The organism is Bacteroidota bacterium (genome assembly GCA_018266835.1).
Lineage (GTDB): Bacteria > Bacteroidota > Ignavibacteria > Tepidaquicellales > Tepidaquicellaceae > JAFDZO01.
In genome coordinates this window covers 1-57,671 of record JAFDZP010000006.1, presented here as the reverse complement: position 1 = coordinate 57,671, position 57,671 = coordinate 1, and the positions used below count along the sequence as shown (strand labels likewise).

Genomic DNA, 57,671 nt, shown 5'->3' with positions numbered 1-57,671 from the left:
AAGAGTACATCCCTTGCATTTACCGCAGCAGGAAATAACTTTGAACTCGGCATTGCCGTAGCAATAGCAGTGTTCGGTATAAACTCCGGAGTTGCATTTGCAGCTGTTATAGGTCCGCTGATTGAAGTTCCTGTATTAATTCTATTAGTAAATGTCGCATTAAAATGGCGCAAGAATTTTCAAACTCAAAAACATATTGGATAAAGTTAAAGTACTATTTGTCTGCATTCACAACAGTGCAAGAAGCCAGATGGCTGAGGCGTTTCTTAATTATCTCGCAGGAGATAAGTTCGAAGCACAAAGCGCAGGTATAGAGCCGGGAGTTCTAAATTCTCTTGTTGTTGAATCTATGAAAGAAGCGGGTATAGAGATATCGTCTAACAAAACCAAAAGTGTATTTGAAATGTATGAAAAAGGTGAGGAGTTTGATTATGTGATTACTGTCTGTGAAAAAGAAGCAGCAGATAAATGCCCCGTATTTGCAGGCGGAGGAAAAAGAATTCAATGGTCTTTTGCTGACCCATCAAAACTTACAGGTAACCACGAAGAAAAATTGAAAAGTATAAGTATTATAAGAGATGAAATCAAAGGTAAGATTCAGGAATTTATCACTTCAGATTTATAACCCTTGTTCTGTTTATAAATTCGGTCTAACATGTTGTAATCATCTATACTGAAAGCAATTTTAGTTGTGTGTTTTGTAATTCCGTAAAGTCCTTTTACTTCAACATATTTATTTGTTATCAATAAAGCATTCGGTTGTTTAACCGCAGAAATATTTAAATATTCTTTCGAGTCATCTTTGAAATTTTTGATACTCTGCAATGATGTAATTTTATCTAAGGGAATTATAACTCTCCATCTCATTCCGCTTCTTAAATAGATAGAATCATTTGTAATAATAATAGGTCTTTTTACCATTGCAGAAAAATCCGCAGTTAAAAATATCACTCCGTAAAAACTTAAAGCCGTGAGAATCCATGCTGCAATATTGCTATATTTCCCTATGAAAATATGCAACGAAAACGTTTCAACAATTGTCATTAATATTATTACAAACCAGAATACCGAGTATCCCGTTTTTTTATGAATTGTAGAAAATGATTGTTCAAGGTAAACCTCCTTCTTATTTTTCCAGAAAGTAGCTGCATAAAATACAATAGATAGCTCAGTAGTAAATATAGAACTTATGATTTTACTATTAACAGCTTTATCAATTGCCCTGTAAAGTTGCTCAATAAAATCAGTAGTAATATAATTTATGCTTCTGAATTCTTTAATTACAATACGAATCTTTGCAAATAACAATCCAATGATAAACAGCTCAGGAATTATAAGAAGCTCTTTGAAATATGAAAAAAACTGATGATTAGACGTTGGAATTATAGAGTTAGCAGCTATTAATGAAACTATGTAAACCGGAATTATCGTCCATGGAGTTAACTTATATTTTCGGCCAATGAAAAAGTAATATGTAAGAGTTAAAGTTATAGTAAGGTCAAACGTAACAGCTAATGTTGAAAATGAATTTGTTGATTGAAACTGCTGGGTTGAAACAATATAAAGACATATAAGAAATATTCCTGAGGAGATTAAAATAAAATTGAAAGGGAAGCGCTTTATTCGTTCCATAGACTGGTTTTTTATTATTACGGAATTATCCTTAAATAGTTCGTTCGTCTACGTTATATATTGATTTATTATGAAATAATTTTGATTTTCAAAGTACCCGGCTATAAATCTCATAATATGAATAAAGTAGATTATAAAACACTTTTCGAATCTGTTCCCGGACTCTATCTTATTCTCTCACCGGACTTAACAATCATCACTGCAAATGATTCATATTGTAAGGCTACTATGACTAAATGCGAAGACATCACAGGCAGACATTTATTTGATGTGTTCCCCGATAATCCTGATGACCCAAATGCAGACGGTGTTTCAAATTTAAAAGCTTCTTTAAAGTTTGTTCTTGAAAACAAAACTACGCACACGATGGCAGTGCAAAAGTATGATGTGAGGAGTTCTGACGGTACTTTTGAAGAAAGATACTGGAGCCCATTAAATACTCCGGTACTTGATGCCAATAATGAAGTTATATATATAATTCACCGTGTAGAAGATGTCACTTCGTTCATGAAAATAAAACATGAGCAGGCTAAGAAAGATGAACTTGCAGAAGCTCTAAGAACAAAAGTTGAAGCTATGGAAGCTGATATCTTTCTGAGGGCAAAGGAGATCCAGGCGCTGAATGCAAATCTTGAAAAGAAAGTTCTTGAACGCACAGAAGACTTATCAAAAAGTGAACAGAAGTATAAGTACTTATTCAAGAATAATCCTATGCCAATGTGGGTAATAGATTTGGAGACATTTGAATTTATAGATGTAAATGACGCTGCGGTCATGCATTACGGATACAGCTATGATGAATTTTTATCTATGACGGCATATGATATAAGACCTGAAGAAGACAAAGAAGCTTTCAAAAATTTTGACAGGCCATTAAAGATAAGCGCAACTGATTATAACAGGGGAGTCTGGAGGCATATTAAAAAAGACGGCACTACTATTCACGTGGAAATACACGCCCATGAAATTGTTATCAACGGCAAGCCTGCTAGATTTATTCTATCCAATGATGTTACAGAGAGAATCATTGCAGAGAAGAAGCTGCATGAAAGCATTAAGGAAATATCCGACTACAAATACGCACTCGATGAATCTTCTATCATTGCAATTTCTGATAGCAGGGGAATTCTTACCCATGTTAACGATAACTTCTGCAATGTATCTGAGTACAGCAGGGAAGAACTCATCGGACATGACTACAGTATGGTAAATTCTCATTTCCACTCACATGAGTTTATGAGGGACTTATGGTTTACCATTGCCAGCGGAAAAATATGGAGGGGTGAACTCAAGAACAAATCGAAGAGCGGAACTCATTACTGGGTTGATGCCACTATTGTTCCTTTCTTAGATGAGAACGGAGACCCATATCAATATGTTACGATAAACACAGACATAACTCCAAGGAAACTTACTGAGGATTTACTGAAGGACACAGGTTCGTTGGCAAAAGTCGGTGGCTGGGAAGTGAATCTCAGCAACATGACTGTAAGATGGACAGATGAAGTTTCCCGCATTCACGGTCTTGAACCCGGAATTATGCCGCCCGTAGAAGAAGCTATAAATTTCTATGCTCCTGAAGCAAGACCTGTAATTCAAGCTGCTTTAGAAAAGTGTATTGCAACGGGAGAAGGATATGACCTTGAGCTTCCGTTCATCACGGCTCAGGGAAAACACTTGTGGGTTCGGGCAATCGGCAAGGCAGATTTTGAAGATGGCAAAGCTATAAGAGTTTATGGAGTCTTTCAGGATATTACCACTCAGAAAGAAGCTAAGGATGAGATACAGAAACTCAATGAAGGACTTGAACAAAAAGTCACTGAACGCACAGCCCAGCTTCACAATGCTATGAAAGAGCTTGAGGCTTTCTCTTATTCAGTCTCCCATGATTTGCGCGCACCGTTAAGAGCCGTAAGCGGATATGCTAAAATTCTCGAGGAGGATTTTGCATCTAAGCTCGGCGAGGAAGGCAAAAGAAGGATAGACGTCATTCAGTCTAATGCCAAAAATATGGGAATGCTCATAGATGACTTGCTAGCATTTTCAAGGCTTGGAAGAAAGGAACTGGAGAAGAAGACTGTCGATATGAAAAGGCTGGCAGAAGAAGCTGTATACGAAGTCACGAGGGATGGCAGCTCTCATGCTAAGATACAAGTAGGAGAGATATTGCCGGCTCAAGCAGATACGGCTTTGCTGCGACAGGTATTCATCAATCTCATTTCGAACGCCGTTAAGTACTCTTCTAAGAAGGAAAACGCCCTTGTTGAAATCAGCTCAAGAGAAGGTGGTGATATGATTGAGTACTGGGTTAAAGATAACGGAGCAGGATTTGATATGCAGTATGTACATAAGATCTTCGGAATATTTGAACGGCTTCACTCCATCGATGAATTTGAGGGCACTGGTGTTGGGCTGGCTATTGTTCAGAGAATTATTAACCGGCACGGGGGGGAGATATGGGCAATCGGGAAGGAAGGGGAAGGCGCAGAGTTCCATTTTACATTGCCAAAATAAAGTGCAATTTTGGGCTGAAAATGCAAAAGTTTCGCGAAAATTAAAAAAGTTGAAATAAATAAGTATTAAAACTTATATTTATTTTCGGGCAAAAATTATTTATTTGTTAAAACATAGATATAATTGAATAAAAACCGAACTTTTTTAGCTCAAATCTATTTTTAATTTAATTTCTCTGCCAGCTCTAAAATTATTCCTTCGGGACCGCGCAAATAACATATTTTATATACATCTTTATAGTTATGAATCTCACCCATCAGCTCTCCGCCTTTCTTTTGCAGTTTAGCTACTAAGCCCTCTACGTCCTCCACAGCAAAACAAATGTGGCTTATACCAAGTGTATTTGACTGAATTGGCTGTAAACCTTTCTCATCAACGGGATTGTAAAACTTTACAAGTTCAATCATAGCTTCGCCGCCCGGTGTCCGCATCATTATAATTTCATCTTTCACATCTTTAAGTCCGATTATCCGTCCCACCCATTCGCCCTCTACCATCTGCTGCCCCATTACTTCAAGTCCCATTTCAAGGAAAAACTCCTTAGCAGCTTCAAGGTCAATTACGTTAATTCCGGTATGGTCTGTTTTTTTGATTTTCATATCAGATTTTTTTCAGTTTCAAGTTTCAAGTTTCAAGTTTCAAATTTCGAATTGATTATTCTTATCACCATTTCACTTCTAATTTTAGTCGTAAAAAAGTCGGGTTTTTTAACCACAAAGATGCAAAGTGTATCAAAGACCGCAAAACAAGGTTAAATTAAATTACACAATTATTTTTGCTCCTTTGCTTTTCACTTTGCTTCTTTGCGGTAAAACAATTCAAATCTTCTTAAAATAAAAAAATATTTAATCAAAATAAAACTTTTCCCACTTATTACTACTAAAGGTTAATTTATTTTTATTTACCTGGCCATAAAAAGCAAAAGGCAGATAGATTTTGTTCTACCTGCCTTTACTTTATAAACTTTAGGAACTTTGTACTCTTGTCCCGCTTTAGCGGGACTATTCCAATCTGTGCATCCTAGCGGGCTCGAACCGCTGACCTAATGATTAAGAGTCATTTGCTCTACCAGCTGAGCTAAGGATGCGTTTGCAATATCGGAAAATTAAGTTTTGTATTCAATTCTTAAATTTCTCTTTTTCGCATTCTGCAAACTTAACCACAGATTTCACAGAGCTGAACCACAAAGAACACAGAGAAATTTTTTATATTGTTTGTAACGAATTGTTGTTAAAATTATTATTGGTAAAAATTACAAGGATTTTTATATTCTTAAATTTTTTGAGGATTTATTATCAAAATTAATTGATTATTTTCATTATTAATAAATTAAATTTTCAAAACAGGGAATTCAAAAAGTAGAGTGTAAGGAGGTGTAAAATTTCTCTGCAAAATTATTTGCAAATTAATCTGTAAAATAATACTAATTGTTTAAACAGCAATATATAAACAATTTTAGTATAATGTAAATCATAAATAAAAGTCAATAGTGATATTTTTTAAAACTGTTTGCATTTCAAAAAGAGTTCTATTAATTTTGAATTCATAACCTATAATTATAATGGGTTATGTTATATCTCTGTCTTTTGGCAGGGTGAATTAAACAAACTTTGAATGAACAATTCAAAATCAACAAATCTGTATCAGATAGCCTTTTATGATGCAGGTGAAATCGTACCTGAAAGAGGGATTTATAAAAATCTCTTAGACAGTAAGAAGGGTCTTTTATTGGAGAAAGGAAATTTATTTCCTGGGCTTAATAAAAAGAAAGCTTCAAAATGGATGCTTGTTCTAATCATTCCACAATGAAGCTCTAAAAATTAAAATTAGAAAAATCTCTTTTGTTTGGTAACTAATTAGCCCATCAAAGAGAATCAAGAAGCCTAAGTATTCCAGTACTTGGGCTTTTTGTTTATGAGTTACACTGAAACTCATTATATAAAAATATAAAATCGATGTATAAATGTCTATACATTTTCACATAAACTTTGTGTAACCTTTATGCAAATATTATGCAAGAATTACTCATTAGTTCATTATCATTTTAATACCCCTCACTTCCTCTCCAGCACGACTTGCTCACCTTCAGTAAGAATTTTTACTCTGTCTTTATATTTAGGTTCTTCGGCGATTATGTTTTCCAACACATATACCGGTTGGCGGGAGTCATTAAAATATGTGATTGCGCCGTAGTGAACGGGAATCATTAAATCCGCTTTTAAATCATCGAACATCATCAGCGCTCCTCTTGTTGCAACGTGGCTGAAGTTTCCTGTGCTGTCGCACTCGCGGCAGGGACCGATTGGTATAACTGCAAGATTTACATGATATTTCTCTCCTATAACTTTATAAGCATATTCGTCATAGGCAGTATCGCCCGAGTATAAAACGGTTATCCCTTTGTATTCTACAATGTAGCCTGTATATCCCGGGACTTTCCATAAGTAACTATCCAGCCCATACCTTCCGCCGAAATGAGATGCAAAAATAGTTGTAACTTTTACGCCGTCGAAATCTTTTGTTTCACCTACGTAGCCCATCTCAATTGAGTTGCCTGTTTTCATTCTCACCATATCCATATTGTAGTTGGATAAATATTTCTCGGCTCCGTAAGGGAAAATCAATTTAGCATTAGGGAATTTATCATCCAAATCCTGTATTGTGCCAAGGCTCATGTGGTCCATGTGAGCATGAGAAATTAAAACAAGGTCGAGCTTTGAAATATTTTTTATATCTATTCCCGGTTCTTTGCTTCTTAAAGTTGCAGCTCCGATAACATCGTTGAATACAGGGTCGAAGATTATAGACTTATCGTCAATCTGAATTAATGTTGTCGAGTGTCCAACCCAAAGCGCGGAAAATTTAACGCTGTCATTAAAAGGATGAGTGATTCTATTTGGAATAGAATCGGGATTATCGAATATAGTTCTGTCAATATTTTCCACTGCTACTCTGAACGGCCAGCAGCCTGAAAAACAAATGCAGAGTATTGCAGCAAAAAATATTTTGCCTGAATTTCTTTTAAAACAATTTAATATATAATCCAATGTTGTACCTTGTTCTGTTATCAAAATTGTAGTTAAACTGAAATCCTATCATATCAAAGAAAAAATATGCGCCTGTTTCTATTCCCCAGTAACCGTTGTTTTCGCCAATTTCATCTTTTCTGAAAGTGTATTTCCCTCCTATAGAAACCGCGAGATGCTCGCCCTGCTCTTTAATAGGGATTGTAATCCTTGAGCCCGTACCAAGTCCGAAACTGCTCATATTGCCGTATTTGAATGATGCAAGAGAAAGCTCAGGCTGTACGAACAATTCTATAGAGCCTGTAAATTTCCTTACTGGGTTTATATAAAAAAACTGAAAAGGGGAGACGTATTTATTCGCGTGAAAAGAAAAATTCAGCGGTATTACCTGCCATCTTAAGGTTGTGATAAGTCTTCCATCGGTTTCGTTTGCATCGTGCATTAAAACAGGGTTGGGAAGAGTCTGCGTTGCAAGCCAAGTCCATGCGCGGAGTGATGCGCGCGTGCTATCCTGCGCCGAAGCAGTTATGGAAAAGAGCAGGATGAATATTGCAAAAAGTTTTTTAATCAATATTTAAAATGACATTGTCAAAGCTATAGTATTATACAATTAAATTTATGTTATAGTTCAGCACAAAGTAATAAAGTAAATGTGACAGAAATTTTATAATTTACGTTATCGGGAATTAAAAAATAATCTTTAAACCACCCCCTGCCCCCTCCTTGGTAAGGAGGGGGACGCAAAGGGCTATTTTCAGATTAATCCAATACCAATTAAGTGGTTTGAAAATCAATTCTTTTACTTTTATTTTCATAGCTTGTATAATTCCAAAAACTATGTCGATAAAAGTAGAAAACCTAACTAAGTATTACGGTGAACAAGCTGCCGTAAACAATATTTCATTTGAAATTCAATCAGGTCAGGTAGTAGGATTTCTCGGTCCCAATGGCGCCGGTAAATCAACTACAATGAAAATGATTACAACTTACCTTACACCAAACGATGGAAAGATCTGGGTGGAAGGAATTGATAATCAGGATGACTCACTGGGAGTAAGAAAGAAAATCGGCTATCTGCCGGAATCAAATCCCCTCTATCTTGATATGAACGTGCTCGATTACCTTGCTTATGCAGCGGAATTAGAAGGCGTGGCTAAAGGAGAGATAAGGGATGCAATAAAAAGAGTAGTTGATAAATGCGGGCTGAAAGAAGTTCAGCATAAAGATATCAGCGAGCTCTCAAAAGGATTTAAACAAAGAGTGGGACTTGCGCAGGCAATGATACACGACCCTGCAGTTCTTATTCTTGATGAGCCTACCTCAGGTCTTGACCCTAACCAGATTCTTGAAATAAGAAAACTTATCAAAAGTTTAGGGAAACAAAAAACACTCATTCTTTCCACGCACATTATGCAGGAAGTTCAGGCAGTCTGCGACAGAGTTCTTATTATTAATAAGGGCGAAATTGTTGCTGACGGAACACCTGAAGACTTACAGGAAAGATTTAAAGCAGAAACAGTGGTTAATGTTAAGTTCAAACTTAATTCTTCTATTTCCAAAAATGCAATTGTTGAAGAATTGAAAATGATAAGAGGCGTTGACAGAGTAAGTGTTGCCAATGAAGATGATAAGAGCTATACGTTTGAAGTATTCAGCAAGAGCAAAGATGATATTATGGAAGACGTTTCCAAAGTATCAGGCAAATTGGGACTAGTAACACTTGGTCTCAGCCAGGAAGTAATGTCTCTTGAAGATATCTTCAGAGAGTTAACAACAAAGAACTAATCTTTTTTAAACAGAGAAAAATTATTTTAATTTAATTTTAAGAAACAGTTTTTTAAAATGCAAAACATATCAACAATATTTAAAAAAGAACTTTCAGGATATTTCAATTCTGCAATAGCATACATTGTTATTGTAGTGTTCCTTGTCCTGACCGGTTTATGGACCTGGTTCTTATGGAGCAGCATACCGGTCATCGGCGTAGTTACCATGCGTCCGGCATTTGATATTATCCCTTATACATTCTTGGTTTTAATACCTGCAATCACAATGAGGTCTTTTTCCGAGGAGAAAAAAACAGGAACGATAGAATTATTGCTTACCCGTCCTATAACGGATATGGAAATTATTCTTGGGAAATTTTTAAGCGCGCTTGCACTATCTATAATTGCAATTCTTCCGACACTTTTATATGTAGCAAGTCTTTCATTATGGTTCGGTAAAATTGACGCCGGTGCAATATTCGGCGCTTACGTCGGACTGATTTTACTTTCAGCAATTTTTGTAGGTATCGGAATATTCTGCTCATCAATAACTGAAAACCAGATTGTTGCTTTTATAATCAGCTTCCTTGTAATATTATTCTTTATTTTAATTAAATTTGCATTAGTATTTTTACCTGCTTCTATGGCTTCGGTTTTTGAATACCTGAGTGTTAATTATCATTATGCAAGTATTTCAAGAGGCGTTATTGATTCCCGTGATATTATATATTACCTCAGCGGAATTATAATACTTCTTTTATTAACCAGAACATCGCTGGAAAGCAGAAAATGGTAATTTGTTAATATTCAAAAAGAATAATTAATCGAGTTTAAAATTTTATGAATCAGAAAAACACAAAAAAAGATACTCTAATAAAAATCGCGATTATAGTTGGTATAATTATAGCCGTGAATGTTATATCAAAAAGAGTTTTTACACGTGTGGATTTATCAAGAAATAAATCTTACACACTTTCTACTATAAGTAAGGATATCGTCAAAAACCTTGACGATAAAATAGTTGTGAAGGCTTACTTCAGTGATGACCTTCCTGCCCCTTACAATAATTTAAAAAGAGACGCTCAGGATTTACTTGATGACTACCGTTCTTATTCAAAAGGAAATCTGAATTATGAATTTTACAATCCTACTTCAGGCTCTGAAACAGAGAATTCAACTCTTCAGAAAGAAGCAGAGAAATTCGGTATTCAGCCGGTTCAGATTCAGTCAGCTGATAACGATAAAAGAGAAATTAAAAAAGTATATCTTGGCTTAGTATTTCTTTATGCAGGTAAACAGGAAATAATTCCGGTCGTTCAGTCAGTTGATAATCTTGAGTATGAAATTACTTCAATGATTAAAAGAATTACCACTGATAAGAAAAAGAAAATAGGATTTTTATCAGGCAACGATGAGACTGATTATAAAAAGATGCAAAACATCAATCAGATTCTTTCAGCACAATATGATTTGCAGACTGTTGACGTATCGCTGAATAAAGCAGTACCGGATGATATTTCAGCTTTGATAGTTTTCTGCCCGAAGACTGAGTTCAAAGAAACACAGTTATTCATGCTTGACCAGTATATAATGAGAGGCGGAAGAATTGCATGGCTGATAAATAAAATCACACCAAACTTCCAGCAGCAGATTGTAATCGGTGACGTTGCAAAATTGAATATTGATGAATTCCTTGCAAACTACGGCATCAGAATCAGCAATGATTTAGTGCGTGACTTACAGTGTTCATCTGTTCAGGTGCAGTCACAAATCGGTATTCCGATTTCAGTGAAGTATCCTTACTTCCCGATGATAACTAATATCAACAGAACAAACCCAGCTTTCAATAATATTCAGAGCTTAACACTAACATTTGCCAGCACAATAGATACAACAGTTGCCGCAGGAAAGAATGTCAGAATTAAACCTCTTCTTTATTCTTCAGACCGTTCAGGACTTGCAAAAGATTTCTTCTTATTAAATCTCGAGCAATTCCAGAATATGGATAAGAAAGCAATGGATACCTTATTTAATATGAAAGGGCAGTTGATGGGAGCAATTTACGAAGGCAACTTCAAAAGCTACTATGCAGGAAAAACTCCGCCTAAAGATACAGCAGCGGGTTCAACTCCGTTTACTGTAGTGCCTTTCAATGAATCACAGAAAGAATCACGAATGATAGCAATCGGCGACGGTGACTTTGCAAATGAAGAGAACAGACCTCCGGGAGATAATATTACTTTCTTTGTAAACATGGTAGATTATTTAGTTGATGACGTAGGATTGGCAGAGATTCGCAGCAAGGAATCTTCTGAAGCTCCTATAGAAGAATCATCAGATACAACTAAAAGAAATGTTAAATTACTTAATTTGATATTTCCTCCGTTAGCAGTGCTTCTTTTTGGTTTATACAGATTAAACCAAAGAAGAATGCGTAAAAAAGCTTTGCAGTCAAAATAATACTAAGAAAAAATTAAAATCAGAAGAAAACACATGAACAAAAACAAAACATATCTTCTCGGTGCAGTTTTAGTTGTATTAGTTATAGCTGCATATTTTCTTACAACCGATAGAGGACCAAAAACTGAAACTGAAAAAACTCCGCCTAAAGAAAAAGAATTTTTCACAATAGATTCAGCAAGCGTAGATAAAATAGAAATAGACAGTAAAAAAGGTAAATTAGTACTTCAAAAAGTTGGAGGAGGATGGAGACAAACCGAACCTGTTGATTATCTTGTTAATGCAACATTTGTTCCTCCTGCAGTGAGTGATTTGAAAAATTTCACTCTCTCTACAACTGTTTCTACTAATCCTTCAAAAGCTGATTCCTATGGTTTCAACGATAGCAGCAAAACAACTGTTACTGTTTTTGAAAAAGGAGTACAAAAGGGAGTTATAGTTATTGGAAATGCAGGACAAGGCGCATCACAGACTTTTATAAAAAGACCGGATAAAAATGCAATATATCTTGCGGAAAATTTTCTGAGAATGAACTTCGTAAGAGATAATATTGACGACTGGAGAGACAAATTAATTATCTCTATTCCTTCGGGAACAGTTAAATCAATTGATTTTACTTATCCGGATGCTTCGTTCAAAATTACTAAAGATACTGCGAACAGATTTTTCATTGGTAAAGATTCAATACAATTCTCAAATATGGAAGGCTATTTGAATCTTCTCCAGAACATGAATACTCAGGGATTCAGCTCTGCTTCACTTGATACAGTAAAGAAATTTACAAGCACTATAAAGGTTGATGCAGATAAACAATATCAGTTCGATTTGTTAAAAGTTAATGATGCAACTCCTTATTATTTAATGAGAGTATCAGGAATAAAGCAGGTCTTCAAATTTGATGAAGCTCTTGCAAAGATGATACTCAAACCTAAAAATGAATTCATAGGTAAATAAACAAAACATTTTTACAAGACGGCGCTTTATAGCGCCGTTCTTTTTTAGGATTTTATATTCAGAACTTTATAATTTGTTAATTGTTTTATAGAATAATTGCATTGAATACGCATTTTGCTTTGAATTGATTTTAAACTGAAGTAACGATAATTTTATTAATATGCTAAACTTAATCTCTCTAATACTTGTAAGTTATCTTGTAGGCTCTTTTCCCACTGCCCTTATTGTGGGAAAGCTTTTCAAAAAAATTGATATTAGAAAGTTCGGTTCAGGAAATCTGGGTTCGACAAATGCATTCAGAACATTAGGTGTTCCGCTTGGAATATTGGTTCAGCTTGTTGATATTGCTAAGGGTTTGATAGTTGTGCTGTTAGTATCAAAATTTTTCTACACTCAGCTTCCGTTTGAAAACTGGACTCCTTTTGAAGATATAACTGTTTTAAAAATTATAGCAGGTATTTCTGCCGTGTTAGGACATACTTTCTCTGTCTTCGTTAAATTTAAAGGCGGTAAAGGTATTAATACTGCATTAGGAATGCTTATATCTCTCGCTCCGATTGATGTATCTATCAGCGTAGGATTCTTTATCGTGATTTTACTTTCATCAGGTTACGTTTCGCTTGGTTCCGTGATTGCTTCTTTTGTATTGCCGACTTCCATGTTCATAAGACAGAATATCTTTGATGTAAATATTTACGGATATAAAACACTCATATTTTTCTGTATCGGTAACTCAATTCTTCTGATTTATAATCACAGAGAAAATATAAAGCGTCTGCTTTACGGAAACGAAAATAGGTTTGAAAAACTCTGGCTGATACGGATATTTAAAATAAAAGCGCCGCTCGGCAAAAACTGATATTTATTTTTATAAATGCCCTTCGATTTATTTCGGAGGGCATTTTTTTATATAACAAGTTTTCATACATCCACTTTTAAATTCTACATCCCCCTCCTTACAAGGAGGTTGGGGGAGTTTGATATAAGGGAAACAATACATCACAACTTTAAATTCTGCATCCCCCTCCTTTACAAGGAGGGGGACTGAGGGGGTGGTTTAAGTGCATTAATCTAATCGGGAAGTTATAAGCCATTACTTTGTTAAAATTACTTTCTCAATCCTACATTGTATTTATATTCTTTCACTCCCTTCTTCATTTATATTTATCTCAATTAATTTTATTTTCTTAAAAAATTTCCTTTGAAAAAAATTTCTGTACTCGGCGCAGGCGGATGGGGAACTACCCTTGCAATTCTGCTTAGCCATAATAAGTTTGATGTAACTCTATGGGAGTTCAACCCTGTTTACTATGATACATTGGTAAACTTACGAGAGAATTTCTATTATCTCCCGGGAGTTAAAATTCCGAAGGCAATACATATCACAAATAATTTAGAGGAGGCAGTAACAAAATCTGATTTACTTGTTGTTTCTACTCCTACTCAATTTATACGTCCTGTATTTGAACCGGTGAAAGACATTGATGTAAGGAAAAAAATTATTGTGAGTGTTTCCAAAGGAATCGAAAACGAATCGCTATTACTCGTCTCAGATATATTGCTTGATGTCTTTAAAACTTTGGATAGAAATAATCTTGTTGCTCTTTCAGGACCATCACACGCCGAAGAGGTCTCGAGAAAAATCCCGACTGCAGTTGTAGCTGCTTGTGAAAGCGATAAAATTGCAAAGGCAGTTCAGAAAATTTTTTCAAATGAGTATTTCAGATGCTATACCTCATCTGATTTAATCGGTACGGAAGTTGGCGGCGCATTAAAAAATGTAATTGCAATTGCAGCAGGTATATCTGACGGCGCAGGATTCGGCGATAATACTAAAGCAGCAATTATAACTCGCGGCTTAAATGAAATAATGAGAATTGGAACAAAGTTAGGGGCTAAGAGGGAAACATTCTACGGATTATCAGGCTTAGGTGATTTAGTGGTCACCTGTGGCTCTCTGCACTCAAGAAACAGGTCTGTAGGGTATCAGTTAGGACAAGGTAAGAAGCTGAAAACGATTTTACACGAAATGAAAATGGTTGCGGAAGGCGTTGCAACATCAAAGTCGTCTTATCAGCTTGCAAAGAAATTAGGAATCGATTCTCCCATCGTGGATGAAGTTCACGGTATACTCTTCAAAAACATCAACCCAAGCACTGCGACTAAAAAACTTATGCTTCGTAGTTTAAAACAGGAATAAAAATTTTTGATGTAAAACAAAAAAGCTCTGTTAATTTCTTAACAGAGCTTTTTGGATTAATATATTTGAAAGATATTATGACAAATGAGCGTTAACTAATTTTGTCATTTGGAACATATCTACTGCTTTCTTTCCGCCGAATACAGCCTTCAAATTTGCGTCAGCAACTATTTCAGTTCTCTTTGCAGGATTTTGAAGATTGTTCTTCTTTATGTAAGCCCAAAGTTTTTTTGTAACTTCAGTTCTTGGAAGTGGTTTTGCACCAACGATCGGTTGTAATGCTGCACCGATGTTCATTGGTTTCATGAACTGAGCATTAGGTTTTCTTTTTGTTTTTGCTTTTTTAGGAGCTGCTTTTTTTACAGCTTTTTTAGGAGCTGCTTTTTTTACAGCTTTTTTAGGAGCTGCTTTTTTTACAGCTTTTTTAGGAGCTGCTTTTTTTACAGCTTTTTTAGGAGCTGCTTTTTTTGCTGCAGGTTTCTTTGCAGATTTTTTAGCGGTAGCTTTTGCCATTGTTTACGTTTATTTAATAAAAGGTATATACAAAAATAACGATTGTTTACTACATAAACAAATTTTTCATAGGAGAAAATAGGATTTTTTTTATTTTCAACTCGGAAATTTTCTCTCTTTTGTTTTACGATTCATCTTTTTTCATAGGAGAAAATAATATTAAATTGATTTTTTCATAGGAGAAATCATCTGCCCGCCCAAAAATCTTTCCACTTTTTTATTTCATATATTAATTTTAATTTGCCTCAATCACATTATACAAAAATAAAATAAAAAAACTATGCGGGGGAAATTTCTACTGTTATTAGGTTCAATTTTCTTTTCTGTAATTCTAAGTTCCTGCAGTAATCACGATCCTGTTAGTCCCGCAGATAATTTAAGAGTAAGAAAAAATGTTAAGTTTCTTACTGCCGCTGAAAGAAGTGATTTTGTACAGGCAGTTCTTATGTTAAAAAATACTTCTTCGCCTTATCAGCCTGCTTTGAGTTATTACGATCAGTTCGTCAGCTGGCATACTAATGCTTTCTATTGCGATACTATGGCTGCGCATATGGGACCAGCGTTTTGCCCGTGGCACAGGCAGTTCCTTCTTATGTTTGAAAATGCATTGAGAAGTGTAAGCGGAAAGGATGTAACAATTCCGTATTGGGATTGGACAGATGTGGAATCCACTAACTCAGTTTTTATGGACGATTTCATGGGAGGAAACGGAGACCCTTCGCAAAATTATGCACTTATGTCAGGACCATTCAGAAAAGATAACTGGACACTGAGAATTTTTGACCAGCTTGCAGCTTATCCGTATCATATTCCGTATCTCATTCGTTCAATGGGTACATTTCCTAATCAACCTGTACTTCCTACTGCAGCGCATGTTACGGAAGCGCTTAGCATTAATGTGTATGATGCAGCTCCTTATAATTCTACAGTAAACCCGCTTGCAGGGTTCAGAAATTATCTTGAGGGCTGGAGGGGATGCACAAGTGAAGCATGTCAGGATACCCTTATGAATCCTATTTGTCCGGGGTTATCTCAATCTGATATGCACAACAGAGTACATCTCTGGGTTGGCGGTTCAGTCGGGTCAGGAGATACTGTCGGCACTATAGTATTAAATTCTTCTCCTAATGATCCCGTCTTCTGGCTCCATCATGCAAATGTTGACAGACTATGGGCTAAATGGATAAATGCACACGGTGAAGTATATGTACCTGTATCAGGCGGACCGATGGGACATAATCTTAATGATATGATGTGGCCTTATATGACATACGGTATGCATGTAACACCAAAAGATATGCTCAGCGACCAGAAACTGGGCTACAAATATCAGGAAGAGTGATGAAAAATTTCAAATTAAAAAAGGGTTAGTAATGAATACTAACCCTCCGGCTTTCCTGCTGTAAAGCGGTAACAGCAGGGTCCGCCTATGATTATTTATTTTGAAATTTCCCCTTCAAACAAATATGATATAGGAATTTTATTTCCGTTAATGAAAGTCATCGTGCCGTTGAGTTTATTCTTTTCAATTTGTCCTTCCCACATGATTCTTTGGTTATGTTCTGATTTAAATTCAAGTAAAAAATATTTTATACCTTTATCAGCAAAAATGTTTTTAAAAATTAAATTCATATCACCGTTTTTGCAAAGTTCGGAATTAAAATCATTTAAGGAGAAAGTCAGTACATCAGTTTTCTTTTCAGTGAACTTAATTTTGTTCACAATCTGAATTTTACATTTTTTCCCTTCAAGACCGGAAAAATTTTCAGTGTTTTGATTCTGAGCTACTGCAGGAGAGAACAAATTGCCTGTGAAGATTAAAAGTAAAACTGTTAAGTGCAGGATTGGAGATTTCATTGTTCGCTTTAATTTTCGCTTTAGTGTATTAAAAATTTCTTAAAGCAAAATTATTCTTAACCTGAATGAGAAACAAAGAAACTTTTTTTTTGTTTTCACATCCGGTTTTAATGCTAATATTAATAAATTGCTTGAATTTGGTGCAAAAATTAACTTTTTTGCCTTAGAACTTTCACCCCCTGATTATGCATAAAAGCTCACTTCTGGAGATGTTAAGAACTTTTTCAAAGAAAGAATTAATTTCCTTTGAAGAATTTCTACACTCACCGTTTCATAATAAAAATTCCAATGCAGTTAAACTTTTTTTAATTATAAAAAAATTTGCCCCTGAGTTTACCAACGAGATGCTGGGAAAAGAAAAGGTATGGAGTAAACTTTATCCCGGCAAATCATTCAATTACGGAGTGCTGAAAAATCTGATATTCGAACTCTCCAAACTTGCAGAAAATTTTATGGCAGTTACTTACCTGCAGTCAAATGACACTTATGACGAAACTCTCATTGCATCTATGAAGGAAAGAAAAATTTTCGGTCTGATGACGAAAAAAATTAACTCCTTTGAGAAAAAACTGGATGAAGAGACTAGTATTGATGAAAATTATTTAATAAAAAAATTCAGACTGAGCGAGTTTAAAATAGGGCTATTCTCCAATGAAAGATTATACGATGAGTTCCGTGAAGAAGCGCAAAAAAATCTGGTAAAATATTTCCTGATAAAATACTTCGCAGGTATATTTAATTTTTATGTGGACTATAATAACCGCGGCAGGGATTTCGATAAAGAATTATTGAATCTTCTTCTTATTTATTTCAGAGATAAGATGAAAATGTTCAGTGATACTCCATTACTCAAAATTTATTTTTCAGCGCTGGAAGCATTAGATGATAATTCAAACGGTAAATTATACCATAAAACATATAAGCTGTTCAGAGATAATCATTCAGTTATCAATAAAGCTGACAGGGAAAATATTTATACAATTTTGCAGCTGATTTGTCATTTATCCAGAAGTAATCACAATTTTAATTACAATCTTGAGAATTTTAATCTGTACAAAAATATGGTGCAGGATAATGTTCTGGTTGACGGTGTAACAGGTAAACTGGATTTGAATACATACAGGAACGTTATATTGATGTCTTCCGGACTTGAGAAGCCTGAATTTATGAAAAAATTCCGGGACGAATATTTTGACAAGGTTAAAACAGGGGATAAAGAACACATAAAGAAATATTCCGATGCCATGATATACTTTACTCAGAAGAATTATAAGAAATGTTTTGAAGTGACCAGTACAATTGAATTCAATAAATATTTTAACTCAGTCATAGACAGCTTTTTCTTTAAGATTGATGTGAAAGGTCTTGCCATAATATGCTGCTATGAACTGGAGTATTATGAATCATTTTTTAATGCATGCGAAACAACTAAGAAATTTTTAACCGGAGGGAAAAAAGATGATATGGCAAGGGCACAGCCGTTTCTGGATTACATAAAATACTTCACAAAGCTGGTAAAGTACAAACTGGATAACGATAAAGATAGTCTGAGTTTATTAAAAAAAGAAATTGAATCACAGCTGCCTTTCTTCGGTAAAAAATTCTTGGTGAAAAAAATTGACGAAATCCTTAAATTAAGGAATTAAGAGTATTAATATTAAATTCATAACTCAATAGAGCAATCATATCATTTAATTTCAAATAAAATGAAAGTAGAAGAGCAAATCAAAGCGTATATTGTAAGCCAGCCGGAACCAAAGCGCAGCGATATACAAAACCTGCACAAGCTCATCCTGCAAGCTTTACCGGGATGTAAACTGTGGTTCTCTGATGGTAAAAACGAGAAGAATGAAATTATAGCCAATCCCACTATAGGATACGGCTCTCATACAATGAAATATGCTGACGGAAAAACAAGAGAGGTTCTTCAGATTGGCATGGGAGGAAATACTTCAGGTGTTTTTGTACACATACTCGGCATAAAAGATAAAACATATCTGGCGCAAACGTATGGAAAAAAATTAGGCAAAGCAAGCCTTAGCGGTTATGCCATTAAATTTAAAAATCTTAGTGATATAAATACAGATGTTCTTATTGAGGCAATTCTTGATGGAGTAGCTGCTCAGAAAAATTAAATATAAAAATTTTATAAATTAAAATCCCCCTGTACCAATGGAGCAGGGGGATTTTATTGAAGGAATTTAGTTAAGAATATTTTACAACAATACAGGTTCACTATCGAAAAGCTGCTTTATTTCAGAGGGCAGAACCGATTTAAGATTGTTCATTTCACCTTCCGAAATAAAATCACCAATAGTAGAAAAAATAATTTTACAGATGCGCTCAACTTCACCGTCACTGAGGAAATCGTAATCAAATGCCTTACCGTCATTTCTTTTAACAAGTTTTACAAAATCCTCTGTGTGTTTTATTTTTATTCTTTTAACTTTATGCGACCAGTTATCAACATAGGTTGCTTTCAGAATAAACGGTAGCTGAGCTAAAAAATGCAATGAATTTTCCAGTGTAATACTATCTCTTAAAGTATGAAGAACGGATTTAAACATACGGTAAACTTTTTCCTTATCTTCAATCCCAAGATTTTCAGAGAGGGTATTTATGAATTCATTTGCTTTGTTCAAGTGCTTTTCAAAGTGATGCAGTGACATAACATTTTTATTAAAGTTATGGGTTAAAGAACTTAATGGTTCTGCGCTAACTCTTTGAAGGAGTTTTAATTTACTTACTATAATTTTGAATTCTATGAAGGGCAGGATATCTATATCGAGCTGCTGCCCTATGATAGATATTTCTTGAGAATTATTTCTGTGTTTATATAAATTTACAATGAGTGGTTTTGGTCTTCAAGACAATAAGAAATACCAATAGGAGCTAATGACCAATCCACAAAAGAAAAGCCCAGTCAAAATGTTGAATGGGCTCTTTATAATTACATTATACTTTCTACAAACTACTTTTTACTAATAAAATATCGGATATGCTTTCGGGTCTGCTTCGTTCATCATTTCATAAATACACCTGAATACATCTTCTGAGTTTGGCTTTGAGAAATAATCACCGTCAGTTCCGTATGCAGGTCTGTGCGGCTGTGAGCTTATGCACTTCGGCTGCGCATCAAGGAATCTGTATCCTTTATCTCTATCGATTACCTGCTGCATCATGTAAGCCGATGCTCCCCCGGGAACATCTTCATCCAAGAATACAATTCTGTTTGTCTTTTGTAATGACTCAACAATTTTTGCATTAATATCAAACGGTAAAAGTGTCTGCACATCAACTAACTCAACTGAAATACCAACGTCTTTCAGCTTAGCAATTGCATCTTTTGCAATATCGATGCATGAGCCGTATGTAACGAGCGTAACATCATCGCCTTCTATTAATGTTTCAGGAACACCCATAGGTACGCAGACGTCACCTATGTTATCCGGTAATTTTTCTTTTAATCTGTATGCGTTAAGTCTTTCAACAATAAGTCCCGGTTCATCTGATTTTAAAAGTGTATTATAAAATCCTGCTGCCTGCACCATACTTCTTGGTACGCAAACATAAAGTCCTCTGAATAAATGAATCACAGAACCCATCGGCGAGCCTGAGTGCCAGATGCCTTCAAGTCTGTGTCCGCGTGTTCTTATAATTACAGGAGCTTTCTGTCCGCCGGCTGAACGATATTGCAATGTAGCAAGGTCATCAGAAATAATTTGCATTGCATAGAGCAAGTAATCCAGATATTGAATTTCAACAATCGGTCTGAGTCCTCTCATAGCGCTGCCGATACCTTGCCCGATGATTGTAGCTTCTCGGATACCCGTATCAGTAACTCTTATCTCTCCGTGCTTGGTCTGCATTCCTGCCATTCCCTGGTTAACGTCTCCGATGAAACCTAAATCTTCACCGATTGCATATGTTCTTGGGTCACGTGATAACATTATATCAAAGAAGTGATTCAAAATCTGATGCCCGTCCATTGTTTTTGATTCCTCGGAAAATACAGGCTTCACTTCTTCTACGTTCATAGCGCTTTCTTTCGATTTGCTATAAAGCGTATCGTTATATCGTACACCGTTTTCTTCAACAAATTTATTTTTCAATGCAATGAGCTTGCCTTTGAAAGAGCTTCCTTCATCTTTAGTCATTCTCAGCACATCGTAAATCGCTTTGTAAATTTCTTTTCTGTTGTTATCAATCGAGCGGTCTAACGCAGATTCAATTTTTAATAATGCATCTTTGTATTGGCTGCCTTCTGCTATTCCTTTTATTGCTTCTCTTACATCATCTCTGTCTTTTTTTATAGGAGATAAATATTCTTTCCATGCTTCCTGCTGCATATCGCGTGCATAGTCTTTAGCGTTCTTTTCAATTTCAGAGCATTGTTCTTCTGTTGCAATTGCATTCTCAATCATCCATTCTTTCATTTTTAAAATACAATCGTAGTCAGCTTCCCATTGTAGTCTTTCTTTTGTTTTATATCTTTCATGCGAGCCCGAAGTTGAGTGTCCCTGCGGCTGAGTTACGTCTGTAATATGAAAAATTCCGGGTATATGATTTTTTCTTACGTTTGCAATTCCTTCAACGTACATCTTTACCAGCTCAGGATAATCATATCCTTTTGCAGTATGTAAATAATATCCCTTCTTCTCTTTTTCATTGTATTCATATCCTCTTAACATATCTGAAATATTTTCCTTCATTATCTGGTATCTTGCAGGAACAGAAATTCCGTAGCCGTCATCCCAGATTGAAACTGCCATTGGAATCATGAGCACACCTGCTGCATTCAATGCTTCAAAGAACATTCCTTCAGCGCAGCTTGCGTTACCGATTGTACCGAATGCAACTTCATTCCCTTTATCGGAAAAATTTGTCATGCTGTGTAAATCGGGATTCTCTCTGTATAACTTTGATGCATATGCTAATCCAACCAAACGCACCATCTGACTTGCAGTAGGGGAGATATCTGAAGATGTGTTTTTCATCTCCATTAAATTTTTCCATTCGCCGTTTTCATCGAGCAGCCTATTTGCAAAGTGACCGTTCATTGAGCGTCCGCCTGATGCAGGCTCGCGTTCGATGCTCGGGTCTGCATATAGCTGAGCAAAAAATTCTTTTACATTTGAAATACCCGTTGCAAAACAAAATGTCTGGTCGCGGTAATAACCTGAACGGAAGTCACCATTCTTAAATGCCTTAGCCATAGCAATCTGTGCGATTTCTTTTCCGTCGCCGAAAATTCCGAACTTTGCCTTACCTGTTAAAACTTCTTTTCGTCCGAGTAAACTTGCCTGCCTGCTTTCATTCGCTAACTTAAAATCTGCTATTACTTCTTTCTTGAAATCGTCAACCGATTTTCCGAGCAGCTTCGCTATCTTACTTAAATTATCTTTAGCCATTGTTGATTAAATATATATTGAGATGTTTGTAAATTGATTTGATAATAGGTGATTGTGATTGAGGAGAAGGAGGGATTCGAACCCTCGATTACGCTTACGCACAATACCGGTTTTCGAGACCAGCGCATTCAACCACTCTGCCACTTCTCCGGAAATTACAATCTTATAAAAATAGCCAATATGTCGTGTTTATACAATTCAAGAAAAATCCCTTTTGTTATATTTAATCATTAAATAATTAGGTTTATTCTTCGTGAATTTGGAAAGAAAAATGAATTAACTATAAAATTCAGCATTGGTATATTGTAAGGATGTTGAATTTATTTTACCGTAAATTTATGAGAAAAATAATTTTTGTTTTTTTATTATTGATAGGAAGTAATTTCCTTTGGGCTCAGGAAATGACGATTTATGTCGCGCCTGAAATGATTAGATGCAAAGGCATGCTGGAAGTACAGTGCTTTCAGATAAAGGATTCACCTAATAAAGATTACGATATCTTCGTTGCTTCTATTGACGGCTTTAACAGAGAAACAGGCTGGGAAGAAGGATATAATTATAAGCTGCTGGTAACAAAAGGTATTTATGAAAACTCACCCGCAAATAATCCATCCGTATATTTTAAACTAATAAAGATATTAAGTAAAACTTTACCAAATGATACTCTTGTTATTGCGAATAGAAAATCCACCTGTGAAGATACAAAGATTTTCGACTGCCTTTTATATAAACAGAAGAACGAAAAAGAGTGGCACAATTTATACGGCAAGATAAAAGGATTTAAATATAGAGAAGGATATGAATATGAGCTATTAGTTTCCAAAAAGCTCAACGACAATATGGGAGCAGGCAGAACTTATGAATACACTCTGATAAAAACTCTGAGCAAAAAGCCAACAATGGTTATCTCAGATAAAAACTACGCTGCGCTTAACGGACAAAATTATGTTCTGACAGGGTTGGATATGGATGGTTCGTTCAATAATGATATAGGAAAGACGAAAGCATTTATTACTTTCAATCTTGATGAGAACAGAGTTAACGGAAACGACGGCTGCAATACTTTTTTCGGACGAGTTGAATTCAATAATTCAAAAGTAAGTTTTGGTAATCTCGGCTCGACACAGATGGCATGTCCAGATAATAAAATCTGGAATTACATTCCGTCTAATTTAAATAAAGCAGACAGATATAAAGTAAGCGGCACTACACTTAAGTTTTACAAAGGAAAAAAACTTCTGCTTGAGTATGAACTGAAAATTGAAAGTGAAGAAATAGATAAAAGAAAATTTGCGCTTACTTCATTAATTCAAAACGGTACAACAAAAACTGTCGGTGATACAAAAGCATATATAACCTTCAATATCTCTGAAGGAAAAGTTTACGGTAATGACGGATGCAATACATTCTCGGGAAAAATGAATCTGAATGGTAATGATATTTCGTTCAGTGATTTTGTTTCAACTAAAATTGCCTGTGATAATGATATGCTTGATATAGCAATTTATAACGATCTGAAAATGACTAATAAGTATAAAATATCCAATGGAGTTCTAAAATTTTATAAGGATAACGCTCCCATGATGGAGTACAGACTTATAATGGAAGATGTAATGCCTGAAAAAAATAACAAATAAATTATTTAATAACTTTAACTACTATAATGAATAAAGAATATCTTAAAAAATACTGCGATATTATTATCAAGGCAGGAGTGAACTTGTATGAGGGACAATCGCTTGTAATAAACTGCGGTGTAAGAAATTTTGATTTTGGTTTGCTTCTCGGTAAAACTGCCTATGAAAACGGAGCAAAGTTCGTTGATTTAAATCTAGGCTCAGACTATATGCGAAAGTTCAGAATTGATAACAACAAGCACGAAGCTGACCTTCAGTTCATCCCTAACTTTGCTTTAACAAAAGCAAACGAACTGCTTGCAAATGACTGGGCAACAATTAAAATTGATAACACTGAAGAAATTGATGTCCTGAAAGATTCTGATTCTACAAAATTTCAAATGATGGCAAAGGCAGAGCATCAGGCTTATGCGCATTTATCAAAGAGCTTAACAAGCTTTAAAAATGTCTGGACTATTGCTGCTGTTCCGGGAGTAAACTGGGCAGGCAGAATTTTAAATACAGATGCTAATGCAGAAGCAGAACAAAAATTATGGGAAAAAATTATTCCGATTATGAGATTGGATGCAAAAGACCCTGTTGAAGCTTGGAAGACTCACGCTGATACTCTGGTAAGAAGAAGCAAACATCTTACGGATTTAAAATTAGATAAACTTGTATTTACTGCTCCGGGAACTGAGCTTGAAGTCGGTATAAATACAACTTCAGTATGGAAAGGCGGATTTACCACATCTGCAAACGGAAGAAAATTTATTCCTAACTTACCGACTGAAGAAGTGTTTACTACACCTGATTTCAGAAGAGTGAACGGTAAGGCAAGAGTTACAAAGCCGGTGAAAGTTCTTGAAACTCAGTTATACGGTATCTGGTTTGAATTCAAAGATGGTAAGGTTGTAAATTTCGGCGCGGATAACAATGTTGAGATTCTTGAAAAATATTTCAAGATAGATGAAGGCGCTTCATATTTAGGTGAAGTTGCATTAGTTGACGGATACTCAAAAGTTTATGAGAGCGGTCTTATCTTTAATAGTATTCTTTACGATGAAAACGCTGCATGTCACATTGCGCTAGGAAGGGGATTTGCATCATGCCTTTCAAACGGACAGGAGCTAACAAGCAACGAAGAGCTTAAAAAAGGCGGATGCAATTATTCGTTAGTGCATACTGATTTTATGATTGGCTCGCCTGAAATTAATGTAAAAGGATTTACACAGTCAGGTGAAGAAGTTGCAATAATTACCAATGGAAAATTTAATATTGATTAATTAAATTAAATAAAAAAATAAATCCACCCCATATGAAAAAATTAATATTGTTCTTTGTACTTTTCTTTGCAGTATCTACACTTGTAAATGCAGATGGCATAACAAGGAGAATTAAATTCCAGAAAGGCCAGTCAGCTGCAACGTATGAAGGCGGAGTTGTGAGAGGCGACAGAGACACATATTTAATCAAGGCAAGTAAAAATCAGACGATGACGATAACAATCACATCTGCTGAAGATAATGCAGTGTTCCAGGTAAAAGATACTAAGACAGGAAAATATCTAAAAGGCGCAGCTGACGGTGACGATGCAACAAGCTTTATGGGAACTCTTCCTTCAAGCGGCGATTATAAAATAATCGTAGGCGGTACCAGAGGAAATTGTTCTTACACACTTAATGTTGGTGTAGATTAATCAGTAATATTTATATTAAAAGTTAAACATATAAAATCCGTTCAGATAATTTTCTGAACGGATTTTTTATTGCACTATTCATTTTAATATTTTAAAACTTTTATTACAAATCAATCGTTAATTATTTCAAGCTTGCTAATGAGCTGATTGAATTTATAAAGTTAATTAATAGAAATGAAAAAAATATTTTTGGCAGTTATTATTTTCTTTACGGCAGTTACCTTGCTGAATGCAGATGGCATTTACAAAAGAATTAAATTTGAAAAAGGAAAATCATCTTTTATTTTTAACGGAGCAGTTGTAGGGGGAGATACAGATACTTATATTTTCAGAGCCAAAAAAAATCAGGATTTGAAGGTATCAATAACTTCAGTTAAGGATAATGCTGAAATAAGTGTTATAAAAGATAAGACTGAAAAATCTCTGGAGAACATGGCTGACAGCAATAAAACAAAAGAGTTTACCGGTGAAATTACAGAAAGCGGAGAATATAAAATATTGGTAAAGCCTTCCGAAGGTAATGCAAGCTACAAGTTGTATGTAGAGTTAGAGAACAGATATTTTGAGTTTTAAAATTTCACTAAATTTTTAGAATATAAAAAATCCGTCCGGATAGTTATCTGAACGGATTTTTTTATGAACGCAAAATTAACTCATACATGTAAATGTCTTGTTATATTACCATGCTTCTTTATTTTTTGTGTGCTTACTATTAAGGGGAGGAAAAACATAAGAAGATAGTAGATGTAAACATCTGTTTTGTAATAACCGTCGGGAGGGTTAAGAGCTTTAACTATAAATAAAAAGTCCAGGACAATTGCCATGAATGCCCAGACAAAAGCAATAATTATATAATGGTGAATTGTATCAGCTTTTACTCTTTTAAATAAAACCCACAGAGTAATAGCAAGCGCAACAGGCATTATGACCCATCCTATTGCATAAGTTGGTACAACAAAAAATAATGTCATGCCTAACACATAACCAATCAGCCAAAGAATAAAGCCCCAGCCCAGGGAGTCTTGTAATAATTCTTTATCCATAATTATTAGTTTAATTGTTAACAGGATATATTATTTCTTTGAAGCGGAGCGGGCAGAGAGAAAAGGAAAGGAATTTGTCCGCTATCCGCGAACAAAACTCTTAGGATTTTGAGGAGAGTGAGGGATTCGAACCCTCGATAAGTTTGACCCTATACACGCTTTCCAAGCGTGCCTCTTCAGCCACTCGAGCAACTCTCCTTATGTGTTACAGAAAAAATTAAAGAACTTTTGCACAACAAATATGAAAATACCCAATATAAAAACGCTTATCAATCACTTAAATAATGCATTTTACTGCTTTAATATGTCTCAGAAATCAATTTAGAATTAGAATAATAGTGTAATTCTTTTTTATTCTTGCCTTTTGTAAACTTTACTCTTGCCGAAAAGGAATCGGGCATTTGGTCCTGATTTTTATTCAGTGGAATATCTTTCCCACCTAACTCTGATGCTTCAGCTCTGTTAGATAAAAAATAAATAGTAATCGTAAGCGCCTGCGATTCATCTTTTTTTATAATTGCGTCTGCATAATCTTTTACATTATCTAATGATTCAGTTTCAGTAAGAATAGTATAAATAATTTTTTTATTCTTAGCTGATTTGCTTATAATTTCATAGTCTTTAGCCGGAAGTTTATTAGATGAAGTAGTTCGTTCTTCAGTAACTTTAGCTTTATTTTCATCAGATATTTTTTGGAAATATTTGAATCCGAAGACAGCAATTAATACGATTAAAATAAGTGCTGAACCGGTAACGATAAGCTTTACGGTTTTATTTTTCCTTTCAGAATCATCAAAACTGATATAAGTTGAGTCCATCATTTTCAGCCAGTTTTCCAGAGTCCTAAGCTTATTCAGGTATTCAGTTTTTTGCGGTTCTTTTAGCTGTATCAGCGTTCTGGACTCTCCGTCAGATTCATAATTCTTCTGAAGAAAATTTCTTAATACCTCACAATAAAACTTTGTGAAAGTCATATCATTTGTAAAAAAATCCTTATAAGCTTTTTCACATCCCTTAACAAAAGGAGAGTTATCTTTTGCATAGTCATCGAAGTCCGATTTATCATCAAATTTATCTTTTCTTACTCGAGAGAAATAATCCTGAAGAATTGAAAGCATTTCTTTTTTTGCTGCAACTCTTTCAGCCTCTTTATTTTTTTCTTCAGTGATTCCGAGACCATAGTTTACAAGCTGAATCATTTCATCAAATCTTAATTCACTTTCTTCTGATAACCGCCCCGCTGAAAGCCCCTTGCCAATCCACGCGTTACATCGGAAAGATTCTTTTTCAAGCACCATGTTATAGTACTCGTAGGCTTCCTCGTAGTTTTCACCTTTGTAGGCGTTGTCGGCAATTTTAAGCCATTCGGGAACGTCGTAATCTGTTTCGATTCTGATAACGTCTCTTACCTTTATTGTAGTTCCGCAGAATTCGCAGTTTACAAATTCTACGTCATCCGGTATCCTGAGATTTGCGTAACAGGAAGGACACTTTACAGCAATTATCATGGGGTAAAATTTTTTTCATAATAATAATTTGTCAGAGGTTTTTCAATTCTGTAATAAGTAAAAAAAAGTTACCTATTAGCAGGAATAGGGAAGAACAACTTTGATTTCTGGGAGTGATTTCTTAATTTATTATAGTAGTTTGTTTCAATAAAAATGTGACAAAAATGTTACACAGCGAATATTGATGTAAAATTGTTCGGGAAAAACCCGACTATTTCCCGACTTTTTTGAAAAAATTTTACACAAATTTTAATAACCAAAATGTGACAATAATGTAACTTTTCAAATGGCGAAATAGTGAGCAGTGAAGCGGCGAAAAGAAAATGTGACATTAATGCGACTATTCAAGATCTGAAATCTGAAATCTGAAATCTGAAATTATAAGAATGTGACAATAATGTGACTTTCACAAGAAAAATTTGAAACTTGAAACTTGAAATTTGGCACTGAAATGAAGAATCCGTCAAAAACCCGTCAGTTCAATTTTTTTTTTCAAAAGGTATTGACATTTAATTTTAGTTTATACATTTTTGTTGTAGTTCAAGCTACGACATAAATTTTAATTAAAAACTAAACTAAACTAAACCAACATGAAAGCAATCAATCAAGGACTCTCCCAGGGATTCACCACCCAGATGGCAAAGTTAACATTGGTAATGGCATTATTAGCCGGTGCGCTGTTTTTCCTTTCAGGCTGCAATAACAATCCCGTCACAACATCTACAACCGGCACGGGCACCGGAACAGATGGCGACAACATTTCTTTAAGTGTTCAATCTTCAGATAACCTTGGCGATAACTCGGGTATAGTAATAACAGAAGCCAAAGGTTTGTTGACTGAGATTGAAGTCGAAACTGACAGCGCATCAAGGCAGGTAAAAGCAGGACCGATTGTAGTCCAGCTTGATGTTGCCGGAATAAACAAAGTAATGACATCGGGTGTAATTCCGACAGGAACATACAAAAAAATAAAGTTTCAACTGCATAAACCTGAGGACAGCGAAACAATTCCTGACCCTGATTTCAGAGAAGGCTCAAGCGGTAACAAGAGGTATTCATTTATTGTGAAGGGTACATATAACGGGACATCGTTTGTTTACAAATCTAAAAAGACGATTAACATAGTAATGAATTTGACTACACCATTAGTTCTTCAGTCAAAATCTAATCTGACAATTTTATTTGATAAGCTAAAATGGTTTACTAATGGAAGCGGTGATTTGAATCCGAATGACTCCGGAAATGAAAATGAAATTGATGATAACCTGAAAAATTCATTCAGAAAAGCTTTCAAAGATGACGATAAAAACGGTGTTCCTGATGATCATTAATTAATTCATGGTTTAAGATTTGGTTGTATTGGTTAATTGCATAAAAAAGCCCGGTTTATTTTCCTTCCCGGGCTTTTGCTATTAGAAAAATATATCTGTAAACTATTAGTTAATCTTATTAGCCATTATTCTTTCAAGCTCAAAAATTTTCTGGCTGATTCTGTCCTGATTGGTAGGTGTTAATTTTAATAAAATATTATATGCTTCAAATGCTTCTCTGAAGTTACCTTGCTTCGCATATAAGTCGGCAATTGTTTCAGTAATGATTTTAAGCTTGTAATACTTCAGCTGATTTTGATTTATAACTTTTAAGTCTTCGTTCTTTTCATTCAGCTTAGCTGTGATTTCAAGTGAGTCATACTCATTTAAAAATCTTCCGAAGCTTTCTTTATCAATGAAGTCGTCTGACTTTACTATTTCAGGTTCGTTAATAATTTCTTCCAGCGATAAATTTTCATTGGTAAATTTGCTGATATCAAAAGAGCTTTCAAATAGTTTGAAATCAATCTTGTTCTTTACTTCCAGCGGGTAATAAATTTTTTCCTGCCCGGATAATTTCCTGAGCTCAGTGAAAATTCTTTCATAGGTAGAATGAATTTCCATCCCTTTTATCTTTGGAGTAATTTCATCAAAAAGATATTCCGCTTCTGTAAGGTATTCCATCTTAAGCAATGCTTTCAGAAGAACAAGCTTGGCTGTAAGATAATCGGGATAAATTTTTAATCCGGTTTTACACAGTTCAATGCATTCTTCATATTCCTCATTGAGATAAAAAAGATTTGCAAGACGGACAAATAACGGAGATAAGAAATTCCCGTCGAGCTTTTTCTTTAGTTCATAAACATATTTATTTATTCCTGTATCCAAGTTAAATCAGTTATGCAGTTTGTAGTTTTAATCTTTTTTTAGCGAGTCTGTTTGCTTTTTTTACCTGTTGAATTGTGAGTACCGATGTAAATGCAAACCCCATGAAAAACATCATCTGGAACGGTATAGCTGCAATCTGCGCAGTGGCTATTGCTGCTACTACTCCGCAGAAACAATATACAGTCATGAATGCTTCAACGTAAACTGTCCATGGTAATTTTTTGGCAATGTATTGTTTATCTTCCCAGGTATCTTCTTTGGAAACAATTTTATATTTGGGCGTTCTTACAAATTCGCTTTTCATATTGAATAACCCTTCGAATACTGCCTTAGTGTTATTCACGGAGAGTCCCATGCTTCCTGCCATAAATACGGGGAAGAAAATTATGCGCTCCTGCCAGTCACTGTAAACATCTTTTTGCGAGTACATGTAGAATAAGAACGAACTTACGAATGCAAAAATAAATATGGACATAAACTTGAACGTAGTTTCATATTCACCGGTAAGCTTTATTAAAAGAATAGGGAAGTTTAATAAGGCTGCTATAAGAATAAACGGGTAAGCAAGGTTGCTGCAAAGATGAATGAACGATTGTATCTTTATTCTCATAGGTAAATCTGACTTCAATACTCTCGGATAAATTTTCTTCGCTGTTTCAATAGCGCCTTTAGTCCATCTGAATTGCTGTGACTTCAAAGCTGAAATATCAGCCGGTAACTCAGCAGGTGAAGTGAAGTTCACAAGGTACTTGAACTTCCATCCGCGCATTTGTGCCCTGTATGATAAATCTAAATCTTCAGTGAGAGTATCTGCATCCCAGTTGCCTGCATCAAGTATACATTCTTTTTTCCAGATGCCGCCTGTGCCGTTGAAGTTTATAAAAAATCCTGCTCTGTTTCTTACAGCCTGCTCAATAACAAAGTGACCGTCAAGAGCAATTGCCTGAGTTTTTGTGATGAGTGAGTAATCTCTGTTAAGATGCTCCCATCTTGTTTGTACAAGCCCGAGTTTCTCTTCTTTATAAAAGTAGGGAATAGTTCTTTTTAAAAATTTTCTTCGGGGAATAAAATCAGCATCAAAGATAGCAACGTACTCTCCGCTGCAAATTGCAAGACCTTCTTTTAATGCTCCTGCTTTATAACCCTGTCGGTTAGTTCTGTGGATATGTTTTATATCGTAGCCTTCAGCTTTTTTATCTGCAACAATTTGAGCTGTTAATTCGACGCTGTCGTCGGTGGAGTCATCAAGCACCTGTATCTCAAGCTTATCTTTATCGTATTCCATTCTGCAGACTGCATCGATAAGTCTTTTCGTTACATATTTTTCATTGTATAGCGGGATTTGTATTGTTACAAGAGGAAATTCTTTTAAGTCAAAATCTTCTTCGTTTAAATCTTCAGTTCTTTTGTGGTAGGTTTTGAAGTAATGGTAAATCATGATAAACCCGTGCGAGCCGAATATAAATAATACCGAAAGCGAAACTATGTAGATTGTAAGAATAGTAGATTCTAAACTCATGTTTACCAGTTTGAAGTTAGTTCAATTAAAATATCATTGGAGATTTTATCAATAGCGCTTTGAAGTCCTGCATCTCTCTCTGAAAATCCGGAATTTGAAGAGTTATATTCGCCAAAATTGCTCAATGACTTGGTCCAGATTACTTTATCTTTCTTTAAGTCTTTAAAAGTTACATCGACTGTTACAGTTATTTTTCTCTTAGTAACAGTTTCGTTGCCGCTGATTACCAACGGGTCATCTTTAACTCCGCTTATAACGCATCTGACTGAACCGTCTGCTTTCTTTTCATCGGTTAAAGTAAACGTATTATCTCTTGTGATCAGATCTTTAAGCTTGAATGTAAAATTATCAATTATATTTGCCTCTGAAAATCCGCTGGTGTTCTCAAATGCAGGAACGTAGATTGTGTGAATTCCTTCCGGCGGATTTTTAGGTCTGAAGCCGTATGCTCCGCAGCCCCAGAAACTCCATAGGTAAACTACACCTGTAAATAATGCAATATATCGGAAATAAATTTTAATTGTAAACCTTTTCTATTTTATACTTCTTTATCTTATTATAAATATTTCTCTGACTCTGATTCAAGATAGAAGATACCTTTTCAATATTCCATGAATTGTTTTTTAACAGATATTCCAGAACTTCTTTTTCAACTTCATCTAAAGTCATTCCCATTGCTTTATCTTTCGGAATTACAAAATCATCTTCTCGAATTTCACTTTTTATCTCTTCTATTTCTCTTTTGCGAAGCTCATTCTTTATATCAATCAAATCAGATTTTATTTCCAGCAGTGCTCTGAATAAAAACTCATTTTCATTTCTCTTCGGCGGAACATTCAAAATCATGGGAAGATTATCATTTCCGTTTATATTATATGCCTGCAATTGCTTTCTTACTTCATCTAGAGTAATGGTCTTATTCGGATAAAGGACTAAAATACTTTCACTGAAATTTCTAAGCTCTCTTGCATTTCCCTGCCATGGAAAGTTATTTATGTAATCCCACGCTTCCTCGGTAAATCCGTTGAACTGAATATTGTTTTTCTCAGAGTAAGTCTTGGTAAAGTAATCCAGTAAAATTTTTATATCTGATTTTCTTTCTCTTAACGGTGGAATAAAAATATTTATTGAACGTAATCGATAGAATAAATCTTCGCGGAAATTTTTTGAAGACACTTCCTGCGCCAAGTCGCGATTCGTTGCAGCAATAACCCGCACATCAACAAAAATTGGTTTGCTTCCGCCGACAGGTAAAAATTCACCTGTCTCCAGTACTCTGAGTAACTTTACCTGAGTACCTAAAGGCATCTCACCAATTTCATCTAAAAAAATAGTGCCTTTATCCGCTGTTTCAAAGTAACCCTTACGGTCATCTATTGCTCCGGTAAAAGATCCTTTTTTATGCCCGAACAACTCGCTTTCTATAATTCCTTCAGGAATAGCGCCGCAGTTTACAATTATATAAGGCTTATCTTTTCGTTTGCTTGCTTTATGAATTTCCTTTGCAACTACTTCCTTGCCTGTCCCGCTTTCACCGGTTATTAAAACGGTAACATCAGTCGGAGCAACCTGTTTTATAATTTCATTTATTTCTTTTATCTGTACGGAGTCACCTAATAGCATTTTCAATAAATTGTAACTACAAATATAACTTTTTGCCGAAGTTTATTAAAGGTAAATAAGATGAAAAAAGGCTTATTTTCGGGTTGCAACTATACAAATATGATTGGAACCGCTTTTACCAAAAAGAGAGGAGATTTTAGAAAGAGTCTTGCCGACTCCCATACTTGAAAGGAATTTTTTTAATAACGAATTATCTTTAAAAGCATTGAAACTGTACTTAAGCTTGTACCAAAGCCTGTCATTGAGGTAATATACATCTTTTATTACATAATCACTTTTCTTTATATAATCTATGTAACTCTCAAACTGATTTGGTTTCAGGTAATCCGTAAAAATTGTATAACCGTCATCCTTAAGAATACGCAGACTTTCTTTTACAGCATTTTCCCTGTGAATTCCTGTTAAGTCCATACCGTTAAGTCCGTCACAAAGTATCACGGCATCAAATGTTTTATTTTTAAAAGGAATATTCTCTGCACCTGCTGAGATAAATGTAATATTTTCTTTTTTATACTTTTCGTTCGCCTTCATTAAAGCATGGATTGAAACGTCAATGCCAATAACATTTTCACTTATCCCCGATAGTTTATTTGTTAAATAACCGAAGCTGCATGCAACATCAAGAACTGTTTTTATATTTGGATTTAATTCCTTTATAAGATTGGTAACAAACTCATATTTCATTTTTTCCGCAGCACTGCTTTCATAGTCCCATGGATCTTCATCTTTCGCATACTTTAAATCAAAGTAATCCGCAAGTTTTTTTTGCTCTTTATCGATAAATGAATTCTGATGTGAAATTAAAACAGGAATGTTTGATACAATTTCATAGTGTGATTTACAATTTGCGCAAACATACTTTGCATCTTCGACGTGCAAATTGCTTTTGCAATTGGGACAGATTACAATATCATTTATCTCCATGGTTATCGGGGGAGTTTTGCATCTCCCATATCTTTGTGTAAGTCAGAATGTTTGTAATCATGTTAAAGTGGCAGATGATAATCCCCGGAATGCCGTCTAGAAATCCTTTTCTACCTATGTATTCAGATAAAAAAGCAGCGGGAGGTCTGAGTATTACATCCCAGAATCCCACGGGACCTCTTTTACTTTTTTCAATCGCCTGTAGAGTTGAGTACTGATTTATTTTTCCAATGTACTCTTTAATAGAGCTTATAGTGTAATGCAGTATGTCATTTTTTAATACACCGGTCTCACCTTCAACAACATACCCTTCGTGAACAAGCCTGTCCGTAACTGATGCTTTTTCTTTTTTAAATAACCTTAGCTGATATCCCGGATACCAACCGCAGTATTTAATCCAGTAATTTCTGTAGAAACTTTTTCGAGGTATTTTAAATCCGTTTTCTTTTGTACTGGTTGAATTAATTATTTCCAGAATTTCTTTCTTTAATTCTTCAGTGCATCTTTCATCGGCATCCATTGGTAAAATCCATTCGCTGGTGCATTGCTCCAATCCGAATTTTCTCTGGTCTGAAAATCCTATCCACTTACGTATAAATATTTTATCCGTATATTTTTTTCCTATCTCAACTGTCTTATCGGTACTTTCAGCATCGATTAAAATAATTTCATCTGTCCAGCTGATGCTTTTCAGGCAGGCTTCGATATTACGCTCTTCATTTTTACAAATTATTACACAGGAAATTTTCGCCATATCAGCTTTCAATAAAATTTATATAATTCTCAGTCTGAAAATCCAAATTGAATTTTTTATAATTTTCGTAATTCTTTTTTATTTCTTTAGTTAAATCTTCCTTAATCAATCTCTCTAAAAGCTGAACGAAATTTTTCTCGTTATAAAACAGTGCAAATTTTTTAAAGTCCTCAAATTTATTAAAACTTTCAAACATCAGTAACGGTTTCTTAAATGCAAACGCAGTGTTAAATGCTCCGGAAATTTCCGTCGAAAGATATTCATTGTACGAATTACTTGAAGGATGTATCAACGGCAATATGTAATCCGATTGCTGAAGTACATGATTAAATTCTTCATCACTTACATGTTTTTTGTAAATCCTTAACAAATTTTCATCTATTTTATTTTTACTCACTAATTCCAACACTTCTGCGCTCTCATTTTTGGAAGTTGTACCTAAAAAAATAAACTGTAGCTTTTGTTTTAATTCATCGTTTAATTTTAAAATACTTTTTACAAGGAAAACATAATCTTTTCTGGTTTGTATAACATTTCCCGGTACCGTAATAATTATCTTTGAGTTGTTATTTTTATTTGATGAATTTTTAGTATTAAAAAAAATGGGATAAAAAACATTTATGTTGTAAGCTTTATTTGTCTTCGTATCCATAAATTCCTTAACATAATCATTAAGCACAAAATATTTTTTTATTTTTCGTGAAATTATTCTTTGCGTACTGCTCTTTAAAAGCTTATGTGCCTGATGAATTACCCCTATTACTTCAACTTTACTGTTCATCAATAATAAACATAAATTCCTTACCAATATACCATGAGCAGTATTTAAAATTACTTTTTTTATTTTGTTTCTCTGAACAAATCTTACAATCTTATAAAGTAACCCAATATTTAACGAAGATATTTTTGTGTCTTCACGAATTATTTTTACTTTACCTTCATAATTATCTTCAAACTCTGCTTCATGGTTAATCCAAAGGTTAACTTTGTAATTTTTTTGGAGAAAGAACAATATCTGCGTGTGCAATACCTCCGTATGTGATTTATTAAACTCCGCCAATAATACTTCTTTCTTCAATTCTTAACTCTTAAAATTTTATGTGCTTCGTTCAGTACTAATTCCGGCTTCAAATCGTTAATATCCAAAGTGGGGGATTGAATGCAAACCGTATCTTTTCCTATCGGCCGCCATTCGTTACTGCTTGTCGGTCCGAACAAACCAATTGTCTGTACTTTATTCAATGAAGCCAGATGTAAAATCCCTGTATCATTACTTATGTACAAATCAAACTTTCTCATCACTGCAGATAAATCTTTTATATCAAGGCTCTGCGCTATCGCAAACTTTATATTTTTTTCAGTTAAAATTCCCGCAAGTTCTCCGACAATATCTTTATCTATGTCTCCCGATGTAATTAAAAATTCTGCATTGGTTTCTTTTTCGAGCTGCTCAATTACTTTTCCGAAATTCTTTGCAGCCCACCTGTTTGCCATTTTCCCTCCCGGATGAATGCCAATCAATAACCTGTTCTTGTCAAAATTATTTTTTACAAATTCATCGGCAAACTTCAAATTATTTTCAACTAAAGCTAAGGTAATATCATCAATTTCTTTTTGTGAGATGTTGCATCCTATCTGTTCAACAATTTCTACTGCTCTCATTGCCTGGCTTACATTTCTTGCATCCCAGTCAAATTTCTTTTTTACGTTTAGCAAAAATCCAAATTGATTTTTTACATCATTCTGATATGATAAACCTACTCTCTTCTTTGCTCCTGATAAATAATTAACAATATGTGCCGTTGTTGAAAGTTCCAGCGTTGAAGGCACAATTCCGTAATCGAAATTTCTGCTTCGTAAAACCTTAACCAGTTCTTTTTTTTCTTTCCACGGAGCCTGTCTGTCAATAACCAGTACTTCATCAAGATGCGGATTTACTTTCTGATATTGCAAATCGTAATTTACAGGTCCGCGTAATAATGTAATACGGGACTCCGGAAATTTTTTCTTCAATGCATAAAACATTGGCAGCGTACAAATCGTATCGCCGAGCTGATTATTCTTCTGCCTTACAACTAAAATATTGACCATAGAACTTATAAATTAACTATCCTGCATTAAAGTTGTAATTGAAAAAGATTTTGCATGTTATTTTATCTTGATTTTCCTTCACAACGAAAGCATTTTTGTTGTTAAGGAATAAACTAAGGAGTACACGTATGGCATTTAATTTTAATAAACTTACAACAAAATCGCAGGAAGCAATTCAGCAAGCAACTGAAATTGCTTCTAACTATTCAAATCAGTTAATTGAGCCTGAACATCTTTTTGCTGCTCTTGTTCAAAATTCAGAAAACATCGTTCCTTCCATTTTACAAAAACTTGGAATGAACAAAGATTATATTCAGATAAAAGTCGGTGAGCTTTTAGAAAAGCTTCCCAAAGTTACAGGCAGCGGATTTGGTAATCAGGGAATCTCACGCGACTTAACTCAGGTTCTTGAAATGTCAGCAAAGGAAGCTGAGAATTTAAAAGATGAATATGTTTCAACTGAACATTTATTATTAGGACTTGCAGATTATAAAAAATCTCCTGTTGCAGCATTACTTAGCTCTAACGGAGCAACAAAAAATGAAATATTGAAAGCGTTAAAAGATATAAGAGGAACGCAAAGAGTTACGGGACAAAATCCTGAAGATACATATCAATCATTACAAAAATACGGGCGCAACTTAAACGAGCTTGCTCAGAAGGGAAAACTTGACCCTGTAATCGGGAGAGAGGAAGAAATCAGAAGAGTGCTTCAGGTGCTTTCAAGAAGAACAAAAAACAATCCCGTTCTCATTGGTGAGCCGGGAGTTGGTAAGACTGCAATTGCAGAGGGACTTGCACATAGAATAATTCAGGGAGATGTTCCGGACGGCTTAAAAGATAAACTTATTATTGCATTGGACTTGGGAGCATTGATTGCTGGGGCGCAGTTCAGAGGACAGTTTGAAGAGAGATTGAAATCAGTTTTGAAAGAAGTAACTGAATCAAACGGAAAAATAATTTTATTCATTGATGAACTTCACACAATGGTTGGTGCAGGCGCAGCGCAAGGCTCAATGGATGCATCAAATATGCTAAAACCTGCTCTTGCAAGAGGGGACCTGAGAGCAATCGGCGCAACAACATTAGATGAATACAGAAAATATATTGAAAAAGATCCTGCGCTAGAAAGAAGATTTCAGCCTGTATTTGTTGCAGAGCCTGATGTGGAAGATACTATTTCAATTTTAAGAGGACTTAAAGAAAAATATGAAGTGCATCACGGAGTAAGAATAACTGATGGAGCTATTGTAGCAGCTGCCCAGTTGTCGGATAGATATATTGCCGATAGATTTTTACCGGATAAGGCAATTGATTTGATTGATGAATCGGCATCGAAGTTAAGAATAGAAATTGACTCAATGCCCGAAGAACTTGATAAGATTGAAAGAAGACTGAAGCAGTTGGAAATTGAAAGAGAAGCTCTAAAGAGAGAGTTATAAAAAATTAAATTTTATTTAATTGAATCCCTGGTTCATCCTGATAATTGCCGGCTTGTTTGAAGTCTGTTGGGCTGTAGGTTTAAAACAGTCTGACGGTTTTAAAAATAATTGGTGGACAACCTTCACCATTATTACTTTGATAATAAGCATGACTATGCTTTCACAGGCATTGAAAGATTTGCCTGTGGGAACGGGCTACGCTGTATGGACTGGTATCGGCGCAGTCGGGACAGCAATATTAGGTATGATTATCTTTAAGGAATCGAGTGAGTTCTGGAGGTTATTTTTTATAGGACTAATTGTAGTTGGAATTGTAGGATTAAAATTTGTAACGAAGTAAATTACACTATTAATTTTCTTACTTCTATCCAGCCAGAGTCATCAGTTGTGAATATTTCATTCTTACCGAAACGCAGCATTTCAATATCTTTCATTGTGTGTTTCTTACTTACTTCTGCATTTAACTTATCTGCGTATTCTTTAACTTTCTCGTCATAATAACGTGTAACAAATTTTAAAGTTAAGGCACTTGTTAAGTACTCCCAAACTCTTTCCTGAATATCTCTTCTCTCTTCACAAACTTTTTCAGCAGGTACACGGCTTTCAAGGATTAAATAATTAGATTTATCTTTTGTCTGAAATAGAGAAAACGCATTCCATAATTCGTCTTCAGTAATGTAATATGAAATTCCTTCTGCTATTACAATCGTTCTTTTATCTTTTCTCCAGCCGTGTTCGGTCAGATTATTTTGTAATAGATTTACATCTGTTATATCTGATTCAATGAACTGAATTCTGTTTGCAAATTTATCTTCACTTATTTCATCAAATAATTTTCTTTTTGTCTGCATGTTATCAATATCTACGTCAAAAACATTTACTTCAGGAAACTTTTCTATTATATCTAAAGATAGGGGAGCAATGCCTGCGGCAAGAATTACAACCTGAAAATCAGAATTTTCACTTAAGATAGATTCGACAAAATTAAAGACTCCAAACTTTCTGTTTCTTAAAATTTCGTGGTAGGGTTCCCAGATCTTACTGCATTCATTATAAAGTTCATATCCGGAAGATAAGTCAAGATGTTGTAAATATTTCTGTGCTAATTTACTTTTATATGCATCCTTTCCCCCCCATAATAACACGAGCGCAGATGTCCCTGAAATGTGAATCAATGTATCAGATTTTTGTGAGTTCGAAAATTATAAACATAGGGAATTTTGACTGGATGATGTAATCTGATTTGTAATTCTTTTTTGCCTCTTCTGTCATTTGGGGTTCAAGGCATCTTGTAATTTTAAAATCCGTCTGAGCTATGTCATTCAGTAATGAAGACATAGGTCTGTGAAAATAATTTACTTTAAAATCACCGAACCAAACATCTTTTATTAATCTTTCTTTTTTATAATCGCCATAAACTTTTACAACATTCTGATTTAATTCCCTGTAGCCCGAAAGCTTAGTACTTAAGTCACCCTGCATATTGAATTCCCCCGCGTAATAGACAGGGTTATGTGTAGAAAATAAAAATTTGGATTTTGGTTTTAGCAGAGAATAAATTTTCTTCAACGGTTTTCTCCAGTCCTGAATATAATGCATCATCAGACTTGAGTAAACTAAATCAAAAGATTCCTTTTTGAATTTAAGATTTTCAACATCACCGACTTTGAATTCCAAATCAGGAAAATTTTTCTTGGCTACATCAATCATTCCTTTGGAAATATCTATACCGACTACAGACTTAGCTCCTTTTGACTTCAATGAAAAACATTCTTCGCCTGTGCCGCATCCAAGACAAAGAATATCTTTGTTCTTTAAATTTGGCAGAAGAGAGTACATTGCCGGCTTTTCGAGAAGGTCATGGGCAGGTCTTAACCCTGCCTTCATTCTGTCCGCCCATTTCTGAGCATAGCCGTCATACGATTTTACTGTAGTTTTATCTGTAGGCATTATTTGAACAAATCAAAATTAATTGAATGTGTAATGTTTCAGTTTTTCTTTTTTCTTTGCAACTTCCATCATTGTTTCAATCCCGATTTGAAGATGAAGCGCGCTGAAATTTTTCGTAACGATTTTATCCGACTCTTCGGTTTTTATTCCTGCAGGAATCATTGGTACGTCCGATACTAAAAGCAGTGCACCTCTTGGAATTTCATTTGCATGTCCTACTATAAAATATGTAGCAGTCTCCATATCGATTGCAATCGTTCTCATATCGCGAAGTTTCTTTTTAAAAGCTTCATCCCATTCCCAAACTCTTCTGTTAGTTGTATAAACAACTCCTGTTTTGTATTGCTGCTTTAACTCTACAATTTTATTGGAACAGTATTTATGGATTGCGAATGAAGGCAAAGCCGGAACTTCTTTCGGCATATAGTCATCGCTTGTACCATCGCCTCTTATTGCTGCTATTGGTAAAATAAAGTGACCTATTGAAGTTGTTTTTTTCAAACCGCCGCATTTGCCGAGGAATAAAACTGCTTTCGGCATTCTTGCTACAAGAAGATCCATTATTAATGCTGCGTTTGCAGAGCCCACTCCGTAGTTTATAATTGTCAGACCTTCTTTGTTAGTGCAGGTCTGCATTGGTTTTCCTATTCCCTTTATCTCAGTTCCGTAGATATCTGAAAAAGATTTTACATAGTCATAAAAATTCGTGAGGAGAATAAACTCTCCGAACTCTTTTATCTGTGTTCCTGTGTATCGGGGGAGCCAGTTTTTTGCAATGTCTAATTTTGTTTTCATGCTTGTCATTTGTTATTTCTTTTAATTCGTTGTATAAAATATTTATATAACTTATCTGTACAGATTATTTTTAAAATTTTTCAAACGTAAATATATTTTCCCGCCCTGTAATATTTTATGTTTGTATAACACCCGGATTGAATTGTCTCATCTCGGGATTGTTATTCGCAAGCTCAATGCTGTAAGATATTATCTCTCTTGTTTTAGCAGGGTCAATTACATCATCAACCCATAATCTTGATGCTGCGTAAAGAACTTCTGTCTGCTTTTCATATCTTGATTTTATTTCATCAAGAAATTTTTTCTTATCCTCTTCATGGATTTCTTTGCCTTCTTTTTTCATCTGACCGATTTTTATATCAAGCAATACATTGCTTGCCTGCGAGCCGCCCATAACTGCAATCTGTGCATTCGGATAAGCAAAAATAAATCTCGGATCATATGCCTTGCCGCACATTGCATAATTTCCTGCGCCGTAACTGTTACCTGTTATAATTGTAATTTTCGGTACGACTGAATTTGCAACGGCATTAACCATCTTAGCACCGTCTTTTATAATTCCTCCGTGCTCTGAACGCGAACCGACCATAAATCCTGTTACATCCTGTAAGAATACTAACGGAATTTTTCTTTGATTGCAATTCATTATAAATCTTGCGCCTTTATCCGCGCTATCGGAGTAAATCACTCCGCCGAATTGCATCTCACCCTTTTTGCTTTTGATCACTATACGCTGATTGGCAACTATACCAACTGCCCAGCCGTCAATCCTTGCATATCCGCAGATGATTGTTTTGCCGTACTCAGGTTTGTATTCATCGAAATCGCTGTCATCAATTATTCTGGTTATTAATTCATAAGTATCATATTGTTTGGAGCTATCCTCAGGTAATACTCCGTAAATTTCTTTTGTTTCTATCGCAGGCGGTTTGCTTTCAATTCTGTCAAATCCTGCTTTCGCTGTTTCACCGAATTTACTCACAAGGCTTCTGATTTTTTCAATGCACTCTTCATCGTTTGCCATCTTTTCATCTGTTACTCCAGAAATTTCTGTGGTAACAGTTGCGCCGCCTAATGATTCGTTATCAATGTTTTCTCCTATGGCAGCCTTAACTAAGTGTGAGCCCGCTAAAAATATGCTTCCTGTTTTATCTACTATCAAAGCTTCATCGCTCATAATTGGAAGATATGCACCGCCTGCAACACAGGGTCCCATGATTGCAGCAATTTGCGGAATTCCCATTGAACTCATAATTGCATTATTCCTGAATATTCTACCGAAGTGTTCTTTATCGGGAAAAATTTCATCCTGCATAGGAAGAAACACACCGGCTGAGTCCACTAAATAAATTATCGGAAGTTTATTCTCCATTGCAATTTCCTGAGCTCGTAAATTCTTCTTGCATGTGATAGGGAACCATGCGCCTGCTTTTACAGTGGCATCGTTAGCAACTATCACGCAGTTCTTTCCGCTGACTTTGCCGATTCCGAATATCGTTCCTGATGAAGGAGCGCCGCCGTATTCTTCATACATTCCGTAGCCTGTGAATAAACCGATTTCCATAAAGAAAGAATCTTTATCAATCAGAAGATTTACTCTTTCCCTGCAATGAAGTTTATTCTTTTCGTGAAGCTTTTCAATTGCCTTCTTGCCGCCGCCGAGCTTTATTTTATCTCCGGCTGCATTTAATTTTCTGAGAAGATTTTTATGATAATCTTCTCTCATGTTAAACGATTCGTCTTTTTTGAGTTTGCTTTCTATTTTAGACATTAAAAATTATTCCGGTTTATATATAAAAAAAGGGAGCACCTCTCCCTTTTTTTACTATTAATTAAATATTAAAAAGTTTTTAAGCAAATAATTTTTTGTTTGCATTCATGTAAATCGGCTCTTTACCTTCCATCACAACTTCCTTGGTAATTATACAATTCGTAACATTTTCTTTGCTGGGGAGTTTATACATTATATCCATCATAATGTTTTCTACTATGGAACGTAAAGCTCTCGCTCCTGTTCCTCTCAGTATAGCAATCTTTGCAATTTCTTTTAATGCGTCTTCGTGGAATTCAAGCTCAACGCCTTCCATTCGGAATAATTTCTGATACTGCTTTATGATGGCATTCTTTGGTTCTGTAAGTATTGAGAACAATGCTTTGATATCAAGAGACATCAATGATGTAAGTACAGGAAGTCTTCCTACAAATTCAGGAATCAATCCGAACTTTACTAAATCATCAGGCTCCGTTAATGCAAGCATATCATCTCTTTCAATGTCGTTCTTTGAGTAAACTTCTGCTCCGAATCCCATTGAACTGTTTGCAACTCTTCTTTCAACGATTTTTTCCAATCCGTCAAAAGCGCCGCCGCATATAAATAATATATTTTTTGTGTTTACATTGATGAGTGACTGCTCGGGATGTTTTCTTCCGCCTTTTGGAGGAACGCCTGCAATTGTGCCTTCAAGTAATTTCAATAATGCCTGCTGAACACCTTCACCTGAAACGTCACGAGTTATTGAAGTGCTGTCGCCTTTACGCGCAATCTTATCAATTTCATCTAAGTAGATAATTCCTTTTTCAGCTTTGCTTAAATCAAATCCTGCGTTCTGAAGTAAGTGAACAAGGATTGATTCAACATCATCGCCTACATAACCGGCTTCTGTCAAAGTTGTAGCATCGGCAATTGCAAAAGGAACGTCAAGCAATCTTGCAAGTGACTGCGCAAGAAAAGTTTTACCTGTTCCTGTAGGACCTATTAATAAAATATTGCTCTTTTCAATTTCAACACCGTCAAGGTAGTTGAAATCAAGTGAGTCCATTCTTTTATAATGATTGTAAACAGCAACAGCTAAAGCTTTTTTGGCTCTGTCCTGCCCGATTACATATTCATCTAAAAATTTCTTAATCATTACAGGAGTAAGCGATGCTCTGTTGCGTACATTTTTTGTACTTAAACCTGTTGTCGAAAAATTGTTATGCTTAATTATCTGCATAGCGCTGCTTACGCAAATATCACAGATGTATACTTCCTTCAATGCTCCGTCTACAGGACCGCCTTTGATCATGTTAGAAACTTTACTGGCAGGTCTTCCGCAGAATGAACATCTTACTTGTGCATGGAGAGTAGATTTTCGGTTTGACATTAATATCGTTTATAATTGTAATTGAATGAAACTAATAATTACAACCAAGGTTTGTGCGCGATGAGGGAGTCGAACCCCCACGGGTCACCCCGCTAGATCCTAAGTCTAGTGCGTCTGCCAGTTCCGCCAATCGCGCCTTGTGTAATTGCTATATTTACATTGGAGTTAAAAAATGATGAATTATAAATACCTGAAATAGCTGCCAAATTAGCTACCAATTTTTCCTTATTTATAATTTTACTACCCATTTTTACTCCCTAATTTTAGGCTTATTTTTAGTACGCAAAAAGTAGTTATAATATATTCTTTTTTCAATATAAATAAAAAAACAAAGCAACAAGTGGGGTAAGTTCCCCATGGAAATTTTTCTATTCTCGAAAAAATAGAATTGGTTTGGGTATAGAGCGAGATTTATACTTTACTGAAGTTAATGCCAGCGGGTTGCGGGAGAAATTAATGCTAATAGATGCATATTAGGAAGTGAGATTTGATAAATTAGTATAAGTATTTTAAATAATGATATTATTATATTTGGAAAATCTTCAACTAGGTCCAACCAATTCCAAAATAATTAATATTATCTTATTACACATTTGAAAAAATCCAAAGAGAACTATAAAGGAGAGGAAAACAGGTAATTTCCTTTCAATCTCGGGTTGATCATCAAATTCGGGATTGAACCAGTTCAGTGCTTTTAAATCTTCTTTGAAGTTCATATCAAAAACATTAAAATTGAATGTTAGAAGGTTAAATAATTCATTCCGGCATGCATAATTATTGTTTGCCAAATTTATATCTTTTATAGAAAAGTGTTTGATAAATTGAAGAAGATTTCCAATGTCATCGCCAATAAACCATTGCTTTTTTTTCTTTTTTGGAAATAGTAATTCGTTTTCCATTATTTCTTTACTGGTGATTATTTCTATGCTGGAAAAGTTTTTATAATTAATTCAAAAATATTGAAAATTATATATATTTTATTAGCCGTTATTACTTCTTTACTGAGCTTCCCAATTAGTTGTCTTGCTGGACTAAATTCGCACTCAATTATATTTGCGGGAAATAAATTTAGCGGAGGAATGAGATTTGAGATTAATTTGCTCTCAAGAACCTGGTGGTTTTTATCCATGTACGCAATTCTGAAATCTAAAATATTTTGTCTCCTAGGGTATGATAACCAATTTTCAGTTGATATAAGAAAATTCTCTAACAATGAAAAATTTAAAAAATCTTCTTTATCAATATGGAATTCAGTCAATTCTTTTTCCCCTGAAAATTTACTGCGTTTTTTCGTTGGATCTATAATGGGAGTTGAAGATTCTGTTTTATTACCCGGAGTAAACTTTATTATGTTATGGTGAGATAAGTTCCCGTAATCCAAAAACTCTTTTAATAAGTCTAAGTTTTCTTCATTCCTATCAAAGTCAGGGAATATATACAGTGAAGATATATTACATGCAATATTTCTTAATACGTTTCTATCAGGATATGCTTTTGTGAGGTTAAAATAGTCTATCAATTCAAGAAAAAAAATTTTGTTATTCACTATTTTTTTACCGGAATTCATATATGTTTCAATAATTGATGCGGTAACTTTGTTGTTGTTTTTTAAAATTTCAAATTTACTTATACCCCTAAGATATTTTCGTGTAATATCTTGTTGACCAAAATCATAACCATTATTGATAGCTCTATTCCCTTTGTAAGCTCTGGGTCACCTAAGAATCCATTTAAATTTATCAGATCAGATAGATCCCCGGTATGATTTGGTCCATTTAAAATCAATACAAAGTGGGTTTTCTTTTTAAATTGTTCATACGTTAACCTTTTAAATCTGCCAAGAGAATTGCTCGTATGAGTAGTTAGCAAGTTTCTAAAATATATAGAGCTATAAAAGGAAAAAAATGTATAAACATGCGAAATGAAAATACTGAATACTATATTGAAACGGACAAAAAAATCTAACAATTGGGTAGTTAAAAATTGCTTAGTAACCAACGCATAAACAAGAATCAAAACAGAAGAAAGGAGAAATGAAATTAAATAGACACTTTTAAATCGTAATAATAGTATTGGACCGTGGAAGTCGCCTAGAATATATAGCCTAGTTGCAATTTGCTTGCTTTTAAAAAGTAAAATTAATAATGGTGTAATATACCAAGCCAAATAGATTGGCGTTATTTTGGTAACGAACGGCAAAAAAAAACAGAATACTATAATAAGTGGCAAACAACAATAATCGCTTTTCACGTTTTACAAGTATAGCGAAGTACACAAATTGTATTACGAGGTATATTATCAGAATAAATATCAAAGTGAGTTGCATTTTGTTACAAAAATAAATTTATACCTTGAGAGTAATTTTTATATACAAGTTTTTTGTCATCATTGCTTCGACCGTCATACAAAAAAAGTCCATAATTCCGAGAATATAAAATATAAGGGGACAATGAAAGTTGTACCCCTTTGTAATCTATAGTAAGGTGCGGGTTCATTAAGTTAATTCTGAAATCGTCAGCAATATTGCTTTCACCATTAATGTTAACAAATGTCATATAGGGCTTACTGTTATTCAATTCTTTCCCTCTATCATCACATATAAATGTCGGCATAAAATGAAATAGATTATTTACTAATTTTATAAAGTATGAACCTGAAAGAAGAATAGATAAAATTCGTTCTTCAGATATTAAAGGTTATCTTCGATTACTCAAGGATACTGTTAGCAATGCTACTCAAAAAACATATTATACATACATAAAAATGTTCTTCACTTATTTAGTGAAAGAAGATCAGATTGATAAATCTCCTTGCAGAAATGTGCCGGGTCCCAAAGAAATTGAAAAAGAAATAATTGTATTTTCAGATGATTTACTTTTAACAATACTTGAAGAAACAAAGCATTTGGATTACAAACTCTATATTTTGTTTGTGTTCCTTTCATTAACGGGTATGAGAGTGATAGATGCATTAAACTTAACTCCGGATAATTTTGTAATGACTGAAAACTATATAAAGCTTAACGTGTCAAAAACGAAATTATTCAGAACATTTCCCCTTTATGAAGAACTGAGAATATTTATAGAAGAAGAGATGAAACCACTGCTTAGTTTACCTAAAGACCAGAAGATATTTGAAGGATTTACACGTGGAAGTATTGGTCAAAGATTTCGCAGAATGAAGAAGCGATTTGAAATACCAAACAACTATACAATTACACTTAAGACATTCCGTAAGACTCTTGCAACAAGAATGTTAAACGCTGGAGTTAGAATAGAATTCGTAAGTAAATTGCTTCATCACAAGAAATTAACAACACTATGAAATACTATGCGTCAACTGAGGTCGTAAGTATTCAAGCTGAAATCGAGAACTCTTCTGTACAAATCCTTCCTAAGAAGATTCAAGAATAATCACTCGGAAAAATTCCGGGTGATTAATTTTTTTAATTTTACTTAGTGCAATTATTTATATATAGATATTACATTGGGTTAGTAATAATTTTATGTAAATTAAGATAAACTGGGTAAGACGGATTATTTTAATAGCTCTCCTAAAAATGGCACAGTAAATAGTAATATTTGTATTATTTAACTTATGTGTTTTGTCTTTAAATAGTCTCCATAATTTGTTACACAGATTCGATTAACTTCTTAAATTAAAGATAATTTTTGTTTAAATTGTAATATCTAATGATATTACAATTATCTCATGCTATGAAAAGGCTAAACCAAATATTTTTACTCCTTTCAATTTTTATAATTACAGTTGGGTTTAACTTTCGGGATAATCCTCCGTCAAACTGGTATCAGCAGTTTCTTAATATTGGCGCTAGACAAATTAGTGATATGACTTTTGTTGATAGCTTAACGGGCTATGCGATAACTCCTTACGTAACTCAAAATGATACTGCATTTGTTTTTAAAACTACTAATGGAGGTGATAACTGGTTTATAGCACATAAGGCTACAGGAGAGTTTGTTGGTATGAACAAAATAAAATTTTTCAATCAATCAACAGGTTATTGTTGCGGAGTAGGGTTATATAATAATAGCACCGGACTCAATAGAACAATTAATGGTGGGTTAAATTGGACATCTCTGAATGTCCCTGACCCATTCTTAGTGTATCAAGATATGTGTGTTTTAAATGAAGATACAATCTGGCTTACTGGATCTGATAGTTTTAGCGGCGGCGTTTTTCGTACAACAAACGGTGGATTGAACTGGACACAACAATTGAATCTTGGAGGTACTAATCCCGAACATATTCACATGATAAACGGCAGGACAGGCTTTATATCGAATACCAGCTCAAGTCCTTATGTAATGCGAACAACCAACAGCGGATTGAACTGGACAACAGTTGTAAGCAATGAAGGCTTTACTGATATGCATTTTGTTGATAGTTTAACAGGGTGGAGAGCATACGGGTTAATGAAGAAGACAACAAACGGTGGATTGGACTGGATTACGCAGCCCTTACCATCGCAGACCGGCTTATCACAAATCACAAAGTTCTCTGTTTTAAATAAAGATACAATATGGGGAGTGAATGGCTACTATGTTTATCCGAACAACGAGGGAAGAGGAGTACTTTACACAACAACGAACGGCGGAGCTAACTGGTATTTTCAGGTTCCTGATACCAATTTAAAAATATTCAGGTATAATTATGTACAGTTTACAGATAAGAATCATGGATGGGCATACAACCTGCAGACAGGCATACATACTACTCTTGGCGGAGATCCTATAACAGCAATAAATCCAATTAGTTTGCAAACTCCATCTGATTACAGGTTATATCAGAATTATCCAAACCCATTTAATCCAAGTACAGTTATCAGTTACCAGTTTTCAGTTGCTGGTTTTATTACAATTAAAGTTTACAACATTAGCGGTAAGGAAATAACTACTCTCATAAATCAAAGACAACCAATAGGAACCTATTCTATAAGCTTTGATGCTAACAAATATAATTTGTCATCCGGCATTTATTTCTATTCATTTCAAACTGGGAATTTTAAAGAAACAAAAAAAATGATGCTAATTAAGTAAAAGTTTGTATGGTTCATAAAGTTTATAAAAATTGTTTTATTTCTCCTGGCAGAGAAAAAAAATAATATTAAACTTAACTCTCACTCCTATGAAAAAAACGCCTCTTGTTTTATTCATCACTCTTATATTCATTTTAGTTTCAGCCTTTATTTTTCTCAATCCTCAACAGTCACCTCCTATTCCACAGGAAAACTCGCTCGCACCTGTAAATGGATGGGATAAATTTTATGTCGGAGCTATGGATAATCCGTATAACGACCCAAATCATCCTAATATACAAACCAACATGGACTCCCTTGGTTTCTCTCTTTGGCACAGGTACTTAGAGCCGCAGGATAGAAACGCACAACAGCAGAACTGGTACTACCCTAAAATGAACTGGGGAACAGGCTTCACCGATCAGGATAATCTTATGGCAGATTCATCCACGTACGCACCAGGGGTAAGAGATAGAATTGCAGATATCTATAGCCATAATAAGAGAAGGCTGATAATATCCCGTCCGAAAATTTCTTGGTTATGCTATGGGCAGAGGAGCGATTATCAGTGTGAAGATATCCCTGCAAATGACCAGCTCTGGTTTTATTCTTTTCAAAGTCCGAACCATGCCGGAACAGATATTACAGATAACAGTACCTTCGGACAAGGCAGAAGAGTAAGATACTGTGAGGCAATACCAAGCAGTCCTCTGGAAAGAATTGTTGTAAGCAGGCTGAAAACAAATACGGAACAATGTGCCAAGGGCGATAAGGATAATCCATGGACAATGGATAGTTACAGTCCGTGGAAAATAAAACCTAACGTAAGAATAGATTCTAATGTAGCTCATGACCTTGTTCACAATGTAAAAGTATGCAGAGTGTTGGTCTTGGCTCAAGATGGTTCAACTGTATTAAAAGATATTGATATACATGCAAATGATTTTCTTGATAATAACGGCTTTTACAACGGAAAATATAAGGAGGAGTTTAATTTCTCAGGAGGAACGAACCTAACAATCCCCACTGACTGGACGGCAACCACTGGCGGCTGGGGGTGGGAGGCAAGAGGTAACAGAGCAGAAGATACCGATAATAACAGAGCCGATATAAAAGTTTACTGGTATGGTAACTGCGATATGTGGATTGATTATGTAAGAGTGGAGAATGAAATAGCCGATAGATTGTTAAAAGGAAATGATGCTCAATTTGAAAGATGGATAAAAGATGAAGTAACACAAATAGCCGGGCAGACGATATACGGAGTTCACCCGATAATGAAGTTTTACCTTGAGCTTATTGAGTTTAATAATATTCCGTGCATCGGCTATGTTAATAAAAAATTGAAATATTACTCAGAGCAGAAGGGATTTCAAGTTGACCTGATGCAGGATATGACTCCTACAATAGGAATGCATGTTCCCTGGTATGAAAGGACTAAAGTATGGAATATCGATTTTTTAAAAAGATTTTATATGGATAGCACAGGCTACACTCAGGTGTTTTCCGAAAGCTATCCTTTGACGGCATGTTTTAATACAAACTCAAATGAACAGGTATTCAGCTATATCCCTCCTACGCTTCCTACAACTTCCGGAAGTAAAGTGTTAGCTCAAACCAAGCCGACTCCCGAGGCATATGACGACTGGCTTCAGGATAAAATAGAAAGAAAGCCCTCGATATATGAAGGCGGTGAAGACCCGCTACATTGTGATACAAACTATAATTGCGGAACCGGAAATGATAGAGTAAGACAAATTCCATTTTGGGGCTCAGATGCCGGCATGTTCAGGAACATAATGGACTTAAGCAGTGAGCTATCAAGAAGAACCGGCAAGCCGTGGATATTTATGCCGCAGCTTCATCAGTGGTTTTTGCACGGGGAAATAAGAAGAGAGCCGACTAATGAAGAATTGAATATGATGTCGAATCTTGCAGTATCATACGGCGCGAAGGGGTTTCAGTATTTCTGGTACCAATCATGGCTGCCCGGTGTACCCCCGGCATCATTCCCAAGCGCTGCCAATTGTGAATACGGTACAGGGATTGAGGGCGCAAGCGGAGTATTAATCGACCATAATTATTACGGACAGCCCGGAAAAGCAGCTACAGTGAAAGCGATAGTTGACAGAGTCGCAAATAAATGGGGACTGACGCTGATGGGATTTGATATACAAAATATTAAATCGTATATGTACAGCAAAGAATATACAAATGAATATCCAGGGGAGGGAAAATTAGGTTTTGTTAGAGATTTAAAAACATATAAACCTATTTTGAACAATCCTTCTTCACATGAAGCAAATCCTGAACCTCTTGCATCACGATATTTGCAGTTATCATTTCTCAATTTTCCAATGACGCAGGAACAAGCAGATGCCGACAGATACTTTATGATTGTAAATAAAAGATGCGCTCCGGCCGATGCGAATAATGTGGGAGGTAAAAGATTTATAACAATCAGGTTTGATACCGGTGGCAATAATGTATTTTGCATGTATGATTTTCATACGTTCAATCTGATAGACATTAAAGATAATCATGTAGTGACTACTTTCGTAAGAAGCGGGAATACAGGTGACTATGTTGATATTGACTTAGAACCATTTGAACCGGGTGAAGGAAGAATATATAAAATTTCTCCTGTTATGAGAACCGGAGGTAACTTATTAGCGGATGAAAACCCTTCAAATCCAAATCTATTATTTGAGTGCAGAGGAATAGTAAATACAAATGGTCATAGTATAATTTATCCCGGAGGCACTGAAATTAGATTCGGTGAAAATTGCGGTATTAATGTAACTTCTGATGGAAGCAATATAGGTAAATTTGTTGTAAATGATGATTCGGGACACCCTACCAGCTTTAAAGCCATCGATAACGCTCATCAATGGAACGGTATAACTGTAAGCAGGGGAGAAGTATTAATGCAAAATACCCAAATGGAAGGAGTGGCAAATAATAAATATTTGATATCAGCCTCCGATTGTGATTTTGTTCATATTGAAAACTGTGAATTTAAGGGCAACAGCGGAATAACTTCGGGCGGAATTTCCATAAACAATACTCATTCATTCAAAGGAACTCCTACTTATTATATATATAACAACCGATTCTATATGCAAAACAGCTCGAGCCAGGCTTTGAATGTGACTGCAACAGCAGGCGCAAGATTTCCAGTAACAATTAATTACAATCAACTTAATTCCCCCGGAAGCAACTTTGGAATTGTGCTTACAGGAGTAAGCGCTGCAATAAAAGGAAATTATTTTAATAAGTTCAATGAATCAATTGTATCTATGAATTCTGTAAGTGATATGTATGGTAATATTATTTCTTCCGATTTAAATGGAGCAAACGGAATTAAATTGTTGACTTCTTCCAGCGCAAATCTTGGAGTTTATAGCGGAATGGGATTAGGAGGACACAATACTATCTATACTATAGGCACTGATTCCAGAAATATTTTTCTAAATAATTCTACATTTTCCATTAACGAAGGTCAGAATACATTTGATATAAATACTGCTGCGGATTATCATTTATACGGATTTTTTCCTTCCGGTTCAGGGGATGATGCTTTAATTCCTGCAAGAAATAATTGCTTCAGAAAAGGAAATGTTGCAGACCATGAATATCAGTATGTAACTTCAGGTTCGGGAGGAACTCAGTTAGGTTTTCAGTTCACACCATACTCTTGTATTCCTGATGCTCCCGGTCATGATGATGGTGGAATAATTACAGATATTGGTGACGAATTGCAGGATACAGTATATAACGAACGTCCCCCAAGCGGCGGATGGCTGCCTGAGTATTCCGGTGCAATGAAAACTTATATGAATATGTGTGTAAATTTCAGAACCAGAGACTATGACAGTACAATAACAATGTGCAAAAATCTTTTGGATAATTATACGGATAGTATACCTTCCGCTGATGTAATAATAAAACTATTTCAATCGAATTTGCAGACCGATAGCGAGCATATTAAAATGGATCTGTTAAAAAGTTATTATGAGCAGCTGATAATAAATAATCCTGAAAATACAGAGTTGATAGAGATGGGAAACTACTATATTCAGAAATGTTTAGTAGCAATAAATAAATACGAAGATGCACTGATGGGCTTTGACTTAATAATCCAGCAAAATCCAAACACATATTTAGGTTTATTAGCAAGCTGGGATTATGCCGCTACAATATTGTTAATGAATAGCAGTGGTATGGGTGGAGGATATTCTGACGCAATGAATCAAGAGGATTCGGATAGCTTAGGTACATACAATAAAAATATTTTCTCAAAAGAGCAAAGAAAAGTATTTAAGCAGAATGTTGTAACTGCTTTGAACAATGCAAAAGTAAAGGAAGAGCAAAAAACAATGACACTTAAACAGAAAGCCGATAATGGTGATAAAGAAGCAAAGATGATTTTAAAAGAGCAAACTATATTGAAAGAATTGGTAAAGAAATCACGTCCTGTAAATGTAGAAGAACATATTTTAAAGATGGATAAGGACTTGACTAAATTATTCGGTAGAACTGAAGTAACCGGAACTGTTACTAATACGGTACTACCATTGGATTATAAATTAGGTCAGAATTATCCTAATCCTTTTAATCCTTCAACAAAGATAAACTATGAGATAAAGAATGCAGGATTTGTATCACTCAAAGTTTATGATCTGCTTGGAAGAGAAATAGCGGAGCTTGTAAATGAAACAAAAGATGCCGGTAGATATACAATAGACTTCAACGCCAGCAAATATATGATGGCTAGTGGAATATACTTCTATCGTATTAAAGCAGGAGAATTTGTTGATACGAAAAGAATGGTTTTAATTAAGTAAATTGTAAAAGCCTTTAACAGAGCTAAAGGGAATTCTTTTAGTTCTGTTTTTGTAAATTATTTACGGATAGTTAACAATAATATCTTGACAATTTTGTTAATAACTTTTAATTTGTCAACAAAATAAATAATTCTTCATCTCCTACTTGTTGAAGAACAAATACAAACCATACCGAGACGGCGAACCGGTAAAAATTGAAAATTCATGTTGAATTTATTTTTACATTCGCGACTAACATTACAAAGCAAATTTATATTAAATATAAGAAAGTATTAGTGCATATTTTCATTTAAAAATATTTCGGTGTAATATTTTTCTAAATTTATAGGGGAAAGGGGGGAAAAGAAGTTATGTTGTTACTTACATCAGTAGTGTATTCTTCTTATTTATAAGCTTTACGATTTTAGAGATAAGTTTTTTAATGGAGTGGCAGCAACATTTTGAAACTTAAATTTAAAATTTTATGAAATCTAAATTGTTTTATTTCGGAATAGTTTTTTTATTCTTGATATCTATTTTGGGATTTGATTCAAAAAATATAAATTCCAATAGTTCGCCAAATATTTTTTTGTTTAATTATGACAATAAATTTTTTACGGGTGTTCTTGATAATGGGCGTAACAGAGTCGGTTACGGAAGTGATTCATTATATGCCCAATCTATAGGTCTTGAATTAAATATTTGGCATGCCTACAGTGGACCTGGATACGGATGGCCAGGAATCTGGAATGACGTTGCTTCGGTTAACGTTTCAGACTACTCAGCTGCAATAACCCAACGAGTTGACAGCAATTACGTTCATCAGATGACAACCTTGATGGATAGACCTAAGTTCGAATATCTAGCTTTTGGACAAAGAAGCGATTATCAATGTGATACAGTATCCGTAAATCCTGCCACACCGTATTGGTTTTATTCTTACAACACGCATAATGTGGGTTCGAGTATTCCTGACAGTGGGGCGCAGGTGGTGCATTGTGCTGTAGGAAATGGACAAGGATGGATTGTGAAAAATTTACGAGCTAATAGAGAGCAATGCAATTATCAATGGAATCCATGGGCAAATGATAATACTTATGACTGGTATATACTCCCAAGAATAAGGATAAATTCATCAGAAGATACTAGTAAAAAGGTGTGTAAAATTGAAGTTGTCAACTGGAAAGATAGCATACTAAAAACTTTGGTATTGAAGGCTGCCAATTTTAGAGATTCTTCGGGAAATTACAACGGTCAATATTTATTGGAATATTTTAATAAACCTAATGCCCCCATAGATCAGAAATTAAATGCCACTTCAGCATTCAATCCTGATAATAATTTTTTTGCCTCATGGTGGGATACTACATGCCATGTGGATTTCAGAATTTATTATTACAATGAATGTGAGATGTGGATTGATTATTTAAGAGTAGAAAATACACCTGCTCATGAATTGCTGACCCTTCCTTCACGTAGTAACTTTCCTGATAGCAGCAAAATAAAATGGCTCGATGATGAAATAGATCTTTTTTCCGGAATTTTTAACGGACCGTATAAATTTTACGTTGAAGAATTTGAATTCAATACATTGCCTTGTATTGAGTATATAAACAAGCATGTAAAAAATAGATCAGGAAGCAAATTGACATTTATGGTAAATTATAATAATGATCTTATGCAAGCTCATCAGCCCGATTACTGGAATCAACCAACTTATCGGTTCAGTCCTCAACAAATTTCAAACTATTTGATTGAGAAAACTGGGATAACTGAAATCTTCAATGGTGCTTATTGTTTCGAAGGATGGAAAAATACAGACGGACCTCCAATTAGTAAACATCCTAATTCTATTCTTCCTATATCTTATGACACTTCAAAAGGAATTTTATCTTATGCCGTAAGCCCATCTGAATATGATAGTTGGTTACAAAACAGAATAGATACCAATTCATATGGAACTGGTTTAACATTTATGTTGAAACAAAATAATAACATTATTAAAACTTCTTACTGTACATCAAATAATGTTTCATTTAAATTTTTAGAGCAAGGACATCTTTGGAAGTCTCCAGGTCATAAATTAAAAGAACCGTCTAATGAAGAAATAAATCTTATGGCTAATTTGGCATTATCATACGGTTCTAAGGGAAATATTTTATTCTGGATGGGTTCATTTAATAACTTTGATTCAAACACATATGGTATGGGTATGACAAAATTTAATGGTAATCGCAGAGATTCGAATGTTTATGGGCAGAATAAATGGAGTACGGTAGCATCACTTAATCATAGGCTTCAGAAATGGGGTCCTTATCTTATGAGTTTTAATAATGCAAGTACAAATTCATATATTTATCATTCAGAGCAAAGTTCAATGTCATCCGAAACATTCATAAATGATATTAAAACATATAAGAATAGTGATATATCAGATAACAGTAATTCAATCGATGAAGAAACAACTTCCAATAGATATTTACAGGCATCTGTCTTTAATAATGACAGTGTTGATACAAGATATTTCATGATAGTGAACCGAAGATGCTCTCCTATTGTAGCTACTTATCCGGATGGTCAGAGGAAAATCCAAGTTAAATTTAATGCAAACTCCAGTTCATTCGCGAACTTTAATAACTGGAAGATAATAGACCTTGAAGCAGATACTTCGGTAGCAACATTTGATAAAACTGTTTCAAGTTACGTAGATTTAGGCTGGTTCAATCCGGGCCAGGGAAAGCTTTACAAAGTTGTTCCTGTGATGAAAGTCGGCGGCACATTTGCAGGAAATGAGTTTATTCAAAATATGACCTTTGACTGTAACGGAACGGTATATACCAACGGCCATAATCTGACACTCAATGAAGGGGTTAATATAAGTTTTGCCGATAGTGTGCAGATAATAATGTCCGACGGTAAGTTTGCAAGCGGAGTATCAGGCAGAACCCGTTACACAAATTTAACTGCTCAGAGCGGCAGGAGATGGCTTGGAATAAAGTTTGACGGCACGAGCATAAACATGAACCTGACACGTATCTCAGGAGTAAGAAAAAAGAACAGTGATAACCATGAGTATACATTGTATGCACTAAATCCGGATACATTAAATATAACATACTCCAGAATAACACCTATTGCATCTGAAGACAGCAGTGCCAGCGGAGTGCTT

General features: G+C 34.8%; 49 protein-coding genes and 4 tRNA genes (1 of these 53 running past the window's edge). 24 read left to right on the top strand and 29 right to left on the bottom strand.

Going from position 1 to position 57,671, the window contains the following annotated elements:
• A protein-coding gene (gene arsB, locus JST55_15850; protein MBS1494984.1) for an ACR3 family arsenite efflux transporter crosses the window boundary here: on the top strand, positions 1 to 204 show its 3' portion. The gene continues 786 nt to the left of window position 1, outside the view; the window shows 204 of its 990 coding nt (coding positions 787-990); the start codon falls outside the window, past its left edge; it ends in the stop codon at positions 202 to 204.
• Positions 194 to 625: an arsenate reductase ArsC gene (locus JST55_15845; GenBank protein MBS1494983.1), complete on the top strand. Its 432-nt coding sequence runs from the start codon at positions 194 to 196 to the stop codon at positions 623 to 625. Before arsB ends, JST55_15845 begins: the two co-directional genes overlap by 11 nt.
• Here JST55_15845 and JST55_15840 read toward each other — a convergent pair.
• On the bottom strand, positions 598 to 1,632 hold the full coding sequence (locus JST55_15840; GenBank protein ID MBS1494982.1) for a hypothetical protein: 1,035 nt from the start codon (positions 1,630 to 1,632) through the stop codon (positions 598 to 600). The two genes, JST55_15845 and JST55_15840, sit on opposite strands and share 28 nt — an antisense overlap.
• Positions 1,633 to 1,749: 117 nt before the next feature.
• Here JST55_15840 and JST55_15835 point away from each other — a divergent pair, with 117 nt between their 5' ends.
• The gene (locus tag JST55_15835) at positions 1,750 to 4,146 is read left to right on the top strand and encodes a PAS domain S-box protein (GenBank protein MBS1494981.1); all 2,397 of its coding nucleotides are present in this window, start codon (positions 1,750 to 1,752) and stop codon (positions 4,144 to 4,146) included.
• Positions 4,147 to 4,307: 161 nt separating this feature from the next.
• Here JST55_15835 and JST55_15830 read toward each other — a convergent pair whose 3' ends face one another.
• Both JST55_15830 and JST55_15825 read right to left on the bottom strand, forming a co-directional pair.
• Positions 4,308 to 4,745, bottom strand: a complete 438-nt coding sequence (locus JST55_15830; GenBank protein ID MBS1494980.1) for a VOC family protein — start codon at positions 4,743 to 4,745, stop codon at positions 4,308 to 4,310.
• Between the two features lie 415 nt (positions 4,746 to 5,160).
• Positions 5,161 to 5,233, bottom strand: a tRNA-Lys gene (locus JST55_15825).
• A 527-nt stretch (positions 5,234 to 5,760) separates the two neighbouring features.
• Between JST55_15825 and JST55_15820 the strand changes: the two genes are divergently transcribed.
• On the top strand, positions 5,761 to 5,955 hold the full coding sequence (locus JST55_15820) for a hypothetical protein (GenBank protein ID MBS1494979.1): 195 nt from the start codon (positions 5,761 to 5,763) through the stop codon (positions 5,953 to 5,955).
• A 245-nt stretch (positions 5,956 to 6,200) separates the two neighbouring features.
• Here JST55_15820 and JST55_15815 read toward each other — a convergent pair whose 3' ends face one another.
• On the bottom strand, positions 6,201 to 7,217 hold the full coding sequence (locus JST55_15815) for an MBL fold metallo-hydrolase (protein ID MBS1494978.1): 1,017 nt from the start codon (positions 7,215 to 7,217) through the stop codon (positions 6,201 to 6,203).
• Entirely contained in the window at positions 7,168 to 7,743 is a 576-nt protein-coding gene (locus JST55_15810; GenBank protein ID MBS1494977.1) for a hypothetical protein, read from the bottom strand. Before JST55_15810 ends, JST55_15815 begins: the two co-directional genes overlap by 50 nt.
• A gap of 266 nt (positions 7,744 to 8,009) precedes the next feature.
• On the opposite strand from JST55_15810, the gene JST55_15805 reads away from it, so the two are divergent.
• The 6 genes from JST55_15805 to JST55_15780 all read left to right on the top strand — a co-directional run bounded on the left by JST55_15805 (position 8,010) and on the right by JST55_15780 (position 14,552).
• Positions 8,010 to 8,957 carry an ATP-binding cassette domain-containing protein gene (locus tag JST55_15805; protein ID MBS1494976.1) on the top strand — a complete coding sequence of 316 codons (948 nt, stop codon included), beginning with the start codon at positions 8,010 to 8,012 and terminating at the stop codon, positions 8,955 to 8,957.
• A gap of 66 nt (positions 8,958 to 9,023) precedes the next feature.
• Positions 9,024 to 9,734: an ABC transporter permease subunit gene (locus JST55_15800; GenBank protein ID MBS1494975.1), complete on the top strand. Its 711-nt coding sequence runs from the start codon at positions 9,024 to 9,026 to the stop codon at positions 9,732 to 9,734.
• A 44-nt stretch (positions 9,735 to 9,778) separates the two neighbouring features.
• Positions 9,779 to 11,398 carry a GldG family protein gene (locus JST55_15795; GenBank protein ID MBS1494974.1) on the top strand — a complete coding sequence of 540 codons (1,620 nt, stop codon included), beginning with the start codon at positions 9,779 to 9,781 and terminating at the stop codon, positions 11,396 to 11,398.
• Between the two features lie 33 nt (positions 11,399 to 11,431).
• Positions 11,432 to 12,352 (top strand): DUF4340 domain-containing protein, encoded by a 921-nt coding sequence (locus JST55_15790; protein MBS1494973.1) that lies wholly within the window; start codon positions 11,432 to 11,434, stop codon positions 12,350 to 12,352.
• Positions 12,353 to 12,512: 160 nt separating this feature from the next.
• Positions 12,513 to 13,211 (top strand): glycerol-3-phosphate 1-O-acyltransferase PlsY, encoded by a 699-nt coding sequence (gene plsY / locus JST55_15785; protein MBS1494972.1) that lies wholly within the window; start codon positions 12,513 to 12,515, stop codon positions 13,209 to 13,211.
• A 342-nt stretch (positions 13,212 to 13,553) separates the two neighbouring features.
• The gene (locus JST55_15780) at positions 13,554 to 14,552 is read left to right on the top strand and encodes an NAD(P)H-dependent glycerol-3-phosphate dehydrogenase (GenBank protein ID MBS1494971.1); all 999 of its coding nucleotides are present in this window, start codon (positions 13,554 to 13,556) and stop codon (positions 14,550 to 14,552) included.
• Positions 14,553 to 14,627: 75 nt separating this feature from the next.
• Here JST55_15780 and JST55_15775 read toward each other — a convergent pair whose 3' ends face one another.
• Positions 14,628 to 15,065 (bottom strand): hypothetical protein, encoded by a 438-nt coding sequence (locus JST55_15775; GenBank protein ID MBS1494970.1) that lies wholly within the window; start codon positions 15,063 to 15,065, stop codon positions 14,628 to 14,630.
• Positions 15,066 to 15,345: 280 nt separating this feature from the next.
• Here JST55_15775 and JST55_15770 point away from each other — a divergent pair, with 280 nt between their 5' ends.
• Positions 15,346 to 16,407, top strand: coding sequence for a tyrosinase family protein (locus JST55_15770; protein ID MBS1494969.1), 1,062 nt, complete (start codon positions 15,346 to 15,348; stop codon positions 16,405 to 16,407).
• A 95-nt stretch (positions 16,408 to 16,502) separates the two neighbouring features.
• Here the strand turns inward: JST55_15770 and JST55_15765 are convergent, their stop codons facing one another.
• Positions 16,503 to 16,922: a hypothetical protein gene (locus JST55_15765; protein MBS1494968.1), complete on the bottom strand. Its 420-nt coding sequence runs from the start codon at positions 16,920 to 16,922 to the stop codon at positions 16,503 to 16,505.
• A gap of 185 nt (positions 16,923 to 17,107) precedes the next feature.
• On the opposite strand from JST55_15765, the gene JST55_15760 reads away from it, so the two are divergent.
• Together JST55_15760 and JST55_15755 are read left to right on the top strand one after the other, a co-directional pair.
• Positions 17,108 to 18,568, top strand: a complete 1,461-nt coding sequence (locus JST55_15760) for a hypothetical protein (GenBank protein MBS1494967.1) — start codon at positions 17,108 to 17,110, stop codon at positions 18,566 to 18,568.
• A gap of 60 nt (positions 18,569 to 18,628) precedes the next feature.
• Positions 18,629 to 19,057 carry a DUF1801 domain-containing protein gene (locus JST55_15755; protein MBS1494966.1) on the top strand — a complete coding sequence of 143 codons (429 nt, stop codon included), beginning with the start codon at positions 18,629 to 18,631 and terminating at the stop codon, positions 19,055 to 19,057.
• Positions 19,058 to 19,138: 81 nt separating this feature from the next.
• Here the strand turns inward: JST55_15755 and JST55_15750 are convergent, their stop codons facing one another.
• From JST55_15750 to JST55_15740, 3 genes are all read right to left on the bottom strand, one after another.
• Positions 19,139 to 19,564, bottom strand: coding sequence for a DUF2267 domain-containing protein (locus JST55_15750; protein ID MBS1494965.1), 426 nt, complete (start codon positions 19,562 to 19,564; stop codon positions 19,139 to 19,141).
• Positions 19,565 to 19,903: 339 nt separating this feature from the next.
• Positions 19,904 to 22,333: a transketolase gene (locus JST55_15745; GenBank protein ID MBS1494964.1), complete on the bottom strand. Its 2,430-nt coding sequence runs from the start codon at positions 22,331 to 22,333 to the stop codon at positions 19,904 to 19,906.
• Between the two features lie 61 nt (positions 22,334 to 22,394).
• Positions 22,395 to 22,483 (bottom strand) — tRNA-Ser (locus tag JST55_15740).
• Between the two features lie 188 nt (positions 22,484 to 22,671).
• On the opposite strand from JST55_15740, the gene JST55_15735 reads away from it, so the two are divergent.
• From JST55_15735 to JST55_15720, 4 genes are all read left to right on the top strand, one after another.
• Positions 22,672 to 23,970, top strand: coding sequence for a DUF4377 domain-containing protein (locus tag JST55_15735; GenBank protein MBS1494963.1), 1,299 nt, complete (start codon positions 22,672 to 22,674; stop codon positions 23,968 to 23,970).
• A gap of 26 nt (positions 23,971 to 23,996) precedes the next feature.
• On the top strand, positions 23,997 to 25,235 hold the full coding sequence (locus tag JST55_15730) for an aminopeptidase (GenBank protein MBS1494962.1): 1,239 nt from the start codon (positions 23,997 to 23,999) through the stop codon (positions 25,233 to 25,235).
• Between the two features lie 32 nt (positions 25,236 to 25,267).
• Complete coding sequence (locus JST55_15725; GenBank protein ID MBS1494961.1) at positions 25,268 to 25,648, top strand: hypothetical protein; 381 nt, start codon at positions 25,268 to 25,270, stop codon at positions 25,646 to 25,648.
• Between the two features lie 174 nt (positions 25,649 to 25,822).
• Positions 25,823 to 26,221: a hypothetical protein gene (locus tag JST55_15720; protein ID MBS1494960.1), complete on the top strand. Its 399-nt coding sequence runs from the start codon at positions 25,823 to 25,825 to the stop codon at positions 26,219 to 26,221.
• Between the two features lie 80 nt (positions 26,222 to 26,301).
• On the opposite strand, the gene JST55_15715 is transcribed toward JST55_15720, so the two are convergent.
• From JST55_15715 to JST55_15705, 3 genes are all read right to left on the bottom strand, one after another.
• Positions 26,302 to 26,691, bottom strand: coding sequence for a hypothetical protein (locus JST55_15715; GenBank protein MBS1494959.1), 390 nt, complete (start codon positions 26,689 to 26,691; stop codon positions 26,302 to 26,304).
• Positions 26,692 to 26,802: 111 nt separating this feature from the next.
• A tRNA-Ser gene (locus JST55_15710) sits at positions 26,803 to 26,889 on the bottom strand.
• A 101-nt stretch (positions 26,890 to 26,990) separates the two neighbouring features.
• Positions 26,991 to 28,199, bottom strand: coding sequence for a hypothetical protein (locus JST55_15705; protein ID MBS1494958.1), 1,209 nt, complete (start codon positions 28,197 to 28,199; stop codon positions 26,991 to 26,993).
• Positions 28,200 to 28,789: 590 nt separating this feature from the next.
• Between JST55_15705 and JST55_15700 the strand changes: the two genes are divergently transcribed.
• Positions 28,790 to 29,530, top strand: a complete 741-nt coding sequence (locus JST55_15700; protein ID MBS1494957.1) for a hypothetical protein — start codon at positions 28,790 to 28,792, stop codon at positions 29,528 to 29,530.
• A 105-nt stretch (positions 29,531 to 29,635) separates the two neighbouring features.
• Here the strand turns inward: JST55_15700 and JST55_15695 are convergent, their stop codons facing one another.
• The 8 genes from JST55_15695 to JST55_15660 all read right to left on the bottom strand — a co-directional run bounded on the left by JST55_15695 (position 29,636) and on the right by JST55_15660 (position 37,308).
• Positions 29,636 to 30,397, bottom strand: coding sequence for a hypothetical protein (locus JST55_15695; protein MBS1494956.1), 762 nt, complete (start codon positions 30,395 to 30,397; stop codon positions 29,636 to 29,638).
• A gap of 10 nt (positions 30,398 to 30,407) precedes the next feature.
• The gene (locus tag JST55_15690; GenBank protein ID MBS1494955.1) at positions 30,408 to 31,916 is read right to left on the bottom strand and encodes a glycosyltransferase family 2 protein; all 1,509 of its coding nucleotides are present in this window, start codon (positions 31,914 to 31,916) and stop codon (positions 30,408 to 30,410) included.
• Positions 31,917 to 31,918: 2 nt separating this feature from the next.
• Entirely contained in the window at positions 31,919 to 32,437 is a 519-nt protein-coding gene (locus tag JST55_15685) for an LptE family protein (protein MBS1494954.1), read from the bottom strand.
• A complete protein-coding gene (locus tag JST55_15680; GenBank protein ID MBS1494953.1) occupies positions 32,433 to 33,539 on the bottom strand; it encodes a sigma-54-dependent Fis family transcriptional regulator in 1,107 nt (368 codons plus the stop codon). Before JST55_15680 ends, JST55_15685 begins: the two co-directional genes overlap by 5 nt.
• Before the next feature lie 72 nt (positions 33,540 to 33,611).
• Complete coding sequence (locus tag JST55_15675; protein MBS1494952.1) at positions 33,612 to 34,463, bottom strand: methyltransferase domain-containing protein; 852 nt, start codon at positions 34,461 to 34,463, stop codon at positions 33,612 to 33,614.
• Complete coding sequence (locus tag JST55_15670) at positions 34,450 to 35,217, bottom strand: glycosyltransferase family 2 protein (protein ID MBS1494951.1); 768 nt, start codon at positions 35,215 to 35,217, stop codon at positions 34,450 to 34,452. The genes JST55_15675 and JST55_15670 overlap by 14 nt, the downstream gene beginning before the upstream one ends.
• A gap of 1 nt (position 35,218) precedes the next feature.
• The gene (locus tag JST55_15665) at positions 35,219 to 36,295 is read right to left on the bottom strand and encodes a hypothetical protein (protein ID MBS1494950.1); all 1,077 of its coding nucleotides are present in this window, start codon (positions 36,293 to 36,295) and stop codon (positions 35,219 to 35,221) included.
• Positions 36,292 to 37,308 (bottom strand): glycosyltransferase family 9 protein, encoded by a 1,017-nt coding sequence (locus JST55_15660; GenBank protein ID MBS1494949.1) that lies wholly within the window; start codon positions 37,306 to 37,308, stop codon positions 36,292 to 36,294. The genes JST55_15665 and JST55_15660 overlap by 4 nt, the downstream gene beginning before the upstream one ends.
• 128 nt (positions 37,309 to 37,436) lie before the next feature.
• Here JST55_15660 and JST55_15655 point away from each other — a divergent pair, with 128 nt between their 5' ends.
• Together JST55_15655 and JST55_15650 are read left to right on the top strand one after the other, a co-directional pair.
• Complete coding sequence (locus JST55_15655; GenBank protein MBS1494948.1) at positions 37,437 to 38,750, top strand: AAA family ATPase; 1,314 nt, start codon at positions 37,437 to 37,439, stop codon at positions 38,748 to 38,750.
• Between the two features lie 19 nt (positions 38,751 to 38,769).
• Positions 38,770 to 39,090: a multidrug efflux SMR transporter gene (locus JST55_15650; protein MBS1494947.1), complete on the top strand. Its 321-nt coding sequence runs from the start codon at positions 38,770 to 38,772 to the stop codon at positions 39,088 to 39,090.
• Between the two features lies 1 nt (position 39,091).
• Here the strand turns inward: JST55_15650 and JST55_15645 are convergent, their stop codons facing one another.
• The 8 genes from JST55_15645 to JST55_15610 all read right to left on the bottom strand — a co-directional run bounded on the left by JST55_15645 (position 39,092) and on the right by JST55_15610 (position 46,205).
• Entirely contained in the window at positions 39,092 to 39,925 is an 834-nt protein-coding gene (locus JST55_15645; GenBank protein ID MBS1494946.1) for a class I SAM-dependent methyltransferase, read from the bottom strand.
• 4 nt (positions 39,926 to 39,929) lie between these two features.
• The gene (locus JST55_15640) at positions 39,930 to 40,700 is read right to left on the bottom strand and encodes a class I SAM-dependent methyltransferase (GenBank protein MBS1494945.1); all 771 of its coding nucleotides are present in this window, start codon (positions 40,698 to 40,700) and stop codon (positions 39,930 to 39,932) included.
• A gap of 18 nt (positions 40,701 to 40,718) precedes the next feature.
• Positions 40,719 to 41,495, bottom strand: coding sequence for an AMP nucleosidase (locus JST55_15635; GenBank protein ID MBS1494944.1), 777 nt, complete (start codon positions 41,493 to 41,495; stop codon positions 40,719 to 40,721).
• A 115-nt stretch (positions 41,496 to 41,610) separates the two neighbouring features.
• Complete coding sequence (locus JST55_15630) at positions 41,611 to 43,266, bottom strand: acyl-CoA carboxylase subunit beta (protein ID MBS1494943.1); 1,656 nt, start codon at positions 43,264 to 43,266, stop codon at positions 41,611 to 41,613.
• A gap of 79 nt (positions 43,267 to 43,345) precedes the next feature.
• Positions 43,346 to 44,638: an ATP-dependent Clp protease ATP-binding subunit ClpX gene (clpX, locus tag JST55_15625; protein MBS1494942.1), complete on the bottom strand. Its 1,293-nt coding sequence runs from the start codon at positions 44,636 to 44,638 to the stop codon at positions 43,346 to 43,348.
• A 54-nt stretch (positions 44,639 to 44,692) separates the two neighbouring features.
• Positions 44,693 to 44,774, bottom strand: a tRNA-Leu gene (locus JST55_15620).
• 406 nt (positions 44,775 to 45,180) lie between these two features.
• The gene (locus JST55_15615) at positions 45,181 to 45,537 is read right to left on the bottom strand and encodes a hypothetical protein (protein MBS1494941.1); all 357 of its coding nucleotides are present in this window, start codon (positions 45,535 to 45,537) and stop codon (positions 45,181 to 45,183) included.
• A gap of 23 nt (positions 45,538 to 45,560) precedes the next feature.
• Positions 45,561 to 46,205, bottom strand: coding sequence for a hypothetical protein (locus JST55_15610; protein MBS1494940.1), 645 nt, complete (start codon positions 46,203 to 46,205; stop codon positions 45,561 to 45,563).
• 1,196 nt (positions 46,206 to 47,401) lie between these two features.
• On the opposite strand from JST55_15610, the gene JST55_15605 reads away from it, so the two are divergent.
• The 4 genes from JST55_15605 to JST55_15590 all read left to right on the top strand — a co-directional run.
• A complete protein-coding gene (locus JST55_15605) occupies positions 47,402 to 47,962 on the top strand; it encodes a site-specific integrase (GenBank protein MBS1494939.1) in 561 nt (186 codons plus the stop codon).
• A 392-nt stretch (positions 47,963 to 48,354) separates the two neighbouring features.
• Positions 48,355 to 49,698: a T9SS type A sorting domain-containing protein gene (locus JST55_15600; GenBank protein ID MBS1494938.1), complete on the top strand. Its 1,344-nt coding sequence runs from the start codon at positions 48,355 to 48,357 to the stop codon at positions 49,696 to 49,698.
• Between the two features lie 88 nt (positions 49,699 to 49,786).
• Entirely contained in the window at positions 49,787 to 54,523 is a 4,737-nt protein-coding gene (locus JST55_15595) for a T9SS type A sorting domain-containing protein (protein ID MBS1494937.1), read from the top strand.
• 505 nt (positions 54,524 to 55,028) lie between these two features.
• A partial coding sequence (locus tag JST55_15590) for a hypothetical protein (GenBank protein ID MBS1494936.1) occupies positions 55,029 to 57,671 on the top strand: 2,643 nt, incomplete at its 3' end.

Bases quoted from the DNA above. Each gene is read 5' to 3' on its own strand.
- JST55_15755 (MBS1494966.1), top strand. From the start codon at position 18,629: ATGAAAGTAGAAGAGCAAATCAAAGCGTATATTGTAAGCCAGCCGGAA.
- JST55_15635 (MBS1494944.1), bottom strand. From the start codon at position 41,495: ATGAAAACAAAATTAGACATTGCAAAAAACTGGCTCCCCCGATACACA.
- plsY (MBS1494972.1), top strand. From the start codon at position 12,513: ATGCTAAACTTAATCTCTCTAATACTTGTAAGTTATCTTGTAGGCTCT.
- JST55_15760 (MBS1494967.1), top strand. From the start codon at position 17,108: ATGCATAAAAGCTCACTTCTGGAGATGTTAAGAACTTTTTCAAAGAAA.
- clpX (MBS1494942.1), bottom strand. From the start codon at position 44,638: ATGTCAAACCGAAAATCTACTCTCCATGCACAAGTAAGATGTTCATTC.
- JST55_15700 (MBS1494957.1), top strand. From the start codon at position 28,790: ATGAAAGCAATCAATCAAGGACTCTCCCAGGGATTCACCACCCAGATG.
- JST55_15725 (MBS1494961.1), top strand. From the start codon at position 25,268: ATGAAAAAATTAATATTGTTCTTTGTACTTTTCTTTGCAGTATCTACA.
- JST55_15610 (MBS1494940.1), bottom strand. From the start codon at position 46,205: ATGAATTCCGGTAAAAAAATAGTGAATAACAAAATTTTTTTTCTTGAA.
- JST55_15690 (MBS1494955.1), bottom strand. From the start codon at position 31,916: ATGAGTTTAGAATCTACTATTCTTACAATCTACATAGTTTCGCTTTCG.
- JST55_15770 (MBS1494969.1), top strand. From the start codon at position 15,346: ATGCGGGGGAAATTTCTACTGTTATTAGGTTCAATTTTCTTTTCTGTA.
- JST55_15655 (MBS1494948.1), top strand. From the start codon at position 37,437: ATGGCATTTAATTTTAATAAACTTACAACAAAATCGCAGGAAGCAATT.
- JST55_15840 (MBS1494982.1), bottom strand. From the start codon at position 1,632: ATGGAACGAATAAAGCGCTTCCCTTTCAATTTTATTTTAATCTCCTCA.
- JST55_15630 (MBS1494943.1), bottom strand. From the start codon at position 43,266: ATGTCTAAAATAGAAAGCAAACTCAAAAAAGACGAATCGTTTAACATG.
- JST55_15805 (MBS1494976.1), top strand. From the start codon at position 8,010: ATGTCGATAAAAGTAGAAAACCTAACTAAGTATTACGGTGAACAAGCT.
- JST55_15730 (MBS1494962.1), top strand. From the start codon at position 23,997: ATGAATAAAGAATATCTTAAAAAATACTGCGATATTATTATCAAGGCA.
- JST55_15835 (MBS1494981.1), top strand. From the start codon at position 1,750: ATGAATAAAGTAGATTATAAAACACTTTTCGAATCTGTTCCCGGACTC.
- JST55_15705 (MBS1494958.1), bottom strand. From the start codon at position 28,199: ATGATAATTGCTGTAAAGTGTCCTTCCTGTTACGCAAATCTCAGGATA.
- JST55_15735 (MBS1494963.1), top strand. From the start codon at position 22,672: ATGAGAAAAATAATTTTTGTTTTTTTATTATTGATAGGAAGTAATTTC.
- JST55_15795 (MBS1494974.1), top strand. From the start codon at position 9,779: ATGAATCAGAAAAACACAAAAAAAGATACTCTAATAAAAATCGCGATT.
- JST55_15680 (MBS1494953.1), bottom strand. From the start codon at position 33,539: ATGCTATTAGGTGACTCCGTACAGATAAAAGAAATAAATGAAATTATA.
- JST55_15775 (MBS1494970.1), bottom strand. From the start codon at position 15,065: ATGGCAAAAGCTACCGCTAAAAAATCTGCAAAGAAACCTGCAGCAAAA.
- JST55_15660 (MBS1494949.1), bottom strand. From the start codon at position 37,308: ATGGTCAATATTTTAGTTGTAAGGCAGAAGAATAATCAGCTCGGCGAT.
- JST55_15640 (MBS1494945.1), bottom strand. From the start codon at position 40,700: ATGCCTACAGATAAAACTACAGTAAAATCGTATGACGGCTATGCTCAG.
- JST55_15765 (MBS1494968.1), bottom strand. From the start codon at position 16,922: ATGAAATCTCCAATCCTGCACTTAACAGTTTTACTTTTAATCTTCACA.
- JST55_15745 (MBS1494964.1), bottom strand. From the start codon at position 22,333: ATGGCTAAAGATAATTTAAGTAAGATAGCGAAGCTGCTCGGAAAATCG.
- JST55_15830 (MBS1494980.1), bottom strand. From the start codon at position 4,745: ATGAAAATCAAAAAAACAGACCATACCGGAATTAACGTAATTGACCTT.
- JST55_15670 (MBS1494951.1), bottom strand. From the start codon at position 35,217: ATGGCGAAAATTTCCTGTGTAATAATTTGTAAAAATGAAGAGCGTAAT.
- JST55_15605 (MBS1494939.1), top strand. From the start codon at position 47,402: ATGTTCTTCACTTATTTAGTGAAAGAAGATCAGATTGATAAATCTCCT.
- JST55_15715 (MBS1494959.1), bottom strand. From the start codon at position 26,691: ATGGATAAAGAATTATTACAAGACTCCCTGGGCTGGGGCTTTATTCTT.
- JST55_15615 (MBS1494941.1), bottom strand. From the start codon at position 45,537: ATGGAAAACGAATTACTATTTCCAAAAAAGAAAAAAAAGCAATGGTTT.
- JST55_15720 (MBS1494960.1), top strand. From the start codon at position 25,823: ATGAAAAAAATATTTTTGGCAGTTATTATTTTCTTTACGGCAGTTACC.
- JST55_15820 (MBS1494979.1), top strand. From the start codon at position 5,761: ATGAACAATTCAAAATCAACAAATCTGTATCAGATAGCCTTTTATGAT.
- JST55_15675 (MBS1494952.1), bottom strand. From the start codon at position 34,463: ATGGAGATAAATGATATTGTAATCTGTCCCAATTGCAAAAGCAATTTG.
- JST55_15600 (MBS1494938.1), top strand. From the start codon at position 48,355: ATGAAAAGGCTAAACCAAATATTTTTACTCCTTTCAATTTTTATAATT.
- JST55_15790 (MBS1494973.1), top strand. From the start codon at position 11,432: ATGAACAAAAACAAAACATATCTTCTCGGTGCAGTTTTAGTTGTATTA.
- JST55_15595 (MBS1494937.1), top strand. From the start codon at position 49,787: ATGAAAAAAACGCCTCTTGTTTTATTCATCACTCTTATATTCATTTTA.